Origin of the sequence: Nonlabens agnitus (genome assembly GCF_002994045.1) — a bacterium.
Lineage (GTDB): Bacteria > Bacteroidota > Bacteroidia > Flavobacteriales > Flavobacteriaceae > Nonlabens > Nonlabens agnitus.
In genome coordinates this window covers 1,510,588-1,568,258 of record NZ_MQUC01000003.1, presented here as the reverse complement: position 1 = coordinate 1,568,258, position 57,671 = coordinate 1,510,588, and the positions used below count along the sequence as shown (strand labels likewise).

Annotated in this window: 56 protein-coding genes, 2 tRNA genes and 1 other RNA gene (2 of these 59 only partly in view); 34 read left to right on the top strand and 25 right to left on the bottom strand. The window is 40.4% G+C overall.

The window, feature by feature from the left end; all coding sequences use genetic code 11:
* Positions 1-331, top strand: the final stretch of a protein-coding gene (locus BST86_RS07255) for a hydrogen peroxide-inducible genes activator (RefSeq protein WP_105982683.1). The gene continues 608 nt to the left of window position 1, outside the view; 331 of the gene's 939 nt are visible here — the last part of the coding sequence; the start codon falls outside the window, past its left edge; it ends in the stop codon at positions 329-331.
* A 25-nt stretch (positions 332-356) separates the two neighbouring features.
* On the opposite strand, the gene BST86_RS07250 is transcribed toward BST86_RS07255, so the two are convergent.
* The 3 genes from BST86_RS07250 to holA all read right to left on the bottom strand — a co-directional run bounded on the left by BST86_RS07250 (position 357) and on the right by holA (position 2,722).
* Complete coding sequence (locus BST86_RS07250) at positions 357-554, bottom strand: hypothetical protein (protein WP_105982682.1); 198 nt, start codon at positions 552-554, stop codon at positions 357-359.
* A 165-nt stretch (positions 555-719) separates the two neighbouring features.
* Positions 720-1,718, bottom strand: a complete 999-nt coding sequence (gene menA, locus BST86_RS07245) for a 1,4-dihydroxy-2-naphthoate octaprenyltransferase (protein ID WP_105982681.1) — start codon at positions 1,716-1,718, stop codon at positions 720-722.
* On the bottom strand, positions 1,715-2,722 hold the full coding sequence (holA, locus tag BST86_RS07240) for a DNA polymerase III subunit delta (RefSeq protein WP_105982680.1): 1,008 nt from the start codon (positions 2,720-2,722) through the stop codon (positions 1,715-1,717). The genes menA and holA overlap by 4 nt, the downstream gene beginning before the upstream one ends.
* Positions 2,723-2,755: 33 nt before the next feature.
* Here holA and BST86_RS07235 point away from each other — a divergent pair, with 33 nt between their 5' ends.
* The 3 genes from BST86_RS07235 to BST86_RS07225 all read left to right on the top strand — a co-directional run bounded on the left by BST86_RS07235 (position 2,756) and on the right by BST86_RS07225 (position 5,158).
* Entirely contained in the window at positions 2,756-3,202 is a 447-nt protein-coding gene (locus BST86_RS07235) for a type I restriction enzyme HsdR N-terminal domain-containing protein (protein WP_105982679.1), read from the top strand.
* On the top strand, positions 3,199-4,197 hold the full coding sequence (locus tag BST86_RS07230; RefSeq protein WP_105982678.1) for a glycosyltransferase family 2 protein: 999 nt from the start codon (positions 3,199-3,201) through the stop codon (positions 4,195-4,197). Before BST86_RS07235 ends, BST86_RS07230 begins: the two co-directional genes overlap by 4 nt.
* Positions 4,198-4,285: 88 nt before the next feature.
* Positions 4,286-5,158: an OmpA family protein gene (locus BST86_RS07225; protein WP_105982677.1), complete on the top strand. Its 873-nt coding sequence runs from the start codon at positions 4,286-4,288 to the stop codon at positions 5,156-5,158.
* Between the two features lie 206 nt (positions 5,159-5,364).
* Here the strand turns inward: BST86_RS07225 and BST86_RS07220 are convergent, their stop codons facing one another.
* Entirely contained in the window at positions 5,365-5,874 is a 510-nt protein-coding gene (locus BST86_RS07220; RefSeq protein WP_231717815.1) for a YqaA family protein, read from the bottom strand.
* A 260-nt stretch (positions 5,875-6,134) separates the two neighbouring features.
* Here BST86_RS07220 and BST86_RS07215 point away from each other — a divergent pair, with 260 nt between their 5' ends.
* Positions 6,135-7,649 (top strand): DEAD/DEAH box helicase, encoded by a 1,515-nt coding sequence (locus BST86_RS07215; protein ID WP_105982676.1) that lies wholly within the window; start codon positions 6,135-6,137, stop codon positions 7,647-7,649.
* 142 nt (positions 7,650-7,791) lie between these two features.
* Here the strand turns inward: BST86_RS07215 and BST86_RS07210 are convergent, their stop codons facing one another.
* Genes BST86_RS07210 through BST86_RS07195 form a run of 4 tightly spaced genes read right to left on the bottom strand, consistent with a single transcriptional unit; the run spans position 7,792 to position 10,935 of the window.
* Positions 7,792-8,850, bottom strand: a complete 1,059-nt coding sequence (locus BST86_RS07210; RefSeq protein WP_105982675.1) for a M28 family metallopeptidase — start codon at positions 8,848-8,850, stop codon at positions 7,792-7,794.
* 10 nt (positions 8,851-8,860) lie between these two features.
* Positions 8,861-9,658: a carboxypeptidase-like regulatory domain-containing protein gene (locus BST86_RS07205; protein WP_105982674.1), complete on the bottom strand. Its 798-nt coding sequence runs from the start codon at positions 9,656-9,658 to the stop codon at positions 8,861-8,863.
* Between the two features lie 45 nt (positions 9,659-9,703).
* On the bottom strand, positions 9,704-10,288 hold the full coding sequence (gene rdgB / locus BST86_RS07200) for an RdgB/HAM1 family non-canonical purine NTP pyrophosphatase (protein WP_105982673.1): 585 nt from the start codon (positions 10,286-10,288) through the stop codon (positions 9,704-9,706).
* A complete protein-coding gene (locus BST86_RS07195; RefSeq protein ID WP_105982672.1) occupies positions 10,288-10,935 on the bottom strand; it encodes an alpha/beta hydrolase in 648 nt (215 codons plus the stop codon). Before BST86_RS07195 ends, rdgB begins: the two co-directional genes overlap by 1 nt.
* A gap of 34 nt (positions 10,936-10,969) precedes the next feature.
* Between BST86_RS07195 and BST86_RS07190 the strand changes: the two genes are divergently transcribed.
* The 4 genes from BST86_RS07190 (at position 10,970) to BST86_RS07175 (ending at position 14,844) form a co-directional block, all read left to right on the top strand.
* Positions 10,970-11,389: a hotdog fold thioesterase gene (locus tag BST86_RS07190; RefSeq protein ID WP_105982671.1), complete on the top strand. Its 420-nt coding sequence runs from the start codon at positions 10,970-10,972 to the stop codon at positions 11,387-11,389.
* Positions 11,390-11,604: 215 nt separating this feature from the next.
* Positions 11,605-12,444 carry a chorismate-binding protein gene (locus BST86_RS07185; RefSeq protein WP_172443327.1) on the top strand — a complete coding sequence of 280 codons (840 nt, stop codon included), beginning with the start codon at positions 11,605-11,607 and terminating at the stop codon, positions 12,442-12,444.
* Between the two features lie 330 nt (positions 12,445-12,774).
* Positions 12,775-14,445: a 2-succinyl-5-enolpyruvyl-6-hydroxy-3-cyclohexene-1-carboxylic-acid synthase gene (gene menD / locus BST86_RS07180; protein ID WP_105982669.1), complete on the top strand. Its 1,671-nt coding sequence runs from the start codon at positions 12,775-12,777 to the stop codon at positions 14,443-14,445.
* Positions 14,446-14,508: 63 nt separating this feature from the next.
* Positions 14,509-14,844, top strand: coding sequence for a DUF2853 family protein (locus tag BST86_RS07175; protein WP_105982668.1), 336 nt, complete (start codon positions 14,509-14,511; stop codon positions 14,842-14,844).
* An 80-nt stretch (positions 14,845-14,924) separates the two neighbouring features.
* On the opposite strand, the gene BST86_RS07170 is transcribed toward BST86_RS07175, so the two are convergent.
* From BST86_RS07170 to BST86_RS07150, 5 genes are all read right to left on the bottom strand, one after another.
* A complete protein-coding gene (locus tag BST86_RS07170; protein WP_105982667.1) occupies positions 14,925-15,368 on the bottom strand; it encodes a c-type cytochrome in 444 nt (147 codons plus the stop codon).
* A 45-nt stretch (positions 15,369-15,413) separates the two neighbouring features.
* The gene (locus BST86_RS07165; RefSeq protein ID WP_105982666.1) at positions 15,414-16,616 is read right to left on the bottom strand and encodes a PQQ-dependent sugar dehydrogenase; all 1,203 of its coding nucleotides are present in this window, start codon (positions 16,614-16,616) and stop codon (positions 15,414-15,416) included.
* Between the two features lie 436 nt (positions 16,617-17,052).
* Positions 17,053-18,789, bottom strand: a complete 1,737-nt coding sequence (locus BST86_RS07160; RefSeq protein WP_105982665.1) for a M56 family metallopeptidase — start codon at positions 18,787-18,789, stop codon at positions 17,053-17,055.
* Positions 18,789-19,151 carry a BlaI/MecI/CopY family transcriptional regulator gene (locus BST86_RS07155; RefSeq protein WP_105982664.1) on the bottom strand — a complete coding sequence of 121 codons (363 nt, stop codon included), beginning with the start codon at positions 19,149-19,151 and terminating at the stop codon, positions 18,789-18,791. Before BST86_RS07155 ends, BST86_RS07160 begins: the two co-directional genes overlap by 1 nt.
* Positions 19,152-19,232: 81 nt before the next feature.
* Positions 19,233-19,634 (bottom strand): DUF2452 domain-containing protein, encoded by a 402-nt coding sequence (locus BST86_RS07150; protein WP_055413185.1) that lies wholly within the window; start codon positions 19,632-19,634, stop codon positions 19,233-19,235.
* 188 nt (positions 19,635-19,822) lie between these two features.
* On the opposite strand from BST86_RS07150, the gene BST86_RS07145 reads away from it, so the two are divergent.
* The 3 genes from BST86_RS07145 to BST86_RS07135 all read left to right on the top strand — a co-directional run bounded on the left by BST86_RS07145 (position 19,823) and on the right by BST86_RS07135 (position 23,342).
* Entirely contained in the window at positions 19,823-20,098 is a 276-nt protein-coding gene (locus BST86_RS07145; RefSeq protein ID WP_105982663.1) for a hypothetical protein, read from the top strand.
* Positions 20,099-20,130: 32 nt separating this feature from the next.
* Positions 20,131-20,973 carry a 1,4-dihydroxy-2-naphthoyl-CoA synthase gene (locus BST86_RS07140; RefSeq protein ID WP_105982662.1) on the top strand — a complete coding sequence of 281 codons (843 nt, stop codon included), beginning with the start codon at positions 20,131-20,133 and terminating at the stop codon, positions 20,971-20,973.
* Positions 20,974-21,143: 170 nt separating this feature from the next.
* Positions 21,144-23,342 (top strand): PAS domain-containing protein, encoded by a 2,199-nt coding sequence (locus BST86_RS07135; RefSeq protein WP_105982661.1) that lies wholly within the window; start codon positions 21,144-21,146, stop codon positions 23,340-23,342.
* Between the two features lie 14 nt (positions 23,343-23,356).
* Here the strand turns inward: BST86_RS07135 and BST86_RS07130 are convergent, their stop codons facing one another.
* Entirely contained in the window at positions 23,357-24,169 is an 813-nt protein-coding gene (locus BST86_RS07130; protein ID WP_105982660.1) for a sugar nucleotide-binding protein, read from the bottom strand.
* Between the two features lie 4 nt (positions 24,170-24,173).
* Positions 24,174-25,259 carry a glycine cleavage system aminomethyltransferase GcvT gene (gene gcvT / locus BST86_RS07125; RefSeq protein ID WP_105982659.1) on the bottom strand — a complete coding sequence of 362 codons (1,086 nt, stop codon included), beginning with the start codon at positions 25,257-25,259 and terminating at the stop codon, positions 24,174-24,176.
* Positions 25,260-25,388: 129 nt separating this feature from the next.
* Here gcvT and BST86_RS07120 point away from each other — a divergent pair, with 129 nt between their 5' ends.
* The gene (locus tag BST86_RS07120; protein WP_105982658.1) at positions 25,389-26,909 is read left to right on the top strand and encodes an NAD(P)H-hydrate dehydratase; all 1,521 of its coding nucleotides are present in this window, start codon (positions 25,389-25,391) and stop codon (positions 26,907-26,909) included.
* Between the two features lie 21 nt (positions 26,910-26,930).
* Here BST86_RS07120 and BST86_RS07115 read toward each other — a convergent pair whose 3' ends face one another.
* On the bottom strand, positions 26,931-27,311 hold the full coding sequence (locus BST86_RS07115; protein ID WP_105982657.1) for a hypothetical protein: 381 nt from the start codon (positions 27,309-27,311) through the stop codon (positions 26,931-26,933).
* Positions 27,312-27,520: 209 nt separating this feature from the next.
* On the bottom strand, positions 27,521-30,070 hold the full coding sequence (locus BST86_RS07110; protein ID WP_105982656.1) for an ATP-dependent Clp protease ATP-binding subunit: 2,550 nt from the start codon (positions 30,068-30,070) through the stop codon (positions 27,521-27,523).
* A gap of 266 nt (positions 30,071-30,336) precedes the next feature.
* Here BST86_RS07110 and gyrA point away from each other — a divergent pair, with 266 nt between their 5' ends.
* On the top strand, positions 30,337-32,868 hold the full coding sequence (gene gyrA / locus BST86_RS07105; RefSeq protein WP_105982655.1) for a DNA gyrase subunit A: 2,532 nt from the start codon (positions 30,337-30,339) through the stop codon (positions 32,866-32,868).
* Between the two features lie 18 nt (positions 32,869-32,886).
* A complete protein-coding gene (locus BST86_RS07100) occupies positions 32,887-34,074 on the top strand; it encodes a tetratricopeptide repeat protein (protein ID WP_105982654.1) in 1,188 nt (395 codons plus the stop codon).
* 46 nt (positions 34,075-34,120) lie between these two features.
* Here BST86_RS07100 and BST86_RS07095 read toward each other — a convergent pair whose 3' ends face one another.
* Together BST86_RS07095 and BST86_RS07090 are read right to left on the bottom strand one after the other, a co-directional pair.
* Positions 34,121-34,882 carry a C40 family peptidase gene (locus BST86_RS07095; protein WP_105982653.1) on the bottom strand — a complete coding sequence of 254 codons (762 nt, stop codon included), beginning with the start codon at positions 34,880-34,882 and terminating at the stop codon, positions 34,121-34,123.
* Entirely contained in the window at positions 34,882-36,060 is a 1,179-nt protein-coding gene (locus BST86_RS07090) for an acetyl-CoA C-acyltransferase (RefSeq protein WP_105982652.1), read from the bottom strand. Before BST86_RS07090 ends, BST86_RS07095 begins: the two co-directional genes overlap by 1 nt.
* A gap of 119 nt (positions 36,061-36,179) precedes the next feature.
* Between BST86_RS07090 and BST86_RS07085 the strand changes: the two genes are divergently transcribed.
* The 8 genes from BST86_RS07085 (at position 36,180) to BST86_RS07050 (ending at position 43,524) form a co-directional block, all read left to right on the top strand.
* Positions 36,180-38,225 carry an HD family phosphohydrolase gene (locus BST86_RS07085; protein ID WP_105982651.1) on the top strand — a complete coding sequence of 682 codons (2,046 nt, stop codon included), beginning with the start codon at positions 36,180-36,182 and terminating at the stop codon, positions 38,223-38,225.
* A 94-nt stretch (positions 38,226-38,319) separates the two neighbouring features.
* Positions 38,320-38,403 (top strand) — tRNA-Ser (locus tag BST86_RS07080).
* Between the two features lie 42 nt (positions 38,404-38,445).
* Positions 38,446-38,520 (top strand) — tRNA-Pro (locus BST86_RS07075).
* A gap of 292 nt (positions 38,521-38,812) precedes the next feature.
* A complete protein-coding gene (pdxH, locus tag BST86_RS07070; protein WP_105982650.1) occupies positions 38,813-39,457 on the top strand; it encodes a pyridoxamine 5'-phosphate oxidase in 645 nt (214 codons plus the stop codon).
* Positions 39,457-39,939: a SixA phosphatase family protein gene (locus tag BST86_RS07065; protein ID WP_105982649.1), complete on the top strand. Its 483-nt coding sequence runs from the start codon at positions 39,457-39,459 to the stop codon at positions 39,937-39,939. Before pdxH ends, BST86_RS07065 begins: the two co-directional genes overlap by 1 nt.
* Positions 39,939-41,987: a polyphosphate kinase 1 gene (gene ppk1 / locus BST86_RS07060; RefSeq protein WP_105982648.1), complete on the top strand. Its 2,049-nt coding sequence runs from the start codon at positions 39,939-39,941 to the stop codon at positions 41,985-41,987. The genes BST86_RS07065 and ppk1 overlap by 1 nt, the downstream gene beginning before the upstream one ends.
* Positions 41,987-42,892 carry a Ppx/GppA phosphatase family protein gene (locus BST86_RS07055; RefSeq protein WP_105982647.1) on the top strand — a complete coding sequence of 302 codons (906 nt, stop codon included), beginning with the start codon at positions 41,987-41,989 and terminating at the stop codon, positions 42,890-42,892. The genes ppk1 and BST86_RS07055 overlap by 1 nt, the downstream gene beginning before the upstream one ends.
* A gap of 59 nt (positions 42,893-42,951) precedes the next feature.
* A complete protein-coding gene (locus tag BST86_RS07050) occupies positions 42,952-43,524 on the top strand; it encodes an outer membrane beta-barrel protein (RefSeq protein WP_105982646.1) in 573 nt (190 codons plus the stop codon).
* A gap of 99 nt (positions 43,525-43,623) precedes the next feature.
* Here the strand turns inward: BST86_RS07050 and BST86_RS07045 are convergent, their stop codons facing one another.
* Positions 43,624-45,459, bottom strand: a complete 1,836-nt coding sequence (locus BST86_RS07045; RefSeq protein WP_105982645.1) for a DNA polymerase III subunit gamma/tau — start codon at positions 45,457-45,459, stop codon at positions 43,624-43,626.
* Positions 45,460-45,560: 101 nt separating this feature from the next.
* On the opposite strand from BST86_RS07045, the gene rnpB reads away from it, so the two are divergent.
* Positions 45,561-45,880: RNase P RNA component class A (gene rnpB / locus BST86_RS07040), an RNA gene on the top strand.
* A 215-nt stretch (positions 45,881-46,095) separates the two neighbouring features.
* On the opposite strand, the gene rsmD is transcribed toward rnpB, so the two are convergent.
* Genes rsmD through BST86_RS07025 form a run of 3 tightly spaced genes read right to left on the bottom strand, consistent with a single transcriptional unit; the run spans position 46,096 to position 48,111 of the window.
* Positions 46,096-46,632, bottom strand: a complete 537-nt coding sequence (rsmD, locus tag BST86_RS07035; RefSeq protein WP_105982644.1) for a 16S rRNA (guanine(966)-N(2))-methyltransferase RsmD — start codon at positions 46,630-46,632, stop codon at positions 46,096-46,098.
* Positions 46,623-47,384 (bottom strand): DUF3822 family protein, encoded by a 762-nt coding sequence (locus BST86_RS07030; RefSeq protein ID WP_105982643.1) that lies wholly within the window; start codon positions 47,382-47,384, stop codon positions 46,623-46,625. The genes rsmD and BST86_RS07030 overlap by 10 nt, the downstream gene beginning before the upstream one ends.
* Positions 47,362-48,111, bottom strand: coding sequence for a hypothetical protein (locus BST86_RS07025; protein WP_105982642.1), 750 nt, complete (start codon positions 48,109-48,111; stop codon positions 47,362-47,364). Before BST86_RS07025 ends, BST86_RS07030 begins: the two co-directional genes overlap by 23 nt.
* A gap of 121 nt (positions 48,112-48,232) precedes the next feature.
* On the opposite strand from BST86_RS07025, the gene BST86_RS07020 reads away from it, so the two are divergent.
* From BST86_RS07020 to kdsB, 4 genes are read left to right on the top strand one after another with little or no spacing between them, the layout of a single operon-like run.
* Positions 48,233-49,654, top strand: coding sequence for an ATP-dependent DNA helicase (locus tag BST86_RS07020; RefSeq protein WP_105982641.1), 1,422 nt, complete (start codon positions 48,233-48,235; stop codon positions 49,652-49,654).
* A 2-nt stretch (positions 49,655-49,656) separates the two neighbouring features.
* Positions 49,657-50,262, top strand: coding sequence for a DUF4126 domain-containing protein (locus BST86_RS07015; RefSeq protein WP_105982640.1), 606 nt, complete (start codon positions 49,657-49,659; stop codon positions 50,260-50,262).
* Positions 50,259-50,705, top strand: coding sequence for a hypothetical protein (locus BST86_RS07010; RefSeq protein WP_105982639.1), 447 nt, complete (start codon positions 50,259-50,261; stop codon positions 50,703-50,705). The genes BST86_RS07015 and BST86_RS07010 overlap by 4 nt, the downstream gene beginning before the upstream one ends.
* A 1-nt stretch (position 50,706) precedes the next feature.
* Positions 50,707-51,444, top strand: coding sequence for a 3-deoxy-manno-octulosonate cytidylyltransferase (kdsB, locus tag BST86_RS07005; protein WP_105982638.1), 738 nt, complete (start codon positions 50,707-50,709; stop codon positions 51,442-51,444).
* Positions 51,445-51,454: 10 nt separating this feature from the next.
* Here kdsB and BST86_RS07000 read toward each other — a convergent pair whose 3' ends face one another.
* Entirely contained in the window at positions 51,455-51,763 is a 309-nt protein-coding gene (locus BST86_RS07000; protein WP_055413767.1) for a GNAT family N-acetyltransferase, read from the bottom strand.
* Positions 51,764-51,939: 176 nt separating this feature from the next.
* On the opposite strand from BST86_RS07000, the gene BST86_RS06995 reads away from it, so the two are divergent.
* The 6 genes from BST86_RS06995 to BST86_RS06970 all read left to right on the top strand — a co-directional run bounded on the left by BST86_RS06995 (position 51,940) and on the right by BST86_RS06970 (position 56,888).
* The gene (locus BST86_RS06995; RefSeq protein WP_105982637.1) at positions 51,940-52,590 is read left to right on the top strand and encodes an alpha/beta hydrolase family protein; all 651 of its coding nucleotides are present in this window, start codon (positions 51,940-51,942) and stop codon (positions 52,588-52,590) included.
* 44 nt (positions 52,591-52,634) lie between these two features.
* Complete coding sequence (locus BST86_RS06990) at positions 52,635-53,567, top strand: lytic transglycosylase domain-containing protein (protein ID WP_105982636.1); 933 nt, start codon at positions 52,635-52,637, stop codon at positions 53,565-53,567.
* A gap of 6 nt (positions 53,568-53,573) precedes the next feature.
* Positions 53,574-55,049 (top strand): cardiolipin synthase, encoded by a 1,476-nt coding sequence (gene cls / locus BST86_RS06985; protein ID WP_105982635.1) that lies wholly within the window; start codon positions 53,574-53,576, stop codon positions 55,047-55,049.
* Positions 55,050-55,065: 16 nt separating this feature from the next.
* Entirely contained in the window at positions 55,066-55,449 is a 384-nt protein-coding gene (locus BST86_RS06980; protein WP_055413766.1) for a sulfite exporter TauE/SafE family protein, read from the top strand.
* 29 nt (positions 55,450-55,478) lie between these two features.
* The gene (locus BST86_RS06975; protein ID WP_055413765.1) at positions 55,479-56,324 is read left to right on the top strand and encodes a DUF2911 domain-containing protein; all 846 of its coding nucleotides are present in this window, start codon (positions 55,479-55,481) and stop codon (positions 56,322-56,324) included.
* Positions 56,325-56,468: 144 nt separating this feature from the next.
* Positions 56,469-56,888 (top strand): OsmC family protein, encoded by a 420-nt coding sequence (locus BST86_RS06970; protein ID WP_055413099.1) that lies wholly within the window; start codon positions 56,469-56,471, stop codon positions 56,886-56,888.
* A 75-nt stretch (positions 56,889-56,963) separates the two neighbouring features.
* On the opposite strand, the gene BST86_RS06965 is transcribed toward BST86_RS06970, so the two are convergent.
* Positions 56,964-57,671 carry the end of a sodium:solute symporter family protein gene (locus BST86_RS06965; RefSeq protein ID WP_242446485.1) on the bottom strand. Its footprint extends 1,068 nt past the window's final position, so only the last 708 of its 1,776 coding nucleotides appear in the window; its start codon lies beyond the right edge, outside the window; its stop codon occupies positions 56,964-56,966.

Genomic DNA, 57,671 nt, shown 5'->3' with positions numbered 1-57,671 from the left:
GCTGAACCTGTGCCGCAGCTCCAAAAAGAATGACGACGATAAATTCACGCTGGAGAGCGGTAGTTTTGAAACGATGATCAAGTTATCTGATGAAGGTCTAGGCATGACTTTACTGCCTTATTTAAATACTTTAGATCTCTCATCCATTAAGAAACAAAACCTTAGATACTTTGAAGAACCATCTCCTGCTAGAGAAGTGAGCTTGATTTATCATAAATCAGAACTTAAAATGCAGATCATTGAGGCTCTTCAAGGCGTGATTGCTGGTGTGGTAAAAGGCGCAATTGCCTTTAGCAACGTACAGATTATAAGCCCGATAGCTAAAAGATAATCTGAGAACTATAGCTTAGAAAAAGCTAGGTCGCATGCGGTGGTAAGCATACCTTCAATTCTGGCTGCATCACGTATAGTTTTTTAAGCCAGATATTTAATTCTTGAATTTCGAATGGAAGCAATCGATCCAGAGCTTTGTGGAGTTCCTTACAGAATAACGTGGAATCAAAACTTACCTTTTCGAGTATGATTAGAGTGTATTCAAACATCGCTCGTGCCATAATTTTTAGAATTTTAGAAGCGTAGTTTTGTAGAATAGTAGAACATTTGAGCTCTTTAAATATAGGTCAAAACTCTCGCTAGACTCAAATATCAAGTGTTAATATTTGAAGTTTCCCAGTGATAAAAAAGCCTTAACAACCTATTTAAATTTGATTTCCAATACGTTAGCTAACAACTATAACGCTTACAATGGATAGAAGGGCCAGAAGAAATGTAGACAAGGCTACTTTTTTCAATTCGGGATCCAGAAGTATGGAAGAAGCTATGCTCCTAACGGTCAACAGATGTTTTAGTAGTGGTATGAAAGCCAGTATAGGTAAGAACAGCACATACGATACGGATAGTTCTAAACTGCCCGATTTAATAAACTGTATCCATAGAAACAGCATCAAGGAGACGAAAGCTATTATAAGGTAAGCGAAATGCAACCTCTTTGATTTTTCCAGTCCCAACTTTACGGGAATGGTATTCTTTCCAGATTTCTTATCACTTTCAATATCTCGCATGTTGTTCAGATTAAGTACCGCAACACTCAATAACCCGATTGTAAACGATGGTAGGATAAAACTCCAATCCAGAACCGAAGTAATCAAGAAGTAAATACCCATCACGCTTACCGGGCCAAAAAATATAAATACAAAAACATCTCCAAGGCCTCGATAGCCATAGGCATTATCGCCAACGGTGTATTTTATAGCCGCCCATATCGCCGCGATGCCAAGAACTAAGAAGAAAAGAGAAATCAAAAGTTGCTCCAATCCCAAGCTCACATAAATCAAGGCAACGGCACATAAAAAAGTGAGGACAGAAGTAATGATCATCACACGCTTCATTTCTGGTGGTTTGATGATGCCGCTTTGAATGGCTCTCATGGGACCTATGCGCTCGTCATTATCGGTTCCCTTAACTCCATCGCCATAGTCATTGGCAAAATTGGATAGAATCTGGAAACCTAGCGTTGTTAATAAGGCTAGAATAGGAATCCACCAGTTGAAATAAATGACCGGTATATGATTGTATAGTCCATCGAACACATTATAGCTCGCTTTCGCGAAAGCGATATCCAGATAAGCATAGGCACTACCCACAAGAATGCCACTAATACTCAACGGCAACGTACGTGGTCTGGCAGCACTGATCCAGGCTTGGGTTTTATTTTTCAAGGTGCCATGATTTTTACCATGGTTTCCTTCAGTAAGTCTGCTTGCGGCATTTGTATGGCGCCTACACCTTTAGACTTCACGTCCATCTCACGTATGATCTGGATCGCACGACTGCAATATTTCATGGGATAATTACGCACGGCCACGAGCAGTTCCTGCACAAAAAACGGATTGATTCCGGCTGCACGAGCCACACTTTTTGGCGACCGATCCTTTAAGGCGTGCACCTTGAGCAGCTGTACAAAAAAGCTGTGAAGTTGCGCAGTGGTGAGCACAATCGGATTGTCCTTAGGATTCTCTGAAAAATAATTGATGATGCGATGCACCTTTACCGTATCCCGATTTCCCAAAGCCTTGCGCAACTCAAAGTTGTTGAAGTCTTTTGAGAAACCTATGTTTTCTTCAATAGCTTGCGGTGTAATGGGCTGGCTTTTATCGTGCACGATAGTGAGTTTTTCCAGCTCATTGCTGATCCTGCTCAAATCATTGCCTATAAATTCCACCAGCATTTGGGTCGCTTTGGGTTCGATGGAATATCCCATTTCCTTGAGGTGCCCGCTGATCCAGTTAGGCATCTGATTGTCATAAATGGTTTTGCTTTCAAATACGACACCATTTTTCTTGATGTTTTTAAAGACTTTAGTGCGACCGTCAGGTTTCTTGTATTTAAAATTGAACACGAGGATCGTGGTGGCAGATGGGTTCTCCATATAGCTTTCCATCTGAGTTAGCTTTGAACTCAAATGCTGGGCTTCTTTTACAATGATCACCTGATAAGGTGCCATCATAGGAAAACGTTTGGCACTCTCGATGATCTCATCCACTTTGGCATCCTTACCATACAAGACCATTTGATTGAAACCTCTTTCAGATTCATCAAGGACAGAGTTCTCGATCGCGTCACTTATCTGATCAATAAAGTAGGGTTCGTCACCATAGAGAAAATACACAGGTGCATATTTTTTTGCCTTAATGCTGGTAAGAATATTATTGAGATCACTCATCTAGAGCCGTGGCGCTTTTTGTAGTTTTGTTATATGAAGGCACTGCGATTGCCGCCTGCAAATTTCAGGGTTAAAAATACTGAAAAAGGGCGTCTCATTTTTGATCCCATCCGTAAAAAGTTTGTCCAGCTGCAACCTGAAGAATGGGTTCGCCAGCATATTATTCAGTGGCTAATTAGCTATAAGCAGGTACCTATCAGCCTTATCAATGTTGAAAAGCAATTGATCATTGCTGGTACTTCAAAACGATATGACATTGTTGTTTTTAAGCCAGACGCCAGCATTGAAATCATTGTGGAGTGTAAGGCGCCTAGCATCACTATCGATCAAAGCGTTTTTGATCAGATTGCACGATATAATCTAGCGGTAAAGTCTACCTACCTTATGGTAAGCAATGGTATGGAGCATTACTTTTGCACCATGGACTATGATAACCAGCGGTATAATTTTATTCCAGATCTTCCAGAATATAGTTTATGAAACTAGCCATCGTCATACTTAACTGGAATGGATCAGCATTGTTGAAAGAATTTCTCCCAACAGTGGTAGAATGCTCCTCCAATCATCAAGTTATTGTTGCAGATAATGCCTCGACAGATGATAGCGTCCACTGGTTACGTGAGAACTATCCGGATATTGAGGTGATCATCAATGATGAAAACCTGGGCTATGCTGGTGGTTACAATCAAGTCATACCTCAAATAGATGCAGATGTTCTTTGTCTTTTAAATAGTGACGTCTCGGTGACTAACCAATGGTGTCAACCTATCTTGAAGGAATTTGAAAACGACGCCAGTCTTGGAGCTGCTCAGCCAGCGTTGTTGGATTATAAAAATCAAGATCGCTTTGAGTACGCTGGTGCCAGTGGTGGTTTTCTGGATCAATTGGGATATCCATACTGTCGCGGTCGGGTATTTGACTATTTAGAAATGGATCACGGACAATATGATAGCCAAATCGAGATCGATTGGGCTAGCGGTGCAGCTTTATTTGTACGTAAAAAAGCCTTTATAGAAGCTGGCGGTTTTGACGAACAATATTTTGCGCACCAAGAAGAAGTAGATCTATGCTGGAGATTAAGAAGACTGGATTACAAGGTCAAGGTATTTCCAGATGCTAGGGTCTTTCATTTAGGTGGTGGAACCCTAAACAGTCTGAATCCCAGGAAAACATTTCTGAATTTTAGAAACAGCCTGCTTACCATAGTAAAGAATGACGGGCGCTCTGTGTTCTGGCTTATTATTCTGGCAAGAATGATACTTGACGGCGTTGCAGCGGTAAAGTTTTTGCTGGAATTTAAAGTAAAACATAGCTATGCTGTTTTAAAAGCACACATCAGTTTTTACAAGTTGCTTCCTTCCTTTTTAAAGAAACGTAAGCTATTGAAAACCTCAGGAATGCTGGGAATTAAAAATAAAGGTGTAACTAGCATTATATTAAGTTATTACCTCAAAGGTAAAAGACAGTTTTTGTAGGTGATTCTTTCTTATAATTCTATGTTAACAGTTCGTTGGGATATCTCAACCTTTTTACTTTTGGTAGTTAAATAAATATAATATACCCATGAAAAAAATAGCCCTAGTAGCACTTACTGCATTAATGGCAGTATCATGTGCCTCAAAAAAAGATTTAGAAGCAGCAGAAGCAAAAGCACGACTCAATCAAGAATTGCTTGATTCTGCAACTGTGAAATTGAACGCTTGTCTTGCAGATGAGAAGGCTGCAGCAGCAGAACTTTCTGTTCTACGCGCACAAGTTGCAGATCTACGTGCAAACAACCAATCCCTTATAGATAACACAGGTAACTTGACCACGCTTTCTAAGAAAGGAGCAGAAAACCTAGAAAAGTCTTTAGAAAGCCTACGTGAGAAAGACCTACAAATACGTACTCTTAACGATGCTATCACTAGAAAAGACAGTGTAACCTTAGCTCTTGTAACTAGTCTGAAAAGCTCATTGGGTAATCTTAATGATGAGGACATCAGTGTCAATGTAGAGAAAGGTGTGGTATATGTTTCCATCAGCGACAAGTTATTATTTGCTAGCGGTAGTGCTAATGTGAACAGCGCTGCTAAAAATGTACTTGGAAAAGTAGCCAAAGTAGTAAACGACAAGCCAGAGATTGAGATCATGATTGAAGGTCATACTGACGACCAATCCATCAGCACTGCTAAGTTTGAAGACAACTGGGCATTGAGTGCCGCTCGTGCAGCATCAGTTACCAGAATCTTACAGAATGAATTTGACGTGGCTCCAGAGCGTATGACTGCTGCTGGTAGAAGTTACTACGTTCCTGTTGCAGACAACAGCACTGCTGCTGGTCGTGCAAAGAACAGACGCACCAGAATCATCGTACTTCCTAAACTAGATCAATTCTTTGATATGGTAGAGAAAGGAATGGAGCAGGCAAAAGAGAACGCTAAAGCTGGTAAATAATCAAGTGTACCCTTCACTTCAAAAGCCTCCTAGTTTTAGGAGGCTTTTTTTATGCGATCACTTCAGGGAAATGTAATAAGGTGCAATGAGAGTTCGCTTTCGCGAAAGCGATAACAACACCATCATCTAGAACATCTACGGTCGATAGATGTCGTTTGAGGCTAAGGTGCTATGTTTTTTGTGCCCTGCTATCAAAGAGAAACTCATTATACTACTGAGAAGATCGCGGCACCATAAAGGGCAAACCTCAAGAAACGGAGTAGACCGATGACGACCCAATATTTAAATGGATAGCGCAGCATTCCAGCTACTAGACTACCTATGGAAAAAGGTAGCGGTAATAGTGCGCCTACAGCGATCAAGATGCCACCCCATTTTCTGGCCATGATAAGTTGTTTAGCCATTTTAATTTCCAGATAGTTATGTATCGCTGGGATCTTGAGCGACCATCTACCTATAAAATAGGAGCACATACCGCCTAGATAGGAGAGTAGTGCGATAAAAAATAGGTTGAGCGCTGGATCTGCCGTCTTGCCGGCCCATGCGATAAAAAGTTCTGGTGGGATTAAACCTAATAGAGTTTCAGATAGAAAGAAGAAGGCCAGGACACCATAATTAGGCAATTCTGCCACGGCAAGTTCCAGTGCATCTGGAATGGGCATCACTGCAAAATGAAAGATGACCAGCAAACCAACGACTATCAGTACTGGTGGCATCGATTTTTTGATGCTCTCCACCACAAAGGAGTAAAACCCGGTGATTTTATAATACCGGTGAGCTCGTTGAGGCTGAAATTTGTTTTTGGAAGAACCCATTTAATCGACGTTGGAATTTGCAAAAATAGGAATAAGCAGCCCTTTACATTGTTAAATTCGCATCAATATAAAATATTTAAAAAGTCAACGTTTACGGTAGTTTCAAAAGGATTTAAATTCCCTATTTTTGCAAATCCCAAAACTGAAAAATAACTTCATCCATGCAGCAAGAATCCAAGACAAAAATCAAAAAACTTTACGATTACCAAAAGCGTGATCTAGGTGAGATTTTTGATAGGATCGATGAGAAACCAGACGATTACAAACTTCTATATCAATTGCCTACCGGTGGTGGAAAGACCGTGGTCTTTTCAGAAATCGTGAGGCGTTACCTTAAGCAAAAAAACAAAAAGGTTGTCATCCTAACACACCGTATCGAGTTGTGTAAGCAGACTTCTAAAGTCTTGGATAACTTTCAGGTTAAGAATAAGATCATCAATTCCAAGGTTAAGGAACTGGATGATCAAAAGGATTATCAGTGTTTTGTTGCGATGGTTGAAACACTCAATAACCGTATTCAGGACGATAAACTCAAGCTGGAAGACATTGGCCTTGTAATAGTGGATGAGGCGCACTATAATAGCTTCCGTAAGTTGTTCAAGTATTTTGAGCACTGTTTTATGCTAGGTGTTACCGCGACGCCGCTTAGTTCCAACTTCAAGCTCCCAATGAAGGATAACTATGATGAGCTTATTGTAGGTGACAGCATCACATCCCTAGTTGACAATGGTTTTCTTGCTCGTGCGGTAACGCATACCTATGATGTAGGTTTGAGTGGGCTTACCATAGGTATGAATGGAGATTATACGGTAAAATCCAGTGAAAAGCTCTATACCGACCATTCCATGCAGGACAAGCTCCTGCAGGCTTACTTTGAAACAAGTAAGGGAAAGAAAACGCTCATCTTTAATAATGGTATTAGAACCAGTATGGAAGTTGAGGATACCTTTAGAAGAGCAGGTCTGGAGATAAGACATTTGGATAACACCAATAACAAGGAAGAACGTAAGGAAATCTTGAAGTGGTTCAAGAAAAAGCCAGATGCGATCTTGACCTCGGTAAGTATTTTGACCACTGGTTTTGATGAGCCATCTGTGGAATCCATTATTTTGAACAGAGCGACAAAATCGTTGACTCTTTATTATCAAATGATAGGTCGTGGATCACGTATCTATAAGAATAAGGAAGAGTTCCAGATCATAGATCTGGGTAATAATGTGGCGCGATTTGGACTTTGGAACGAGCCTGTGGACTGGCAGCAAGTATTTAGATCTCCAGATTTTTATGTAGAGAACATCGTTTCTGACGAAGAGATTGAGCGCAATTTCGTGTACAAGATGCCAGAAGACGTCAAGGCAGAATTCCCAAATACCAAAGACTTTACATTTGACATTCGTGGTGCCTATAAGCGCATCACTAAGGAAAACCGAAAATCTAAAGAAGTCCTTGATGAGAGCATCGCTCAGCACGTACAGTGGTGTGTCGAGAATAGCGAGGACGTGTTTGACGCTCGTATCCTAGCAAAGTTGCTCAAAGAAGATATTAAGGACCGCATACGCCGCTATTCCTATTGCATTATCAACAACACCAACAATTACAAGGATTGGTTAGAAGAGGATTATTACCGCAGGTTGCGCGTCGCGATACAGCAAGAGTTTGCTGGAGTAGAAAGTTAAAAGGATTGTTATAGGTTCGCTTTCGCGAAAGCGAAGTTCATATGATCATCCTACAGGTTATTCAAGATTTCGAAGAAACCGATTTTCCTAGAAACAAAAAACGCACCCATGAGGTGCGTTTTTTTATAGAAAGCTATTTTGCTTATTTAAGCATTGGACGTTGGTCTGCATTTGCCAATTCCCATGCGGTTGCAAATATCAATTGTGCGCGCTGTGCGTACAAATCGTATTCAATCTTGTCTGGTGTGTCGCTCGCCTTATGGTAATCCTCGTGCGTACCGTTAAAGTAGAAAATGACCGGTACATTGTTTTTAGCAAAATTGTAGTGGTCAGATCTGTAATAGAAACGGTTGGGATCATCTTTACCGTTGTAGGTATAGTCTAGATCCATATTCACATATGTCTTGTTCGCCTTCTCACTTATATCGTGTAGGTCTTGGCTCAACATGTCACTACCTATTAGGTATACATAGTTTGTTTTAGCTTCTCTTTCTGGATCGATACGGCCTATCATGTCCACATTTAGGTCTGCAATAGTGTTTGCTAATGGATATACTGGATTTTCTGAATAGTACTTGCTACCTTGAAGTCCTATTTCCTCTGCCGTGACGTGAAGGAATAGGATAGAGCGTTTAGGGCCGTTTCCTTCTTCCTTAGCTTGTTGAAAAGCCTCTGCGATCTCTACAAGCGCGATGGTACCACTACCATCATCATCTGCTCCATTAAACACTTCGCCATTACGAGTACCAATATGGTCCAGGTGCGCCGAAATGACTAATACTTCTTCTGGCTTTTCTGAGCCTTCAATAAATGCCAAAACATTTTCTGAAGTGATTTCTCTCTTTCCAAAAAACTCTTGAGGAATGCTCTGGAAATACTCACCGTTTTGGGCACCACCAGGAACGTTCATTACTTGATACTTTCCTTTGAGATATTCAACGGCTTTTCTTTGTCCAGGAGTTCCGGTCATACGACCTTCCATATCATCGCTGGCATACTCATACAATTGCTCCTTAAGTTCGGCTGCGGTGATGGTGTTCATGTATTTTACCACTAATGGGTTTTTATCATCTTCCATCATTCTAGGTTCATTATCTACAGGAGTCATCGCCGTAGATTCTGTACTAGAGGTTTTTGTTGAGGTGCAGCTGGTAAGCGCAGTAATCGCAAGCGATGCGATAAGAATAGTGTTACGTATCATATATTAATTTTCAATTTTGCTTGAGCACCTTGTATTCCTCATAACACTCGCTAATGGCGTCTAGGATTTGAAGGTCGTTTGCTCCGGTTATAAATTCTTTTGAGTATTGACAGTTTCTCAATATGGCGTCAATACTTATTTTGTCCATTTGCAATAGGTTCACAAGTGTTTCCCTATCATATTTCGACTGCAGTAAATTCCGTATCTCGTCCTGCTCTTTAATCCTACGAACTTTGCTCAAGGATTTCCCTTCTTTACCGAAGGTATTAAACAGAAAGTCTACAGGGTTGAAAATGGAGTTCAATGTTTTTTCTACGGCACCAGGTGCTTTGTTACCGCCTTCATAGGCTTCTGGTAAACCACTAATGCTGAATCTGCGTGTGGCGTAAATAGGAGCACGCTTGGCATCAATTTCAAGATAGCCAGTAAGACCATTATCAGTCACCACAACATCTTCCAGGGCGATTCCTTTTTCAGTCATGGATATGGTCACATCGCCATATTTGATCCAGTCTTCGGTTACTCTAACGTTGATGGTTTGAAATCCAATATATGAAAAGTACAACGTGTCATTTACTGCGGCACGTATTTCAAAAGTTCCGTCAGGTTTGGTGATGGTTCCTATGACCTTGTTGAGGTTCACAATATTCACATCCTGTAATATGGAGTTGTCCTTTGCATTGAGGACTTTACCATTGACTATGGTTGCTTTTTGCGAGGTGTTTTGAGCGTTGTTGTTTTCGCCTTGAGCGAAACCTAAATAGGCACCCAAGATTAAAAAAGTAACAACTAGTCTAATTGATTTCATACAGGACTATAAAAATACGGTAAGTGTATTGTTCTAAAGTGATAATTAGTCAATTTTGATGCCATTTAAATAGTTAATAAGCTTTTTAAGGGCCATACCGCGATGGCTAATCTCAGATTTTTGATCCATGTCCATTTGTGCAAAACTCTTATCAAACCCTTTAGGTCTAAAAATGGGATCGTAGCCAAATCCCTTCTCGCCTTGTCGATGCTGGAGTATCTCGCCATCACAGCGTCCTTCAAAAACGTGTTGTTTGCCATTGAGATACAGTGAGATGACGGTCAAAAAATAGGCAGATCTGTTTTCCTTGCCTTCAAGATTTGACAAAAGTAGATCCATATTATTTTGGCTGTTTTTATGCTCACCAGCATATCTCGCAGATCGCACACCTGGATCGCCAGCAAGCGCGGGAACGATCAAACCGGTATCGTCTGCAAAAACAGGAAGATCAAATCTAGTTTTGATATAATCAGTTTTAAGGATGGCATTTTCTTTAATAGTGGCAGCTGTCTCTGGAATTTCGTCAAATAGTTGGACGTCCTCAAGGCTCAAAAGTTTAATGCTGCTAGGCATCATTTGTTGCACTTCTTGGAGCTTGTTGGGGTTATGCGTGGCAAATATTAATTGCATTATGATAGGGTTTTAGATATAGATATGATTAGCTCGACATCTACTTCATGTTTGATCGTTGGTCGATGAAACTCACATTTTTCACCAAATAAAAGGTCGATCTTTTGCTGCTCTTTTTCTATACGCTCTTCGGTGAGGTACTCATCTTGAGTTCCGACAATATGGATGATGCGATCTGCCATCGCCTTGAAAAGCTTACCGTCTTGCTCATTAAGCTCATCAGGTATGCTACCGCTATGCATAATGAGTGCTTTTATGGGCTGTGCATAGTGCTTCAAGAAACGTGTTGCAATGGAAACTCCTTGGGAATACCCCATAAGGATAAGACGTGGATCGCCTACCAACTTTTCATTCTTTATAACCTCGTCAATATAATGGAGATTGTTGTCCATTTCCTGAACTGTATCCACTCTGGTGAGCCAACTGGCACCGACGTGTTTGAATTTCTTATCTAAATAGAATTTAGAAGGAGCCTGAAGAACGATAACGGCATTTGTTTCTGGATCGAGATCCTTGAAATACTTTTTGAAATATCGAGAGAGGTAGCCCAAGCCATGAAAACAAATCCAAATGTTTTTGGTGCTTTTTGTAGTAGGGTATAATACTTCATAAGAATTCGTGTGAACGTAAGAAACCATCTTTACCATAGAGTCAATTTGATAGCTTATTTTTGATAAAGATATGGACAAACAAAAGATACTATCGCAGTGTAACGCCATTTGTAAGAACACACTTATGGAAACGCTGGATATCGAATTCATCGATGTAGGTGCCGATTTTCTAACGGCAAAAATGCCTGTAAATTCACGTGTGCATCAGCCTGATGGTGTACTTCATGGAGGTGCCAGCGTGGCGCTGGCGGAGTCTGTAGGCAGTGCGGCAAGTTATCTATTTTTGGACACGGATTCTTTCGCCATTCGAGGGTTGGAAATCAGTGCCAATCATACCCGATCTAAAGTTAATGGGTATGTGTTTGCTACCGCCAGATTCCTACACAAGGGACGAACCACCCAACTATGGGAAATCAAGATTACTGATGAGGAGGAACGTTTGATTTCCATCTGTAAATTAACGACCATAGCTTTAAAGAAAAACACTTAAATTTATATCGCTTGCGCGAAAGGCTGCTCACATATACACAACAACTTCTACAGCAAAATCTGCCATTCTTACTTCTAAGAAAAAGTGGAGAATCCAACGTAGAAATACTCCATCAAAAATCCCAAAAACTACATAAAACACCACATGACACAATGTCTTGTGCAGTTTTATCAAAATTTTTATCGTTTGAAAACCAGTTTTATATCATTGGTGAAGTGAGGAAAAGCTTTTCATGGGGAATTCAAAGGAGAACCTTAGATGGTGTTGCCGTTAATTTGCCAGAAAATGTAAAAATAGAGCACCAAAATAGAGTGCAAAGTGCAGTTACATCACTTAAAAACGAAGCATTTAAAAAGGTGGTTCTCTCTTTAAAGCACACTGTTGCTAAAAGTACCGATCCGCTAAAAATTCTTACTAATTTGCTGGATGAATATCCTCAAGCTAATTGTTATTTCTTCCATCATCCATCTATTGGAACTTGGTTGGGTGCTACACCAGAGACGCTCGTTTCCTACAAAGATGGATTGCTCAAAACCATGTCACTGGCAGGTACAAAAAGTGCTCTTGCCGATCCGCAAATACCATGGGGAATCAAAGAGAAAAACGAACAGCAATTGGTCACTGATTTCATATCAAAGGCACTAGAGAAAGTGACCGGGAAAAAACCCGATGTTGGAGATGTCGAAACTATCCAAGCAGGTTCCTTACTCCACTTGAAAACATCGCTAGAAGTTCCTGTTGATTACGGTAAAATTAATGAGGTCGTAAATGAATTACATCCTACTCCAGCAGTTTGTGGTCTTCCTAGACAAGCAGCTTTGGATTACATCAGGAACCATGAAAACTATAACCGCAGTTTTTACACAGGATATATAGGTGTTCAGAATCCGGTGGAGCGTCGAGCAGATTATTATGTCAACCTTAGGTGTTTGGAAATTGACAAATCAAATATTCATCTATATGCTGGCGGTGGTATTACAGAGTTGAGCGTTCCACAAGATGAGGTGCAAGAAATCGAGAATAAGTTGATGACTATGGCGCGAATCATTACTTAAACACGACACCAAAAACTTATCCCAAGAATATTCCAGCAGCACTTTTTACAGTACTGCGCATCTCGTAAAACAAAATGTAGCAATACAATGCGATATATTTAAGTACGATTATAATTGAAGATTCAAGACCATGGCAATGATTGGTATTAAATTACAACTTATTGTGATTCAATTGCTGAAACGTCAATATTCTTTTCTAAATGTTTATTTCTTCTTTTTTCGCAATGAATTAATAGCTTAAATCTTTCTAATGAGAATTGTCATGAATTCCTTTTAGAATATGTTGTTAATCCAGTATGAAGAGGTGCTTGCGTCTATTACCTTTGATGTATGATGACATCCGTTCTACACGCTCAGCAAATCATCCAGTTATTCAAGAAAAGGGATATTAAAAACATTATTATATCTCCAGGTTCTCGCAATGCTCCATTAACCATTAGTTTCTCTCAGGATTCATTCTTCAATTGCTATAGTATTGTTGATGAGCGATGTGCAGGGCATTTTGCGATGGGAATTGCGCAACAGCTGCAGGAGCCAACGGTCCTTCTTTGTACCAGCGGTAGTGCTTTGCTCAATTATTATCCTGCGGTGGCAGAGGCCTACTATAGTGAGATACCATTAATTGTTTTAAGTGCTGACCGTCCACCACACAAGATTGATATAGGCGATGGCCAGACCATCCGCCAAAAACATGTTTTTGCAAACCATATCTTGTTTGATACGCAACTGGAAATGATCACTAGATCAGATCAAAAGGAATATTTGATTACTAACGAGCGGCAGCTCAATAAAGCGATCAACACAGCTATATCAAAACACGGTCCTGTTCACATCAACGTCCCATTTGAAGAACCGCTGTATAATACGGTAGAACAGCCATCTATGGATGTGAAAGTGATGGATGTACTCAAAGACGAGACTACTGAAATCCCAGCAGCATTTTACGAAAACTGGAACAATTCAAAACGTAAGCTTGTTATACTCTCGACGCTCAATCCGCCGGTATTTGAGAAGGAAGATATAGATCGTTTAACCGCAGACGGCAGTGTGTTGGTAATGAGTGAAGTAAGCTCAAATATCGTGCACGAGAATATTGTTTGGGGAATCGACACCTTAATAGCGCCTATTGAATTTGACGATGACCAGATTGCAGCCTTGCAGCCAGATATGGTAGTTACCATAGGCGGTATGATCGTTTCTAAAAAAATCAAGCAGTACCTGCGCAGGTTTGAGACCAACATCCATTACCACATAGGCAAACGTAGGGCCTATGATACCTTTTTTAAACTTGCCGCACATATCAAGATCGCGCCTAGAAAATGGTTGCACTCGCTACCAGTGCAAACACAACCCAGCACTTATCAAGAGCAATGGCTCCATCATTTCAAGGATTACCTTTCAAAGCGTCCTGCCTATTTTGAAAAAATAGGATGGAGCGATATGAAGGTTTTTGAATTGTTATTTGAACACCTTCCAGATGACATCGTTTTGCAATTAGGTAATAGTAGTACCATTAGGTATGCGCAGTTATTCAAGATGAACGCCACACACCGTATTTTTTCTAATCGTGGCACCAGCGGTATCGATGGCTGTACCAGTACTGCCATAGGTGCTGCAGTAGGTTCTGGAATGCCGACGGTTTTAATTACTGGAGATCTTAGTTTTTTCTACGATTCCAATGGACTTTGGAACAATTACATTCCCAAGAACTTTAAGATCATACTGATCAACAATAGCGGTGGTGGCATCTTTAGAATCTTGCCAGGTGAGAAGCAGGAAGTTTATTTCTCCACCTATTTTGAGACTACACACCATTTAGACGCCAGTCACTTGTGTGCCATGCATGGATTTGGTTATACAAAGATTGATGAAGAGTTCGCTTTCGCGAAAGCGTACCAACAATTCATCCATACCAACACTGCACCACAATTGTTGGAGATACAGACACCGCGTGAAATCAACGATAAGATATTATTGGACTACTTCAAATTTTTGAGGTAAAACTTTTGTTAATCTTTTTTTTTCTTTAGCTTTAACAGATAACTAAATACCAAAAAATACACGATGAGTAAATTTGATGAAAAGCTTGAAAAATACGTGGCATCCTACAAAGAACATGTTGGAGGCAACCTTGATGAAGAATTACTTAAAAAAGTAACCAAAGGTTTAGGCCCATCGATCTACAATCGCGATGCAGAAACAGTAAGCGCCGAGAAATCTGAGATGGAACGCGTGGTGACCAACTATCTTCAAAAGAAATTAGGTCTTTCAGGAGATAATCTAATGGCATCTGTTGAAGCCGTCATCGAGAAATACGGAAAGAGTAACCGCTCTAAGTATCGTGCTGTAGTGTATTATATGTTGTGTGTACACCACGGTAAGCAGTCCGTTTACAACTAGAAAATTTTATTATTGCTTTCAAGAAAATCCCCAATCGGTTGCCGATTGGGGATTTTTAATTTCAAATAATTTATAAGGGTTTATTCCTTTTCTACTGCAGCCACTTCTTCCACAGTTACCATATCGCCTTTGTTCCAGGTCTGGATGGTGTAGTTCATTACATCTGCCACTTCTTGATCGTCCAATCCCAACGCCAGCATCACATTGTTATATGGCTCACCGTTGACAACAATCTCACCTTTCAAACCATATTTTACAGCATGTATGCTTTCGGTTCGCTTTTTAGTGAGCCAGTCAGAAGGATTTAACGGTGGGAACGCACCAGGAACTCCTTTACCGTTAGGCAAGTGGCAGGTTACACATAATTCGGAATAGATTTCCCTGCCGCGTTTCACACTTTCCTCTAATGGGTCGAGAGGCTCTGCTTTTGTTACAGTTGTTGCAGCTGTAGTTTCTTTTTTTGCTTCATTCCCACAACTGGTAAAAAGCAACGAGAGGATAATAATGCTCACTATTTTGTTCATGATTTCAATTTTTCTGGGGTTTGTTTCGCCTTTTGATGAAACTGTTTATCGGCTAATCTTATAGATGCCTTTGCCCTCAACTCCTATATAAATCTGATTGTCGGGACCTATTTTGACATTGCGTAAACGGCCTAAACCGTCTACCAGTTTTTCACGTTTGGTCACTTGATGACCATCCATATAGAGCATTTCTAGGTACTGGAATTTTAAACTACCCACTAGAAAATTCCCATTCCAGTCTCCGTAAGAAACATCATTGATAACAGCAAAGCCGCTAGGTGCAATGCTGGGAACCCAGTAATAAATAGGCTGTGCCATTCCTTCTTTCTCGGTAATCTCAGTGAATTTGCTACCACTATAGTTGATGCCGTAGCTTATAATAGGCCAGCCATAGTTCACACCAGCTTTTATGATGTTGATTTCATCACCGCCGCGAGGACCATGCTCGTGGGCAATAATCTCACCAGTAACAGGATGTTTCAACAAACCTTGTGGGTTTCTATTACCGTACGTGTAGGCCGCGGTTATCGCATCTGTGATTCCCACAAAAGGATTGTCTTCTGGAATGCTGCCGTCATCATTAATTCTATAAATCTTTCCGCCATCACGAGTAATATCTTGCGGATTCACGTCGCGCTCGCCACGTTCGCCTATGGAGAAGTATAATTTGTTATCGTTGCCCCAAGCAAACCTGCTGCCAAAATGCTGTCCTTTTTTAGTGTTGGGAACTGCTTTGTACAGTACTTTGAGATTAGTCAATTCGTCGTTGTTTAAAACGGCACTGGCAATAGCAGTGTTTCCGCCATCTTCATCACCGGTAGAACTAGCGTAGGATATAAAAATGATATTGTTGGCATCAAAATCTGGATGAACCATTACATCCAGCAATCCACCTTGTCCACGTATGTAAACTTCGGGAACGTTTTGAATTTCAATAGAAGTAGTACCATCAAAACGAAACATTTTACCTTCCTTTTCTGTATAGATCAAATCACCATTAGGCAGCCAATCCATGCCCCATGGATTGTTGAGCCCTTCCACAACAGACGTTACCGTATAGTTTTTTTGATCTTCAATCAGTGGAATGCCATCTACCTTAGGCACTTTTTGATTGACACTGTCATTTGTCACATAAGGTGTTTCAAAAGATAAGACTGCTAAAGAATCAGCATCGTTGGTTTCAGAAAATGCCTTTTTACAGGATGTGGAAAGTATAAGTAAAGCACTTATGGCAAGCAGAATTCTCATAGCATTAGTTTTTATAAAAATAATCCAATCTACAGAGCTACGATGGTAATCATAAAAAAATTCCCTAAGCCGTTAAAGGTTTAGGGAATTTTTGAGATAGAGTAGAAGAGGTCTGCTGTTGTGATGCAGGGATCGCATTATGCTAATCTATATCTTCTTTTAGTGTTCCAAGATTCTGACAATGATTTTTCAGGTCTGAATCTTTTGTTGATCAATTCTCTGGTCTCGTTGAAGGTGTTTGAAGCTATCATAATATAAAGTTTTAAAGGTTATACTATATAGACGAGGCATTTCTAAGATTGTTACACTACTATGCAATACAAAGTAGTAAAATCGATGAAATATTTATTATTTACGTTTAAATACACAAAAGTCCAGATGTTGAGGTCTGGACTTTTGCTTATTGAATTTAGGTTTGCTCTATTTTAGTGAAATATTAATCCTCTTTTTTGGACTCTTCTGGAACATTGAAAATAATGGGTAAGCCGTAAATGACACCTACATTTTGTCCTCGTTGAGTTCCCGGTTGCATTTTAGGCAACAAGTTGACAACTCGAGCCGCTTCGGCTTGAAGTTCTGGAGCTTTGGCTCTAGATATAATGTTTGCAACATTGCCATTTTGATCAATTTTAAATTGAACAGAAATGGTTTGTTTACCGCTTAACCCAACTTTGTTGGCAATGGAAGTGTCAAAATTTTCTTGTACCAGCTGCGCAATATTTTGCTGCATACATTTCTTCTTCTCTGCGTTATCGCCAATGCAACCTGGATAAGTTGGAACGTTTTCTATAATTGCAAAAGGAACAACTACTGCCCGATTTTGCATATCAGATTTTTCTTCTATTAACTCAATTTCTGTAATTACGGTCACATCGTCGGCCTTACCGTACTTCTCATGTAAATCTTTTAAATAAGCTGAAATTTCATCATTGCTCATATTTAATTGATCGATCGGACCGGTTCCCGTAAAAGAAGGACTTCCATTTTCATACTCTTGGATGGTTAAAACATAATTGTTGTTCTCGACGTCACGTACTATTGTTTTGCCATTATTGTTTATTTTGTCCATGACTCTACGATATTCCTTAAAATTTGGATCCCGCAATATCCTTTTAGCAACCTCAAAACTCTTCTCCTTGCTGGTATCATCACCTATATACCGTTTAATAGTCTCGTTCCCTTTTTCCAAAACCTCCATTTCATCTGCTGTAACACCTTTATAAAAGTCAATTTGCCCATAGACATGATCTTGAAGAGTAGGTAATTCATCAACTCTATACGTTTTCTGTTCCACTTTGATCACTTCCTGTTCAGTGCTACAAGCCGTATAAATCAAGCTTGCAAATAAAACGGGTAGCATCCACAACAACTTGCGGAATGGGAATTTCTGGTTTTGGGATTTTTGTATCATGGTTAAACGGGTTTTAATGGTTTTGGATTTAAAAAAGGGATTGGTAAACGAGAAGTCTGGACAATCCAGGGCTTCCTTCAATAGGTTTTCGTAATAGGATTTTTTACCATAAGCAGCTATAGTTCTATGATCTGCGATATGCTCATGAACCATTTTAAGTTCGCGCTGCGCTAGATAGGGTACTGGATGGAACCAGAAAACAATGCGCAACAATTCATAGAATAACAAATCCCAACTGTGCTTCTGTTTGATGTGTGTGATTTCGTGCAGTAGGACCTGTTCGTATCTCGCTTCCGCGAAAGCGTCATTGATATAGATATGGTTCATAAAAGAGAAGGCCGTAGGCAGGTCGTGAACTTTTGTGATGTAAACCCCATTTTGGTAGATAGTCTGTCCTTGCTCTTTATAGTTTTGAATACGTGCGAGTTTGATGATAAACAGAATCACAGCCGTGGTCAGCCCTAAGAAATAGGTGGTCCATAAAATGTTAGTCCATTCTATTTTAGGAGTTGCAGGCGTCACAGGTTGTTGACCAGCCTCAATGATGACAGGCATTACATCCATCTCGACAGGCATTAAAAAGGCTGGTGTGGTCAAGGCTTGATCCAGTGGTATGACCAGCAATGGCAGTATGAAAGATACCACTGGTATGAGCAGCAAATACAAACGATGCCATTGAAAACCGGTAGTCCCTTTAAGAAACAAACGGTATAAGCCATAGAATAAGATGGCCAAAACGCAGCTGTGTATGAAATGATTCATTATTCTTCCTTTTTATTGATTTCCTTCAAGATGTCCTCCAGATCCTGAACGCTTAATTTTTCCTGCTCCATGAAGAAGGACACCATACTTTTATAGGAGCCTTTAAAATAATTGCTGGCAAGTTTCCCAGCGGTGGCTCTGGAGTACGCATCTTTACTCACGATAGGGAAGTAGATGTGACCGCGACCTTCCTTGCGATAGCCCACAAACTTTTTACTTTCCAGGATGCGAGTGATGGTAGAAACCGTATTGTAGGCAGGTTTAGGGTCTGGCATCTGGTCGATAATAGCGGCAACATTAGCCTCATCGAGTTTCCACAAGATCTGCATGATCTCTTCTTCGGCTTGGGTAAGTGTTTTCATCTAACTAAATGTTTAGTTCAAATATAAACTAATATTTTAGTTAAACTAATTATTTAGTTGAATAATTCAAATAAAAAGAGATCAATCGATCTCTTCCCATAATTTTTCTGAGGATAGGCGATAGGTGCCCACATGATCCCAGCGACATTCATTAGGTGCGATGACCGATAGAAAGTGGCCGTCGTTATTTTGATACAAGTGATATGTCTCGCCCACGATAGGTTCAAAAGAGAATTTTGCACCGTAAACCAACTGGTTGTCGTTAAACTTTTTAGTCATCGCATCATACTGCGCCTTTAGTTGGTCAAACTGCGATTTGATCTCGTGGTTGACTTTAGAGATATTATTCTGCTTCCACGAGGTGATGTCTGGAGTAGAAATCTTAGGAGCACCTACACCGCTGGCATAGGGCAACAAGGCAGCATTATAGGTTCCAGATTCTTCATCATATACAACGGCGTCTGGCTTTTTTTTCTCACTCATGCTACAAATTTAAGGGACAACTTTCAGTATTGTTTATTGTTAACGTGATTTTGTTAAACAAGAAATCAATAGGTAAGATGTCGTACGGTTGCCTTGATCCTTGCAGTAAGGATGAGATAGAGTTCGCTTTCGCGAAAGCGAAATAACCATTCATCGTAACAAATTTCGTTTTACAGCAACTTATAAGCATGACAACAACCATCCAATATATCGACTTTGAACCTAGAGTTCTTGAAAAGAGTTTCTGGGGTACGCATACCTATGAGACCGTAGACGCTACGCTTGAAAGGGCTAACGAATGGATACGACGCCATTATAGCAAAGAAATCGTCAATGTGGAAACCGTAATCCTGCCAAATATTTATATCAAAGAAAAGGCCCAAACCAATCAAACCACTAAATATCCCACAGGAGGAAGCATCGTGCAAACTTTCCAGATCATTAGAATATGGTATAAAGGATAGAGCGTTCTATCTTTGAGTTCTAAACTTTACCCATGAGCACGATCAACTGGAAAACAGCCAAGGAATATAAAGATCTCACCTACAAAAAAGCCGATGGTGTAGCGCGGATAGCGTTCAATAGACCAGAGGTGCGCAATGCCTTTAGGCCACAAACCGTTAGCGAACTCATTGACGCGTTCTATGATGCGCAGGAAGATCTTTCCATAGGTGTGGTAATCCTGACCGGTGAAGGACCTAGCCCCAAGGATGGCGGTTGGGCCTTTTGTAGTGGAGGCGATCAAAACGCTCGCGGTAAGGATGGTTATAAAGACAGTGCCGGTACCGGCAGGTTGAATATTCTAGAGGTGCAGCGCATGATTAGATTCATGCCTAAAGTGGTGATTTGTGCCGTGCCTGGATGGGCCGTAGGTGGTGGACACAGTTTGCATGTGGTTTGTGACATGACTATTGCTAGTAAGGAACATGCGATTTTCAAACAAACAGACTTAGACGTTGCCAGTGTTGATGCAGGTTATGGTAGCGCCTATCTAGCAAAAATGGTAGGTCAAAAAAAGGCTCGCGAGATCTTTTTCTTGGGACGTAACTATAACGCTCAAGAAGCTATGGAAATGGGAATGGTCAATGCGGTTGTACCGCACAAAGAGCTGGATCAAACCGCCTATAAATGGGCTCAAGAAATCATGGAAAAATCCCCTACAGCAATAAAAATGGCCAAGTTTGCCATGAATGCTACTGATGATGGAATGGTTGGGCAACAGGTTTTTGCAGGAGAAATGACTCGATTGATTTATATGACAGATGAAGCCAAAGAAGGCCGTGATGCCTTTTTAGAGAAGCGCAAGCCGAATTTTGGTGGCAATAAGTGGTTGCCATAAATTCTTTTGTGATCGATAAACTTAAACAAGCGAAACACATTTGTTTAAAAAATGAATTAGAAATACATCAAATAGTCTACAAAGTGTGGTATTAACCTTATTTTAAGAAACCTCAATTCTTAAGTCCTACAATTGTCACTAACTTAACAGAGAATGTATAAGTGACCAACATGGTTAATGACCTGAAGCAAAGCACCTTTCCCTATGAAGAATTAATGACCAGCACCTGCTTGATATGTATGGTGGTGAGTAACGATTCTGAGCTTATTCAGGCAAATGAAGAGTTTTTCAATGTTTTAGGATATCATGAGTCCTACTTTGATGATCATACGATCCTAGATATAACGGGATCAAACGACAACTGGCCTGATCTTAAGGTAAAAGATGGCTCTAAAAGAGAGCGACTATCAACTACTGTAAAATTTTACAACGATTCAGGAGTGCCCGTATATTTAAAGTGCAATTTTGGCTTTAGAGAGGATCGCGTCTATATCGCTGGTGTTGATGTTAGTATGGACATCTATTTACAACAGCACAATACCACGATCAGTCACGTGGCCAATTTAGGCACATGGACTTACATACCAGCTCAAGACAAATTTCACTACAATGGTTTTTTTAAAGAATTGTTTGATCTAACAGACGAACAGGTATTAGATACTAAGGTCATGTATGATGCGGTACATGAGGATAGTTTGCCAATCATTGATGAGGCTCTTGAAAAATTATACTTCAATCATGAGCCTTATGATGTAGAAATAAAACTCGTCCTAGGAAAGGATGAAAAAGAAGTCTGGTTAAGAATAATAGCGGCTCCAGAAATATATAAAGGAGAAGTAACAATAATTCAAGGCGTTACTCAAAATATTACTCCTTATAAAGAACTCAATATTGCACTTGAAGAAACTAAGAAGAATCAAGAACTCGCTTTACGAGCCATTAATTCAGGATATTTTAGTTTCAATTTAGTTACTGAAGAAAAACGATACAGCGATTCCTTCATGGCAAGGTCTAATTTCCCTGAAGATATGACTAGGGAAAAATTCTTCAAGCTGGTACATCCAGAAGATAGAGACGCCGCTCTAGCTCAACATAAGAGAGAAATAAAAGAAGAAGGTGAATTCTATTTCAACGCTTTTAGAGTAGGTAATGAACAAGGGATCTATCGACATTATGAAATACATGGCTTCAAGGTCTTTAACAGTGACGGCGAGCCCATAAAACTTGTAGCTAATCTGATCGATGTTGAGGATAAGTACAAGCTTTCAGAAATGGAAGACAAGCATAGGTATCACCTGCGCACCATGCTTGACAACACTTTTGTACGAAGTATACTTCTAGACAAAGATTCTAGAATCATAGGACTGGACGCAAAGACCAAGAAAATTTTGATGGATCGATTAGGTTATAATCCTATTCTTAAAAAATCTCTGTTCTCTGAAATTCTTTCCAGTTTTGATCTGTTGAAATTCAACATCATCGATCGTGTATTGAAAAAAGGTCAGGAATACAGAAATGAATTATACATCGATCTTTTTGAAAATAGCAGTACTTGCTATGATGCATTGTGCAAGCCCATTCTAAACTATTCACAAAAAGTGGATGGGTACGTGTTTTACTTCTTTGATCTTACCAATAGAGTGCGTTTACAAGAAGAAGTAAAATCATTCCAGCACAAACTGATAACAGCACATCATTTTAAAAATAATGTGCTAGCACAAATAACTAACAACCAGCGATTGCCTTTTGACAAACTTCTGGCTGTTACCCAAGGGATTTTTCAAGAAGAGGTCATTTACAAAACGGATAACAACCTGTCCGAAGGACAAATCAGAGGTGGCGAGGAACTCATGGGATCCTTAGATGAAATCATAAATAATAAGGATTCTGAAAGTTTGTTCTTTTCCTCTCAAAAACCGGTTGATCTGGCATTGTTGCTACAAAATATGAATACGGACAGTATCAATAAGGCAAAGCAGGAAGAAATTGATTTCACCTTTAATAATTTTGAAAAACTAGTTTTAGTAAATGCAGATCCTGTTTTTTTAAGACAGTCTCTAGCAAATTTGTTAGATCTTTTCTTCAAAATTTGTGATAGGGAAATCGTAATGATAAAATCCAGAATCAATAATGATAGGGCAGAGGTTATTCTTTATACTGTTTTAACAAAACAAGTCTATTTAATCGTTGAACATGTTTTGAATACCCACAATGCTAGTGAAGAAAGTGATACTAGTAGCTTCAAGGCATTAGGCGAAGGAGTTCCTTTTGCCATGAAATATTTAGAGGGAATTAAGGGAAAAGTAGAAATTCAATCTAATGAAAGTTCTAAGGCAGAATTCGTTCTCTCGCTTCCTTTACATCATTAAGAAACTAGGCCAAATTAAACAGTGGTTCTTGACACCACTTCTTCAATAGTTAGCTGCAAGTGTTTAGGTAACAAGTTATCTTTAGGCAATACAGACAATTGTCGGTCTTCATTGCTGTCAAACACATTTTTGAAAACGGGTTTCTTATCGCTCAATTCGTCACAAATCTCTTTAATCAAATCACTGTGATGGATTAAGTCTTTACTACCTAGGTGGAAAATTCCGCGCCTTCTTCTATTAATCAAGTAATGTATTTGCTGCGCCAGCTTGTCAATATGAGCGGCGTTTATCACGACATTGGGAAAAACCTCAATAGGAATATCGTTTTGAATTTGTACTTTGAGTTCCTTAACTCGCGGACTTTGAGCACCAAAAATCATCGGTATGCGGCAAATCACATATTTATCTGGAGGCAGCCTGAGTAGCCTGTTTTCGATCTTGATTTTAAGCCTACCATAAATACTCTCTGAAAAAGTCTTATCGTATTCATAGCTGGGGAAATTTGTAAAGCGGTCAAAAACGTTGGCGCTAGAAAGAAACAGCAATCGGCAATCATTGTTCATGATATAGGTAATCAATTGATCGTGTAGATACAATTGACTGTTTTCATTACCTCTTACAGCACTTATGATGTATTTAGGCTTGAGTTTGTCCAGCAGGATCTCAACCATATCAGTCTCCATGTCAAATTCATGGAAATGCTGGTTGTTTCTAAATTCAGATTTGTCGCTTAAGTACGTCGCATGCACATCATACAATGGCGCTAGCTCTTTATAGATCGCATTGCCTACAAAACCGCTACCGCCTATGATCAATATTCTATTCAAATAATTACGATTTGTAGAAAGGAAGTTTTACAACGGTCGCCGGTACTAATTTCTTACGTATCTGTATATAGATTTTACTATCGGGAATACCTAGAGATGAAGGTACGTAGCCTAATCCCAATCCTACATTTAGAGAAGGAGACATCGTACCGCTGGTCACCATTCCTATAGGGTTGCCCTCAGGATCTGTGATATTGTATCCACCGCGAGGTATGGCTTTCTCATCCATGGTAAAACCTACGAGTTTGCGATGTACACCGTTTTCTTTTTGGTCTGCAAGATGTTCAGAATTAATGAAGTCCTTGGTGAATTTAGTTACCCAACCTAGTCCAGCTTCTATGGGACTTGTGGTGTCGTCTATATCATTTCCATATAGACAAAAGCCCATTTCAAGTCGCAGTGTATCTCTTGCGGCAAGTCCTATGGGTTTGATGCCATAACTTTTACCTGCTTCCAGCACACTATTCCATATTTGTTCCACCTCACTATTCTTGCAGTAAATTTCAAATCCACCGCTACCGGTGTATCCTGTGGCGCTGATGATGACGTGTTCCGCTTTCGCGAAAGCGGCAACTTCAAAATGATAATATTTTATGGCAGAAAGATCAATGTCTGTCAACGACTGCATTGCCTCAACTGCTTTGGGCCCTTGAATGGCAAGCAGTGAATAATCATCACTTAAATCTCTCAAATCTGCACCTATGCTATCATTGTATTTTGAGATGTGATTCCAGTCCTTCTCGATATTAGATGCGTTGACGACGAGTAGGTATTGCTCGTCTTTTATCTTGTAAATAAGTAAATCATCAACGATGCCGCCAGTTTCATTAGGTAAATAAGAATATTGAGCTCTACCTATAACCAATTTTGAAGCATCGTTTGCAGATACTTTTTGGATCAATTCCAGGGCTTTGGGGCCACTAACAATAAACTCACCCATGTGGGACACATCAAAGACTCCTACATCATTGCGTACCGTATGATGTTCGATGGTCACGCCTTCATATTGAACAGGCATATTGTATCCTGCAAAAGGAACCATTTTTGCGCCTAGCGCTTGATGAACATTAGTGAGAGCGGTGTTTTTCATATCCTTGTTTTATTGGGATGGCAAATGTATCAAAATAGTAGGGAAACGCGCATGCTTTGTTGTGGGATCCCAACCATGCTTCCCATTTTTTAAGTCGGGTATTTATTAAATTGCGTACAAATCAAATCCATGAAAATTCTTACCGCTGCACAACTCGCAGAAGCTGATCAGGCTACCCTCAAATCCCAGAACATTTCAAGTACAGATCTTATGGAGCGTGTGTCCACGCTGGTATTCAATAAGATTCACGAGCGATTGAATGGAGCGCCAGTGCCGGTAAAGATTTTTTGTGGTATCGGGAATAATGGTGGTGATGGACTTGCCATAGCGCGCCACATGATACAGCATGGTTATCATGTGACCACCTATGTAACCAACTGCAGCAAGAAACGTTCTAAGGATTTTTTGGTCAATTATGACAAGGTTAAAGAGGTCACTAAGGACTGGCCCATTTTGCTGGATTGCGAGGAAGACATTCCCGAAATAAGCCCTAAAGATATTGTGATCGACGCCATTTTTGGAATAGGCCTTAACCGACCCGTAAAAGGCTGGATGGCGAGTCTATTCAACCGCACCAATGATTCTGGTGCGTTTACGGTAAGTATTGATATGCCTAGCGGTTTATTTTCTGATACGGCACAGCCGGCAGATTCTGCCGTGATTCAAGCAGATCATACGTTTACCTTCAACAGTCCTAAGCTGAGTTTCTTTTTGGAGGATACGGGTAATTACACCGGCACTTTTGAAGTGCTCAACATAGGTTTGGATCCTACATTTATCCATCAGGCAGATCCTGCAGCCATGTTGATCACGCGCGAGTCTGCACAAAACATCTATCGACCACGTAAGAAGTTTTCACACAAAGGAGATTATGGTCATGTGCTTGTAATGGCAGGCAGCAAAGGAAAAATAGGCGCTGCCGTGCTGGCATCAACAGCAGCCATCAATAGTGGCGCTGGAAAGGTGACGGCATACGTGCCTTCTTGTGGTAATGACATCCTGCAATCTTCAGTTCCAGAAGTCATGACCATTGCAGATTCTGGCGTGGATCAATTGAACGATTTCAAAACAGAACTAGAGAAATATATCTTATGTGTAGGTCCTGGGATAGGGACAAGTGATGAGGTGGTTTCCGCTTTCGCGAAAGCGATTAAACTTCAATCCTCACCAGTCCTCATTGACGCCGATGGTATTAATATACTTGCTGCAAATATCGAATTACTAAAGGATGTGCCGGCCAAATCCATTTTGACACCTCATGATGGTGAACTAGAACGACTGTTGGGCGGTTGGGATTCCAGTATGGAACGATTGGACAAGGCGCGAGAATTTTCAATGCAACACGATGTGATTCTAGTCCTTAAAGGTGCGCATAGCATAACCGTTTATAAGGATCATATGTACATTAATGATTCTGGTAATGCTGGTATGGCAACCGCCGGTAGCGGTGATGTTCTTTCTGGGATCATCAGTTCCTTTATGGCCCAAAGTTATGATCCATTGATGGCGGCCGTTTTTGGCGCGTATATTCATGGTGCATCTGGTGACATCGCAGCGCAAACGTATGCTCATGAAGGGTTGCGTGCTGGAATTATTTCCAATTTTGTTGGGCCAGCTATTTTGCAATTATTTAGACAGGAAAATAAATAACTGGGCCTGTAGATTAGGCTCTTATTCTTTAGGTAAATTTTGTAGAATATGAGATACCCAAGTAACGGCCTCGTCCATTTCAAGAAAAGAATAGAACCTGTCTTTGTAGTAAAATTTTGACTCAATTTTTGCAGCAGGTTTTATGCCTGTAGGATTTACCACTGCAAAACATTTCAAGTTATTGAAATCCTTGTTCAAGTGATGCACCATAGGGTCGATGCTATAATTATTGAGGCGGTGACTGATGTATCCAAAATTTTTTGTGTCACCAAAATGCGATCTTGCTATATCGCAAACGATTTTATTGAGTTCTAAATCGAAGTGAACATCTTCATAGATCTCGCCTATCATGATATTAGGATAGATTGAAAACTTACCGAATTCTAATTCATGAATGATCATTACTTTCTTGCTTTAAAAAAGTTTGCAAAAGTATAACTGGTCGATTTAAACGACACTCATTTAAACTTGAATATACGAGTTTTTCGGTGAATGGTAAGAAGAAACTAAGCGCAAACGTTTGCGCGTTTTACGAGACTACTTAAAATCAGTTGAAAAAAAATCCCAAGCGATTAGGCTTGGGATTTTTAAATATATAAGTCAACGCTGCTTTATTCAGCAGATTCTTTTGCCTTTTCAATATTTACGGTAAGCTCGTTGGCTTTCTCATCAAGATCCATGAAAATAGAATCTCCTTCTTCCAACTGGCTGTTCACGATTTCTTCTGCGAGAGCGTCCTCAATATATTTCTGTATCGCTCTCTTTAATGGTCGTGCGCCATATTGTTTGTCAAAACCTTTGTCGGCAATGTAATCTTTGGCTTTGTCACTTAGCTTCAAGTTATAGCCTAGATCATCTATGCGAGAGAATAATTTTGCCAATTCAATATCAATGATTTTATGGATATCCTCACGTTCTAAAGCATTGAAAATGATCACATCATCAATCCTATTCAAGAATTCTGGAGCAAAGGTCTTTTTCAAAGCACCTTCAATCACACCGCGAGCGTTATCCATCTCTGCAGATTTTTGTGCTGCGGTACCAAATCCAACACCAGAACCGAAGTCCTTCAATTTTCTAGCCCCAATATTTGAGGTCATGATAATGATCGAGTTTCTAAAGTCGATTTTTCTACCTAAACTATCTGTCAAGTATCCATCATCAAGTACCTGTAATAACATGTTGAATACATCTGGATGCGCTTTTTCAATCTCGTCCAGAAGAATGACAGAGTATGGTTTTCTACGAACTTTCTCGGTAAGTTGTCCACCTTCTTCATAGCCTACATATCCTGGAGGTGCACCTATCAAACGAGATATGGCAAATTTCTCCATGTATTCACTCATATCCACTCTGATGAGTGAGTTCTCTGAATCAAATAATTCCTTGGCAAGAACTTTAGCGAGCTGCGTTTTACCAACACCAGTTTGTCCTAAGAAAATAAAGGAACCGATAGGCTTATTGGGATCTTTCAATCCTGCACGGTTACGTTGTATGGCTTTAACCACTTGCTTCACGGCTTTGTCCTGACCTATGACTAAATCAGTTATCGTATTATCAAGATCCTTGAGTTTCTTCATTTCTTTAGTAGCAATACGATTTACAGGAATTCCTGTCATCATGCTTACCACTTCAGCAACGTTCTCTTCGGTTACGGTATCACGCTGTAGTTTTGAAGCTTCATGCCATTCTTCTTGAGCCTCGGCGAGTGCTTTTTCTAGCTTTTTCTCGTCGTCTCTTAATTTGGCAGCTTGCTCATACTTTTGCTTTTTGACCACATTGTTTTTCTCCAGCTTGACATCTTCCAGTTGTTTTTCAAGATCCAGAATCTGTTGCGGGACTTCAATATTTGCAATGTGAATGCGTGATCCAGCCTCATCCAAAGCATCAATGGCTTTGTCTGGCAGGAATCGGTCTGTCATGTATCTGCTGGTCAACTTGACACAGGCTGCAATAGCCTCGTCAGTGTAACTTACATTGTGGTGATCTTCATACTTTTCTTTGATGTTGTTAAGTATCTCAATCGTCTCCTCAACATTAGTAGGCTCTACCATTACCTTTTGGAAACGACGTTCTAGCGCTCCATCTTTTTCAATGCTGTTACGGTACTCATCAAGTGTCGTGGCACCAATACATTGAATCTCGCCACGTGCCAGCGCAGGTTTGAACATATTGCTCGCATCTAGCGATCCAGCTGCACCACCAGCTCCAACGATAGTGTGAATTTCATCAATAAACAGAATGATATCTTCATTCTTTTCAAGCTCATTCATCACAGCCTTCATACGCTCTTCAAACTGGCCACGATATTTTGTTCCAGCTACAAGACTCGCAAGATCAAGAGTGATCACTCGCTTGTCATAAAGAATCCTAGAAACCTTACGTTGAATGATGCGTAGTGCAAGACCTTCCGCAATGGCGCTTTTTCCAACTCCAGGTTCTCCTATAAGTAACGGGTTATTCTTTTTACGACGGCTTAGGATCTGGGAAACACGCTGTATTTCTTCTGCGCGGCCTACTACTGGATCCAGTTTGTCCTCTTCTGCCATGCGAGTAAGGTCACGCCCAAAGTTATCCAATACAGGTGTTTTGGATTTTTTGTTCGTTTTCTTATCTCCAGACGGTGAAAACAAATTCTCCTTGCCATCATCCTTCATATCTTCTGCATCATCGCTAAAGGATGAAGCCAGAGGATCTTCATAATTGTCATCACTTTGAGAAAGTAGTACCTTAAACTCTTCCTTGACTCCATCATAATCTACTCTAAGCTTGTTAAGCAGCTTAGTCGTCGGGTCATTCTCGTTGCGTAAAATGCACAATAGTAGATGCGCCGTATTGATCGATGTACTTTGAAAAAGTTTCGCTTCCAGGAACGTGGTTTTTAGCGCACGCTCTGCCTGTCTGGTTAAATGCAGGTTTTTCTTCTCATTGATAGTAGTGCTTGATCCTGGGTTTGCCGGGCTTAGAATCTCAACCTTTTTACGCAGGTGATCCAGATCAACAGATAAGTTGTTGAGAATTTCAATGGCTTTTCCATCTCCATCGCGCAACAATCCTAGCATTAAATGTTCAGTTCCTATAAAATCGTGTCCCAATCGCAGGGCTTCTTCCTTGCTGTAGGCGATCACGTCTTTGACTCTTGGTGAAAAATTATCGTCCATATCACTTCTTTGTCTAAATGTAATTAAAGATTTGTTTCAAAAAGCATTCCGAATTGTAATAATGGGTTAAAGTGAAGTTACGCTTTCGCGAAAGCGTACTATCCACACGCCTCGCAACCTATTTTGTAGTCTAGAATACTTATCCACAGATCGTGGTACAATGTGTTAATAAAAACAGTACCTAATAAGTCGTAGAGCCTTATCATTACTGACATTTTACTTAAATTGCTCTTTGTTAAAATTATACGTAATAAAATAGATTTTAAATGGCAGATGGAGAAAAGTTAATCCCAATTAATATTGAGGATGAGATGAAGTCAGCGTACATCGATTATTCGATGTCGGTCATAGTGTCACGAGCACTGCCAGATGTGCGAGACGGCTTGAAACCCGTACACAGACGAGTGCTTTATGGAATGTATGAATTGGGAGTTCTTTCCAATCGTAGTTATAAAAAGAGTGCAAGAATCGTAGGTGAGGTCCTAGGTAAATATCACCCACATGGTGATACATCTGTTTATGATACCATGGTGCGCATGGCACAAGAATGGTCGTTGAGATACATGCTTGTGGATGGGCAAGGAAACTTTGGTAGTGTGGACGGCGATCCACCGGCAGCCATGCGATATACAGAAGCTCGCATGCGCAAGATTTCTGAAGAGTTGCTTGCAGATATTGATAAGGAAACGGTAGACACCCAACTTAACTTTGACGATACGTTGTCAGAGCCTACTGTTCTGCCTACCAAAGTACCTAACCTTCTAGTGAATGGTGCCAGTGGTATCGCCGTAGGTATGGCGACTAATATGCCACCACACAACCTTACTGAGGTTGTGGATGGAACCATAGCCTACATCGACAATAACGATATTGAGATCGATGAGTTGATGCAGCACATCAAGGCGCCAGATTTCCCAACGGGTGGAATTATCTATGGATATGATGGTGTGAAGGATGCCATGCATACGGGTCGTGGACGCGTTAAGATTCGTGGCCGTGTTAGAATTGAAGATGTCAAAGGACGCGAGTGCATCATCGTTGATGAGTTGCCATATCAGGTCAACAAAGCTGATATGATCAAAAAAACAGCAGACCTTATTAATGATAAGAAGCTGGATGGTATTGCCTCTATAAGAGATGAATCTGACAGAAAAGGGATGCGCATCGTTTATGTACTTAAACGTGATGCAATTCCTAACATCGTTGTGAATACGCTTTACAAGCATACGGCGCTTCAGTCGTCTTTCAGCGTTAACAACATTGCATTGGTTAACGGTCGTCCAGAAATGCTCAATGTTAAAGAGATGATCCATCATTTTGTGGAGCACCGCCATGAGGTGGTTGTAAGACGTACTACCTATGAATTGCGCAAAGCAGAAGAGCGTGCTCATATTCTTGAGGGACTCATCATCGCAAGTGATAACATTGACGAGGTGATCAAAATTATTAGAGGTAGTTCAAATGGTGAAGAGGCCCGCGAGAACCTTATTAAGAGATTCGAGCTGTCTGAAATTCAGGCACGAGCCATTGTAGAAATGCGTTTACGTCAATTGACAGGTCTGGAACAAGACAAATTACGTACAGAATACAATGAACTATTAATTACCATCGCAGACCTTAAAGATATTTTAGAGAAGAAGGAACGCAGAATGGAAATCATCAAGAAAGAGCTCGCAGAAATACGCGAGAAGTACGGCGATGAGAGAAGATCACAAATCGAATACGCAGGTGGTGACTTGAGTATTGAGGATATGATCCCTGATGAGCAGGTAGTCATCACCATCTCGCACGCTGGATATATCAAGAGAACCAGTCTAACCGAATATAAAACCCAAAACCGCGGTGGTGTTGGTCAAAAGGCAAGTACCACAAGAGATGAAGACTTCTTGGAAGATATTTTTGTTGGCACCAACCACCAGTACATGCTCTTCTTTACAGAGAAAGGAAAGTGTTTCTGGATGCGAGTCTTTGAAATTCCAGAAGGTAGTCGTACTTCAAAAGGAAGAGCGATACAAAACTTGATCAATATCGAGCAGGATGATAATGTAAAAGCCGTTATCTGTACCCAGGATATCAAGGATGAAGAGTATATCAATAGTCACTATGTCATTATGTGTACTAAAAAAGGTGTGGTTAAAAAAACTTCTTTAGAACAATACTCGAGACCTAGAACTAACGGTATCAATGCCATCACAGTTCGTGACGGTGACATACTATTAGAGGCTAAATTGACTACTGGCGATAGCCAGATCATGCTAGGTCTTAAGAGTGGTAAAGCCATTCGCTTTGACGAGTCAAAAACCCGCCCTATGGGCAGAAATGCCAGTGGAGTCCGTGGTATAAGACTTGCCAATGAGAAGGATGAGGTAATCGGAATGGTTGCAGTGAACGATATGGATTCAGAGATTCTTGTAGTTTCAGAGAAAGGCTATGGTAAGCGATCCAGCCTTGAGGATTACAGAGAAACCAATCGTGGTGGTAAAGGAGTAAAAACCATTTCTGTTACTGCAAAAACTGGAGGCCTCGTAGCACTTAAAAATGTAACTGACGATGATGATCTTATGATTATTAACAAATCAGGTGTTGCAATTCGTATCAATGTTTCAGATCTTAGAGTAATGGGACGTGCGACCCAAGGTGTGCGATTAATCAATCTTAAAGGTGATGATAGTATTGCCGCTGTCGCGAAAGTTGCCAATGAAGATGATGAAAACGATGATCAAACATTAGAAGAAGAAACATCCACAGAAGCAACGGAAGATGGCACAACCCTTGCAGCTGACGACAGTGAAGAATAAAATTAAATAGATAAAGTAATGAAATATAAATTTTTAATAACGGGTCTGGCAATTTCTAGCTTGGCCTTTGCCCAGAAGAAAGAAATCAGAAACATGGAAAAAGCCTTGGAGAAAGGTAATTTTCAAGAAGTCTCATCAATTTTTTCTGAAATTAATGAGTCAGAGGTTGAAGAGAAATATGAAGCAGACTATACATTCTATAAAGCCGTCACGGTGCTTGGAAACCCAGGGAATCCGAAGGCGTCTGGTGATGAATTGAAAGAGGCTATCGTTTTGATCGAAACGGCCAAAGATCTAGGTTTTGAAAATAAAGCTCTTATTAGCTCTTACACACAAGCTGCCGAAAGTGCAATTTTTTCTGAAGCACAGAAATCTTTGAAAGATAATGATCAAAAAGCAGCATTAAAAAATGTAGTTTATCTAGTAGAAAGAAATCCTAGCAATCAGAATATGAGAATGAATGCAGCTGATCTTGCTTATCGAGTAGGTGATTTTGAGACTGCAAAAGCCAATTACGAAAAGTTGTTGTCTGAAGACTATATTGGTGCTGAGAAATCTTTTGTAGCTACTAATATAGCTTCAAACGAGGTTGAAGCATTTCCAAACAAACAAGCTGCTGATCTCGCAGTTATGTCCAAAAAATACAAGGATTCCAAAGTCGAGCTTTCTACATCAAAATTGGGAAGTTTCATCACCAATTTGGCTTGGATGTATAAAAATGATGGAGATTTAGATAAAGCCAAAAAGACTTTTAGTGATGCTCAGGCCAAATATCCAAATGATGAAAGTTTGAAATTGGCCTCTGCCGATATTTATTTACTATTAGGAATGAATGATGAGTATGAAAAAGCTATTTCTAAATTAAATGACAATATAACTGATCCAAAGGTTTTTGAAAATCTAGGAATTGCGGCAGGTGAAAAAGAAAATTGGGATCAAGCTATCGACTACTATAAAAAAAGTATTGAATTGAATCCTGACAATTATGTCGTTCAAAATAATATTGCCGTAGCCTACATTCAAAAAGGAAACCTAGAGGAAACTACAGCTGCTGAGCAGAAAGACTTTTATATGAGTGCTGCCGAGCATTACGAAAAAGTTTTAAAGCTTAAACCAGACATGGATTCAGCAAAGCAAACCTTGATAAGTATTTACAAATCCTTTAAAATGGACGATAAGGCCGCTGCATTAGAAGCTGGTAATTAGAACTCATCATTATCAAACTAAAAACCCAGCATGTGCTGGGTTTTTTTTATAGAATTTTTTTAATCATCCTCAGCTTATGGGAATGGCTGGAAGTATCTAAATTGAAAATGCCTGTTTGATCTAATCGATCAATCCTGACTTTGCCATGGGCATGAATGATATAGTTATCTTTCATTATCATTCCTACATGGGTGATTTGACCTTCAGAATTGTCAAAGAATGCCAAGTCTCCAGGGTCTGATTCTTCAATGAAACTTAATACTTCTCCATGTTTGGCTTGATCACTGGCATCTCGGGATAAAAAATAACCGTTGAGCTTGTATATCAATTGGGTGAACCCACTACAATCTATTCCCATGAAGCTGCGTCCACCCCATAAGTAGGGTGTATTGAGCAACAACAATGCATCGTCAATTAATGCGGATTTATTTTCTGCGGCGCCAGGAGTCGTAATAGCGTTGAAGGAATAGCTATCTCCCAAAAATTCAGCCGATGACACTTGAGAACCCATGATGATGGAACTGATGGTCTGGTCTGCATGAGTGACGGTAGTGATAGGATCTTTCGCGAAAGCGATATTCTTCTTACTACTCAGGTTTGTATAATCAATTTCTGATATTTCTTTATATTGCTTGTTGTCCACCCAACCTTCATAATCATCGTTGCTTAATCGAATACGTGACCATTTCTTGCGCTGTTCCAGTACTTTACAGACCTCGCCATACAAGATTTGAGAAACCATCTCGCTTTTATCGCCGGGTTCCTCTCGCATGGGAGCGATGGATATGGGACAAATACCGTATTTCATTAACTGTAAGACTCTATGACTATCGCAGATGCACCGCCGCCGCCATTACAAATAGCAGCAGCTCCTAGTTTGCCACCTTCGTTTTTAAGGGTGCTCAAAAGTGTAGTGACAATTCTGGTACCACTGCACCCTAAAGGATGTCCTAGAGATACTGCGCCACCGTAAACGTTGACGTTAGTGTCTTGAATACCCAGTAATTTCATGTTTGCCAAGCCAACTACAGCAAAAGCTTCATTGAGTTCTATATAATCCATGTCCTTCAATTCTAGCTGTGCCTTTTTAAGTGCTTTAGGTAAGGCTTTAGACGGCGCTGTGGTAAAACGCTCAGGTTCTACAGATGCATCGGCATAACTTACTACGCTAGCTAGTGGTTGAATGTTTAATTCTTTTGCTTTTTCTTCACTCATCAGGATTATAGCAGCGGCACCGTCATTAATGGTACTGGCATTTGCTGCGGTGACTGTTCCATCCTTTGTAAATGCAGCTCTAAGTGATGGGATCTTGTCCATTTTTACATTGGTGAACTCTTCATCAGTATCCACAATGATGTCGTCACCTCTACGCTGTTTTACAGCAACGGGAACGACTTCATCCTTAAACTTGCCTGCTTTCCAGGCAGCTGCAGATCTTTCATAAGATTGGATTGCAAATTGATCTTGATCTTCACGTGTAAAACCATTTTCTGTCGCGCATAAATCTGCACAAACGCCCATGGCTTGTTGATTATAGGCATCTACGAGCCCATCGCGTTGCATCCCATCTACCATGGTCGCTGGGCCAAACTTCTGTGGGTTTCTTAAATGCAAATAGTGAGGAATTTGACTCATATTCTCCATGCCACCAGCAACTACAACATCCTGATCTCCTAACGCTATAGATTGGGCAGCTAACATGATAGATTTCATACCACTGGCACAAACTTTATTGACAGTAGTAGCAGGAACATCATTAGAAATTCCTGCACCCAGTGAAGCTTGCTTTGCTGGTGATTGACCTGTGTTTGCTTGTACTACATGACCCATGAAAACTTCTTGAACATGCTTAGGGTCTAATTGAATTTTATCCAATGCACCTTTAATTGCTATGGAGCCTAACTGGGTAGCTGGGACGGAACTTAGTGCTCCCAAAAAACTGCCTATAGGTGTACGTGCATATGAAACTATTACTACTTTTCTCATGGAGATGTTTTCTTGCGAAAATAATAATTTCAGGCGCTAATTTCTGTCAATAATGTCTGAAAAGGGAACAATCTATAATTGTAACTGATAATTATTCTGATAGTCGTTACTTTGCAACTATGAACACCTCAAAAAATAGACTGTACAAACATCAAGATCTCGTGATCAGGATATTTCTGGTGCTGTTTTGTACCGCTATTATCGTGTATTTTTTTCCTAAAAGTGATCGATTCAAATATGATTACGCTCAAGGTGAACCATGGGAATATGAGACCTTGTATTCTCCTTTTCGCTTTGCGATAATGAAAGATGAGGAAGAGTTGGCTCAAGAACGTCTTGAAGTGATCGAGCAGACTCCTAGACATTTTTACAGTATCGACATTGATCAAAATGAACTGTTAGAAAATTATGATCAGAGCCTCAAAGCAGGGCTTGCTGATAGTATCTACGACAAGTATAATAGGAAAATAAAGAGTAGCGTCAAAGAATTCCTGTCAAACACGTATCGACAAGGATACCTTGAAGACGTCCAGGATCTTAAAGATATTCATCCCATAGTATTAAAAACTGGAGATGATGAGTTGCAGCAATTGACTTATGGCGACCTTATAACGCCCAAAGAGTTGAACCAGCAGTTTGTTGATTTGTTTGCTGACTTCCCAAAGGAATTTAATGGAGTGCTCACCCGCCGACTTAAAGCGCTCATCGAGCCCAATATATTTTATGATCAACCTATTACAGATTTAAATATTGAGAGCGAGTTAGAAAAAATACTTCCCACTCGTGGTTTAATAGCCCAAAATGCTAGAATTATCGCTCAAGGCGAAATTGTAGAAGGCGACAAACTACAAATTCTCAATACACTCAACAGCACCTATGAGTCGCAAACCTGGTCTGACTCGCAGTATAATTGGAAGCTATTAGGTTATGTGATCCTTGTAGGTATGGCATTAACAATGTTAATGCTGTTCATTAAAAAGTATAGAACTGAGGTTTACTTAAGCAATAAAAAGCTTCTTTTCATTTACTTCAACATTTGTCTTTTTGCCATTCTTACCGCGGCAGTGGTGAAGTTAGATGCCGTTTTCGTTTACATAGTGCCGGTTTGTATGTTGCCGCTTATTGTAAAAGCATTCTTTGATGCGCGTTTGGGATTATTCAGTCATGTGATCATCATATTCATTTTAAGCTTTGTCATTCCTTCCAGCGCAGAATATCTCTTTTTGCAAATCATGGCCGGTATCGTTACCATTTTATCAGGTAAGGAAATCTATAAACGCGCTAATTTGTTCGTGACAGTAGGTAAGATCGTTCTGGTTTACTTTATTTCCTATTTTGCCTTTTATGCAGTTTACCAAGGCGGCATCACAGGTTGGGAATGGGATAGGTTGCTATACTTCACCCTTTGTGGTCTGGCAATGTTGTTTGTATGGCCGCTCATTTATGTGTTTGAGAAGATTTTTAATCTTGTTAGTGACGTTTCTTTGTTAGAGCTGTCTGATACCAATTCTAAATTACTAAAGGAACTGTCCAATAAAGCACCTGGGACATTTCATCATTCCTTGAATGTGGCAAATATTGCAGAGACCATTGCTAATGAAGTAGGAGCTAACGCCATGCTTGTTAGGGTAGGAGCACTCTACCATGATGTAGGTAAAATGGCAAACCCAACTTATTTTACCGAAAATCAAGGAAACGGAATCAACCCGCATGATGATTTAGATCCAGAAGAAAGCGCTCAAATTATCATAGATCACGTTATTCACGGTGTTGAGATTGCCAAAAAATACAATCTGCCTGACCGCATCATCGATTTCATAAGAACTCACCATGGGGACAGTCTTGTCTATTACTTTTATAAAAGAGAACTGGATGAAAACCCAGAGCTAGACGAGAGTCTTTTTAGATATCCTGGCCCTAGGCCTTACAGTTTGGAAACGGCAATATTAATGATTTCAGATAGTGTAGAGGCTGCTTCTAAAAGTTTAAAAAGCCCCAGCAGCGTCGCGATCGATAAGTTGGTGGAAAATATCATCACGACACAAATGAATAACGGTCAATTTCTCAATGCAGATATTACTCTCAAGCAAATAGAAGCCGTAAAAACCATCATTAAAAAGAAACTTGCTAGTATGTATCATCTTAGAATTGAGTATCCTGAGTAAAATCGCATAAAAAAAGAGTTTATTCCTTTGGCAAATTATAAACATAACATACATTTGCATCCGCTTTCAGAAATGGTAGTCGTTCTTTAAAATAGGAGAGGTGCCAGAGTGGTAATGGAGCAGATTGCTAATCTGTCGACGGGTAACCGTCGCCAGGGTTCGAGTCCCTGTCTCTCCGCAAACTAATTAAGTCAGAACCGAGACTGACTAAAATAAAAATCGGGGTGTAGCGTAGCCCGGTCATCGCGCCTGCTTTGGGAGCAGGAGGTCGCAGGTTCGAATCCTGCCACCCCGACGACGATCTGTAAAGATCGCATCATAAGCCCATCAAACCCTGTTTGATGGGCTTTTTGTTTTACCCGTTTTTAGAGGACGTACTTAAATTTTGATTCTCAAATAAGAGGCTACTTCATGTAATTCTCCATTTTTTAGTGAAGTGTAAAATGTGGTGGTTAAAGTTCGCTTTCGCGAAAGCGAACTGTTTTAAATATTGTTGCTCAGGATAAATCATCGCAGCTATGTGAAACCTTTCTTTAGAACCCTAAATTTATTTGCTCAAATTCCTAAATTGCAGGGAAACCAACAACATGGAACAGAACCTGCACTCATTACGAAAATCCTATGAAAAGGACGCACTCCTTGAAGATCATCTCGCTAAAAATCCGTTTGAGGTATTTTCAAATTGGTTCCAGGATGCAGAAAATGATAAAGGTGTTGAAGAGGCAAATGCTATGGCAATTTCAACCATAGGTCAAGATGGTTTCCCTAAAACACGTATCGTACTGTTAAAGGAAATTGAGGATGATACTTTTATTTTTTATACCAACTATACATCAGAAAAGGCGGTTTCCATATCAGAGAATCCACAAATTAGCCTTCATTTTTTCTGGCCTAGTTTAGAACGACAGGTCATCATTAAGGCGATGGCAAGCAAGACCTCTCGAGAAAAGTCTGCTTCCTATTTTGATTCTAGACCTCGTGGTAGTCAGCTAGGCGCATGGGCAAGTCATCAAAGCGACCCGATAGCATCACGGGAAGCTTTAGAAAAACAACTGAAAGAGGTCGAGAAGCGATTTGAAGGTCAAGAGGTGCCACTTCCTGAATTTTGGGGTGGTTTTCAATGTACACCGTTATCTTTTGAGTTTTGGCAAGGACGCCCCAATAGACTACATGACCGTATCTTATTTGAAAAATCAAATGATGGCTGGAATACTAAAAGATTACAACCCTAATGAAGAAACTGATCTTAGTTAGACACGGTAAATCCAGTTGGGAATTTGATGTGCGAGATCACGATCGACCTTTGATTCAAAAGGGAATCGATGACGCGCATTCCATAGGACGTGCACTTAAAGAAATTCATACGCTACCCGATTTAATTTTATCCAGCACGGCTGCCCGAGCGCTGCAAACAGCCACGATCCTTACGGAGTATATCGATTATGAGCTCAAAAAGCTTAAGATCACCAGGAAATTATATACGTTCAATTGGAAGGAACAACTTGAGGTGATCAAAAATTTAAGTGATGACGTGGATAGCTGCATGATTGTTTCACACAATCACGGACTTACCGAGCTAGCAGGTATCCTAGGGTCTGAATATTTTTCTAATGTTCCTACTACTGGTGTTGTGATGATTGAGTTTTCCACACGAGAATGGAGTAAAATCGAGAAAGGAAACACAACGTTTCATTTATTTCCCAAAAACATCTGATGATTAACGAATACTATAATAGAGAATTAAGTTGGCTCAAGTTCAATGCACGCGTACTGCAAGAGGCAAATGATCCAACCGTACCATTGATTGAAAGATTGCGTTTTCTGGGTATATTTTCAAATAACCTAGATGAGTTCTTTAAGGTACGATATGCCACTATTCAAAGAATTTATCGTGCAGGTAAAAATGCGACCAAATCATTAGGAGGAATATCTGCTGGAGAGTTGCTTAATGAGATCAATGAGGCTGTAATCAAAGATCAGACCTTGAGTTTTCAGATTCTAAATGATCTAGAGCAGGAATTGAGTAAGGAGAATATCGTCATCGTAGATGAGCAGGAAATCCTCAAGGAACATGAAGATTTTATCAGGCAGTATTTCAATGAAAAGGTAAGTCCAGCCCTAGGAGTCATCATGATTGATGAGACGACGGCCTTCCCGCCATTACAAGATGGAATGGGTTATCTGGCCGTGAGAATGACCTTTGCCAAAGGCAAGATTAAACACGCCTTAATTGAAAAGCCTAAACACCTCAACAGGTTTGTAGTATTGCCAGATCTCAAAGATGGTAAGCAATACATTATTCTTATCGATGACTTGATAAGGCATCGCATGCACTATCTATTCAGCATTTTTGATTATCAAGACATTCAGGCCCATATGATCAAGGTCACGCTGGATGCAGAACTTGACATGGATCTGGACTTGAAGAAAAGCTTGCTTGAAAAAATTAGAGATAGTGTCTATGATCGTAAAGATGGTGACCCAGTACGATTTGTTTTTGATCGTGAGATCCATCCAGAAACCATTGACTTGATCATGAGCAAGCTCGAGATCGACGATACGGACTCGATTATCCCTAGTGGACGTTATCATAACAGGCGAGACTATTTGAAGTTTCCAAGCTTGGGCAGGCAAGATCTACTGTATGAAAAGCAAGTAGCGCTTCCCATAAAAGGCATTGATATCAAAGGCTCGCTTTTAAAGCGTATTGCCCAAAAGGACATCCTTCAATACGCTCCATATCATACGTTTGCAAACACCACAAAGTTCTTGCGTGAGGCAGCGCTGGACCCACAAGTAGAAGAAATAAAAATCACTATTTATCGACTTGCAGAGGTTTCCCAGATCGCTGGATCACTGGTCAACGCTGCAAAGAATGGGAAATCAGTGACGGTTTCCATCGAGTTGCAGGCGAGATTTGATGAACAAGCAAATATCAATTATGCAGAGCTGATGCAGGAAGAAGGCATCAAGATGATTTTTGGTGTTCCTGGCCTGAAAGTACACTGCAAGGCCTGCATGATTACCAGACGAGAAAATCAGAAATTGAAACGCTACGGATTCATAAGTACGGGTAATTTCAATGAGGCGACCGCTGGAATTTATACGGATTACACCTTATTCACGGCAGATCGTAGAATTTTGAAGGAAGTAGAACGAGTTTTTGAATTTTTTGAAGTCAATTACAAGCAACACAAATACAAACACTTATTAGTTAGTCCTAATTTCCTTAGGCCTGGAATAGAACGATTGGTTCGTCGTGAGATCGCTTTCGCGAAAGCGGGAAAACCAGCAAAAATCAGATTGAAACTCAATTCATTCTCAGATTACAACATGATTGATCTATTCTATGAGGCGTCGCAAGCTGGTGTGATCATAGAATTGATCGTACGTGGCATTTGTTGTTTGATACCAGGCGTCAAAGGGATGAGCGAAAACATTACTGCGATTAGTATTGTAGATCGTTATCTGGAGCATCCACGAGTGTATTATTTTCATAATAACGGCGACCCATCGGTGTACATTTCAAGTGCAGATTTTATGCAACGCAATCTGGATAGTCGCGTGGAGATTGCATGTCCCATCTATGATGAGGACATCAAAAAGGAAATCCTGGAAACCCTCGATATTTGCTGGAATGACAATGTCAAGGCACGAGTGCTTGATGAAACGCAGTCTAATGATTATGTCAAAGATGACAAGCCAGCATTGAGGTCTCAATATGCGACTTATGAATATTATAAAGCCAAAAATCAAAGCTAATGGGATTTAAGATAGAGAAATATGGAGCGATAGATATAGGTTCCAATGCTATACGATTGTTGATTGCCACGGTAAATATTTTTGACGATCTCGCTCCTGTGTTTAAAAAAACTAGTTTGGTAAGAGTGCCCATACGTTTGGGTCAGGACGTTTTCATTAAAGGTGAGATATCAGAGTACAACCAAAAGCGCATGGTAAAAACCATGAAGGCCTATCAACATTTGATGGACGTTCATGAAGTACTGGATTATAAAGCCTATGCAACCAGTGCGATGCGTGATGCGGTAAATGGCAAGGAAGTGTCTCGCAAAATCAAAAAAGAAGCAGGCATAGATATCGAGATCATTGATGGATCGCATGAGGCGGCGATCATCGCGATGACAGATCTGCACAGCATCATAGATCAAGAGAAAGTATACCTATACGTTGATGTTGGTGGTGGTAGTACCGAATTTACCTTGTTCGCTAATGGTAATGCTGTCGAGTCAAGATCTTTTAAAATAGGTACCGTACGATTGCTCAATGATATGGTCAAGAGTTCTTTGTGGACCGAGGCAGAAAATTGGGTAAAGGAAGTTTGCGCACCCTACAATCGCATAGAATTAATAGGTTCTGGTGGTAACATCAATAACATCTTTAAGAACAGCGGTAAGGCATATGGCAAGCCATTATCCTATTTCTATCTGACCAGTTATTATGAAAAGCTGCAAAGCTATACCTATGAAGAACGTATTTATCATCTTGCCCTGAATCAGGATAGGGCAGACGTAATCATACCTGCTTGTCGCATCTATTTGAGATCCATGAAGTGGAGTGAGGCAAAGAACATACACGTTCCAAAAATCGGTCTTACCGATGGTATTATTAAGTCCATATTTAATTCCAAAATGCAAAACGTAACATGATAGGCTTTTTTGGTTACTTTTAATCTTTATTTGAAGATCACCTTTTTAAAAATATAATAATGAAACATATACTACTCTTAGCGCTTATAGCTTCTTTTTCAATGACTTCTATCGCTCAAATACGCAATGAAACTTCTTACGGTGTACGATTGGGTGCCAACTATTCAGACCTGGAAACCGACCTTTTTGAAGATGCAGAAAATAGAATAGCACCTTCTGAGACCTTTTTTGCCGAAATTCCTTTAGGGAATACCTTTTCCATCGTTCCTGAATTGGGATTCAATGCCTTAGGTGTGAAAGAAGAAAGTGTAACGGCTCCAGATGGTAATGAAGTTAATTTCAAGTCCAATTGGCTCAATACAGGCATTTTGGTTCAAGCTAATATCACTAGATTTCTTTACTTAAATGTTGGCCCTAAGGCTGCTGTTAATGTTTCAGAGAATGATGATAGCGATTACTACGATTACGACCTTATGGGCGTAGGCGGCATAGGCGTGAGAATCACAAACGGTTTGAGCATTGATGCGAGATATGGCTATGGATTCAAGAATATTTACAGCAGCAATCTTGAGGCTCAAGGCTATGATGCAGAGAATCGCTTTTACCAGTTGACCCTTTCTTACAGAATGTAATTAGAGTTCGCTTTCGCGAAAGCGAATATTCAAAAAGCCGCATCCTAGGATTGCGGCCTTTTTATTTCTTATAAGATTCTTTGCAACGATCTGTAATCTTTAAAACTCTAGGTTGAACGTCCTGCGTAAAAGGTCTACCGCAGGATTCTTCTCGACCAATTTGTTGAACTTGTCTTGATCTGTATAGATGTACTTTTTGGTCACGGTTTTGTCAACATCTATCTCAAAATCAATGAGATAGTTTTGAAGTTCTCTTTTCAAGAATTCCAGAATTTGACCTTTCTCTTTCTCAAGATCCTCTTTCATAGAGGCATTGGGAAATTTGAGATGAATGGTAGTTCCCTTCAATTTAGGCTGGTCGATACCTAAAATACTGGAAAGAATAAAATCGCCTCTTTCCTTCAAATGATCGGCATATTTATTCCAGACCATGGTAAGCTCCTCTTGAGAGAAATTCTTTTCGGGCAATTTGTCTGTCGAGGCCGTTGCGTCCTTTTGATTCTCCAGCATTTCCTTTTTGCGCTCCATTCCCTGGATGGAAAGCGTGCTTACCCGTTTCCGTCCCTTTTGCAGCAACGCCCTGCGTTTCTCTTCTAGTGAACTTTGATCTGAATAGCTCCTGTCGTTAGTGGATACCTGAGTTTCCTGCGATACAACAGGCTCAGCTGAAGCTGGTGGATTGTTGATTGCAGAATTATCTTCCACCTCTTGAAAAGTGTCTATAGAGGTTTCTGTCGCCGTACTCGTTTGGACCGCAACTGGTGATGCTGCGTTGCCTTGTTTGATTGGTGCGGCAGCAGGCTCTGTTACAACAGCATTTTCAAAGGTTTTAGCCGGTAGAATGTAGGTTAAAGGCTTTTTTTTTTCGCCAGATTCTGGAAGTAGGATAGAAGCCAGTTGCATTAAACACAACTCTACCAATAAACGTTGGTTGCGACTGTTGCGATATTTTAGATCTGCATTGTTGGTGATTTCAATCGCAGTTTTCAAGAATTCCAGGTCTGTTTTTCCGGACTGTTCCAGATATTTCTTTTTAGTGGATTCTCCCAGTTCCAGTAATACGATTGTACGTTCATCTTTACATACCATCAAATCTCTAAAATGAGATGCCAGACCACTTAAAAAATGTTGCCCATCAAATCCCTTGACCATGATTTGATCATAGTCTATCAACAATTGCGGTATATTGTTCTCCAGGATAAGCGACGTCATGCTGAAGTACGTATCGCGATCCAAGACATTCAAATTCTCGGTCACGGCCTGTATCGTCAAGTCTTTCCCTGAAAAACTAACAACCCTATCAAAAATGGATAAAGAATCCCTAAGAGCGCCATCTGCTTTTTGCGCAATGATCTGCAAGGCTTCCTCATCTGCATCAATTCCTTCCTTGACCGCGATGCGCTTCAAATGTTCACGCATATCACTTACAGTAATGCGCTTAAAATCAAATATTTGACAACGTGATAAAATCGTTGGTATGATCTTGTGCTTTTCAGTCGTTGCCAAAATAAAAATGGCGTGAGCTGGTGGCTCTTCCAGCGTTTTCAAAAAAGCATTAAACGCTGCAGAAGAGAGCATGTGCACCTCGTCAATAATATAAATCTTATACTTTCCTACCTGTGGCGGTATACGCACTTGCGCGATGAGTTCTCTAATGCCGTCCACACTATTGTTGGAAGCAGCATCAAGTTCAAAAATATTGAAGGCAAAATCTTCATTAGCATCATAATCCACATTATGCTGATTGATTTTTTTTGCCAGGATACGCGCACAGGTCGTTTTACCTACACCACGAGGTCCCGTAAAAAGTAGAGCTTGAGCCAGGTGATTGCTTTCAATCGCATTCTCCAAAGTTTTGGTAATGGCAGACTGTCCCACGACATCCTCAAAGGTTTCGGGTCTATATTTTCTGGCAGATACTATGAACGGTTCCATGCGTTTCAAAGATAAAATGATGCGCCGCTACAACCTTCATTACGGCCTGTTGTTTTTGCCTAAATTATTAACATGCGTGCGATTAATCGGTTAGTTTTGCAGCAGCAGGCCGCTCTATCGTCTCAACTTTTGTTGAGGAGGAAAGTCCGGACACCATAGGATATCATAGCGGCTAACGGCCGTCGTCCCGATAGCTATCGGGATAGGACCAGTGCAACAGAAAGTATGTACAGGTAATGCTGTAGTGAAACCAGGTAAACTCTATGTGGTGAAATGTCGCGTAAATCAGAGCTTGAGCGCGATCCGTGCGATTCTGAAGGGTAGGCAGTTAGAGGTCGTGAGTAATTGCGATCCTAGATAAATGATAGAGGTTCCCGTTTGTGCGGGATCACAGAATCCGGCTTACAGGCCTGCTTTTTTATTCCACATTTTCAATTTGCGTTGCAAATTGTGTTTATAAATTTTCAAATCCAAAATTCCAAAGTCAAATTCCAAATCCCAAAATCCAAATCCCAAAATTATTGTCATTCTGAACTCGTTTCAGAATCTGCTCGCCACTTGCTTGATAGTCATATAGGTGCTAACCAGAACGATGTTAAGAAAAGGCTAGTATCAAATTACGCTTTCGCGAAAGCGTTACCTCTTAAAAAAACTAAAAACCGTGCCGCCATATCTGCGGGCATTGTCAAAAGAAGGATGTTCACTTAGATCGGTATGTTTGGAATGCTCGATGATGAGGATTCCGTCTTCGGTGAGCATTTGATTTTCAGAGACAAAATCTGCTATCTTGAGAAAATCGGTAGATTCCAGTGCATATGGTGGATCTGCAAAGATGATATCGTATTTAATGCTGTGATTTTCCAAGAATTTAAAGACATCTGCCTTGATTGTATCTATGGGCAAATCCAGTTCTGCAGCTGTCTTTTTAATGAACGCGATGCAGGGAAAGTGTTTGTCTACGGCAAGTACACTGCCAGCGCCGCGACTTGCAAACTCATAGGACATATTCCCACTACCGGCAAAAAGCTCCAACACTTTAATGTCACTGATGTGAATGAGATTGCGCAGGATATTGAAAAGAGCTTCCTTGGCCATGTCTGTCGTTGGACGAACGGGCAGATTTTTGGGAGCTTGAATACGGCGACCTTTATGAATGCCTGATATTATGCGCATATGATGTTGTTGAGATAGCCCTGATAATCCTCTATGAACGCTACATTTCTAACGTACATAAAGAGTAAATCAAATAGCTGAGCATCCTGTTGCTCTTGAATTATGGTAAGTGGAATGGTTTCTGGATCTAGCTTATTTTGTTCCAAAGCAAACAAGGTATAGTAAAGTATATCTTCAATTTGCTCATATGGGAATATATTATGAGCTACTAGATGGTTCTTGTCTATAGCTGTAACATAAAAATGCGACGGCATAATCTCTAGATAGATGCCGCTGGACATTTTTGAAATGACCTCCAAGGATCTGGTGGCATAATGAAAATAAGCATGATCACCATAGGTGTCAAAAAAGTAATTGCTAATGTTGGAATAGGCAATGTATACCAATTGCGCCTCTAAATTATCCACAGGTTCATCGATGCTAATCGTGTCTGTCTGTAACAACTTAGTATTGTACTTCAAATAGTCTGCAGCGTGTTCTTCTTTAAATAAGGCTGCTGGTACCGCCGCGTAAACATTGTGATGATAAATGAGTGTCACCTCTTTGAACTCGTCCTTTAATGACGCTTCTTTTTCAAAAGTCTCTTGAATCGCGTCGAGTAATTCAATAGGATTTGCTGGGTATTTAAAACTCTTATGTACTACTTCTTGAACGGTCGCTGAGTTATGGGTATAAAAAGAAAGTCCATCCTGATGAATCAGGACGGACAAACTATATAGGTCGTTATTTTTAGTTGCTTCGGCTCGGTGCATATTGTCTAGGCCAGTTTCCACTTGTGGTCACCTCTGTAAGGCTTCCTACTTTAATGGTTGGTCCATCAATAGCTTCTACTGCTTTTACTTCAAGTTCTGCTTTTACCAGACGTTCTGGTTGATCAAAAAGAATATCTTCTTTAGATGCTTTTGCTTCAAAAACACTCAAGACATTCTCTCCATCGATAAAGGTATCGGTCGCCAGTTCAATTTTTCCTGGAGCACCTTCAATTGGGTAATTCAAAAGTGACCTGATATCAACACCAGTAAACAATGAATCTTTAACTGATTTGAAACCTAAGGTATCAACGATAGTTATTTCCTTAAGATATCCACCTGATCCTGATAGACCATAGCGTCTGTTTTTCTCTTCATCAACAACACTGCTATCACGCTTTTGTATCAGCGCAAATTTTGCGGTATCGATGAATCTAGCAAGGGCATCAATATCATCAGTGTACTTACCTACAATTGTTTTATGGGCAGATTCTGCATCACGCAAGGTGATCAATTGAGCCACTACATCTTTATAGCGTTCTTCTTTTACTGCTTCAAATCTTACCGGTTCTGCGATGGATTGATACAACTTGTACGCAAAAAATCCTATAAGTGCAAGTAGCACTAGGATGATGACAATGTGAAGTTTGCGTGGGATTTTGTTTATAAATATCGCAAGTAGTACCAGCACTATAATACCTATTACTACCGACAAGATTAAATTGAACATAAGATGGGATGTTTATTAGCTTAATTTCAAAGCAAACAAATCTACAATTTTTTTTGTCTCGTCCTAATGAGCCGCCATATTTTTGAGTTAAGTTTATCCTCTACCTTTCCACACAATTTTAATGACACCGCAAGATTTCTTCAAGATTTTAAAACTCGATTTTCCTTTTGAACCTACATTCCAACAGGAAAGAGCACTGGAAGAACTCTCACAATTCATTTTAAGTCCAGAGAAAGACCAAATCTTTATGTTGCGAGGTTATGCGGGAACTGGTAAGACCACCATTATAAGCAGTCTGGTAAAAAGTCTGTGGAAGGCTAAAAAAAGTCCTGTACTGCTCGCGCCTACCGGTAGAGCTGCCAAAGTCATAAGCAGCTATTCGAATAAACAGGCTGCCACCATACATCGTGAAATATATTATCCCAAAGGTCAAGGATCTGGCAACGTGCAGTTCACGCTTAAAGTGAACAAGCATCGCAATGCCTTATTTATAGTGGATGAAGCCTCCATGATTCCAGATGTTGTGGCAGAGAATAAAATGTTTGGCGGGAATGGATCCTTATTGGATGATCTAATAGAGTATGTGTACAATGGTTTTAAGTGTAAACTCATCATTATAGGAGACACCGCACAGTTACCGCCAGTAAAACTGAATATTTCGCCGGCGCTGGATGCCCAGTTGATCGAACAGCGGTATTTAAAGACCGTGATTGATATGGAGCTAGACGAGGTCAAACGTCAAACGGAAGGTTCTGGGATTCTGTATAATGCTACACAAATTAGGGAACACATTGAGGTGGACGATCCTAGTTTCAGATTCAATACGTTGCCTTTTCAAGATATCGAACGCCTTATTGATGGTCATGAGATCATGGAAACCGTGATGAGTGCCTATGATAATCAAGGTCATGAAGAGACGGCTATCATTGTTAGGTCTAACAAAAGAGCCAATTTATATAACCAGCAAATCCGGTCGCGTATTCTCTTTCGCGAAAGCGAACTAGCATCAGGTGATTATCTTATGGTAGTCAAGAACAATTATCACTGGCTGGATATCACAAGCGACGCAGGATTCATCGCTAACGGTGACATCATTGAGGTGCTGGAGATTTTCAATTTTAAGGAGATCTACAGTTTCAAGTTTGCTAATGTTAAGGTGCGCATGGTGGATTATCCCAATGCCAAACCTTTTGAAACCACTTTACTGCTGGATACCTTGACATCAGAATCACCATCGCTTACCTACGAGCAAAGCAACAGCCTTTATCAAGAAGTACGCATGGATTATCTCAAATTACCCAAATGGAAGCAATACAAGGAGATCAAGGCCAATCCTTATTTTAACGCGTTGCAGGTCAAATTTTCCTATGCCATAACCTGTCACAAATCCCAAGGTGGTCAATGGGAAAATGTGATCGTAGAACAACCGTATTTGCCAGATGGGCCCAGCAAGGAATACTTGCGCTGGCTGTATACGGCAGTCACTCGAGCCAAAACAAATTTGTATCTTATCGGCTTTAAAAATGAAAACTTTATAGAATAACCATGCTCGAGATCATCATAAGCGTCTGTCTGGGAATAGGCCTATCTGCAAGTGCAGGTTTTAGGGTTTTTGTGCCTTTATTGTTGTTGAGTATTGCTGGTTATTTTGAATGGATACCGCTCAATGAAGACTGGCAATGGGCTGGCAGCCTTACCGCCATCATTGTTCTTGCCGTCGCATCCATCATAGAATTGGGCGCTTATTTTATACCTTATGTAGACAACCTATTGGACACTATATCCATACCGCTGGCAACCGTCGCTGGAACACTGGTGATGTTCACGGTTTTGGGCGATGTAGATCCCATTTACAGCTGGACGCTGGCTATCATTGCCGGTGGTGGTACGGCAGCTACTATTGCGACAAGTACCAGTGCCGCGAGAGCCACCAGCACGACCGTAACTGCTGGAGTTGCAAATCCTATCATTAGTTTTCTTGAAGCTGTTTTTTCAACCTTGCTAAGCATACTGTCAATTTCGGCGCCGGTTATAGCAGTGGTAGTGGTGATTTTGACGTTTTTTGGAATACGTAAGTTGTATCGTAAAATCTTTAGAAAGAGTTCGCTTTCGCGAAAGCGAGATACCTTTAAACCTATTGAAAAATCATGAGCATCTTTACAAGAAAAACAAAATGGCGGTGGTCAGAAAAGGATAAAGTCCTTGCGTTGAAGGATGATAATCTCTTTTACCTGTTATGGATGCCGCTGTTGATATTCACACCAGCCATAGTAAGTTTTGCGATCCATTGGCAACAAGGAGAAATGGTTGAGACCATTTTAAGCGGTACGGTAGCTGTTCCTAGTTTAATTGTCATGATGGTATGGTTTAAAACAACCTCAGTGAGAAATGTAATTTCTCTGGACGATGTGGATGGTGCGGTAATTAAAAATGAGATGTTTTCTACGGTGAGTCTAAAGCTTACTAATGGACGCTATCGTCAGGTATCTTTCAATACCGAGTCTACTTGCACAGCTTTTCTAGATCTTTTGAGAAAGCATCATATTGAAATAGAAAAACGTACTCCATACTGGTCCTTACCCTTAAATTATTAGAATGCTTAAAAAAATTGCAATTATCCCAGCTAGGCTGGAATCCCAACGCTTACCTAAAAAATTATTACTGGATCTGGGCGGCGCTCCAGTTATTGTAAGAACTTATGAAGCCGTAAAAAAAACCAACTTGTTTGATGAAGTTCTCGTGGCGACAGATAGTAATGATATCTATCAAACTGTATTGCAATACGATGGTAAAGCAGTGATGAGCCACAAAGAACATGATTGTGGAAGCAATCGTATCGCAGAAGCTGTCGAGGATCTAGATTATGACATCGTGGTCAATGTTCAAGGCGATGAACCATTTACTAACAAGGTAGATTTACAGAGATTGTTGCAGGTTTTTGATAATGACCCAAACAAGGAAATCGCGTTAGCTTCATTAATGCATTCTCTAAGCGAAGAACGTGATATTGAAAACCCTAACAATGTTAAAGTGATTGTGGATACCTATGGCAATGCCATTTATTTCTCAAGATCACCCATTCCTTTTATAAGAGATGAGACCGCAAATGTAGATGTTCATAAACACGTGGGCATCTATGCTTTTCGCAAGGACGCTTTGATGGAATTTTACAATTCAAAACCAACACCACTGGAACTCGCTGAAAAAATTGAAGCGATACGTTATCTGGAATATGGTAAAAAGATACGTATGGTGACTACTTCAAATCATACCATAGGTATAGACACTCCTACAGATCTTGAGAAAGCAAGAGTCATCTGGGACAATAATTAGAATCGTCTAGTTAGATGCTAATACCTACGGGAAGCATCTCCTTGTAGTCATTGCGGTGCTTGCGCACAAAGCCTGCAATCTTGGGATGAGTAGGTACAACCTTTAATTTCTTGTTGTCTCTAATGTCAGCAAATACGGCTTTAAGAAAGTTTTCCCTAAATTCTACGCTGTCTTCGAGAGTTTCTGGAATAATGAGTTTGGTTAGAAAAATTTTACGTTCCTGTTGAGCGTATTCAATTTTTGCCATGCCTGCATCCTGCTGGCACTCGTATTGACGCAAGAATGCGTTGTCTGTAACTTCGATCATATTGGTTTCCATATTCATTCTTTAAACTCTTTCTAATAAAAAGGCACAGTAACATGTTTCAAAAAGAAGTTCTGAAACGCTTGTGAGAAGAGTAAAAATTGCTTGATTAACTTTGCAAAGATACTTTAAATAGCCCATTGATACTCTATGACAATCGTTAAAACCTTGATTCTGAAAGATAATCGGCTATGATTCAAGTCTACCTAATGCCTGGAATGGCGGCCTCACCGCTCATTTTTGAAAATATTTCTTTACCACAGGAACACTTTGAGGTACACTTAATGGACTGGCTCATCCCAGAGCCTAAAGAACCTCTAACTAGCTATTGTCAAAGACTTTTAAAGCAGGTGAAACATGACAATCCTGTTCTCATTGGCGTGTCTTTTGGCGGTGTGATCGTCCAAGAAATGGCTAAGCTAATCCAGGTCAAGAAGCTCATTATTATTTCAAGCGTCAAGAGTCATCATGAATTCCCTAGGCGCATGAGACTGGCCAGAAGTACTGGCTTGCACAAGCTTTTGCCTACCAGTCTAATGGGCAACTTTGACCAGCTGTCTAAATATGGCATGTCCATCGCACCTAAAAAAATGGAACTGTACAAGCGTTACCTCAATATCAGCGATCCACAATATCTGGATTGGGCGCTGGAAACCATTATCAAATGGCAGCAGGAACAGCCCATGGAAGGAATTGTTCACATACATGGAAGTGCAGATCCTGTATTCCCTTTGAAGTATATCAAAAACTGTGTTACCATCGATGGTGGCACGCATGTGATGATCATCAATAGGTTCCGTTGGTTTAATGAAAACCTGCCACAAATCATCAGGGAAACCTAGCGTTCATTTCGCTGTTTCTGTTACCTTTAGGCAAAAAATTTAGGATGAGAAAAATTGTCATCGGTTTTACAATAGCTGTACTATCTATTGTGACCATAGGCGCCATTCAAATGGCAGATAATGCGACAGATATAGAAGAAAAATATAAGGATCCGTCCACCACATTAGTGCCTGGATACCAGATCCACTCGTTGCCCATGCCAGAAAACTTGACCTTTGCCGGCGAGTTGGTACCACTTACAGATCCAGATATACAAGAGCGCTTTGATAACGAGTTGTTGTCCAACGTCTATTTCCAGTCTAACGCGATCAAGCTGATCAAGAAATCAAAGAAATATTTCCCCATCATAGAACCTATCTTGAAAGAGAATGGGGTTCCAGACGATTTTAAATATCTGGCCGTTGCAGAAAGTGCCTTGACCAATGCCGTCTCGCCTGCTGGAGCAAAAGGTTTCTGGCAATTAATGCCAGCCACTGCTCGTGAACTGGGCTTGGAAGTCAATGACAATGTTGATGAACGCTATGACATGGAAAAGTCGACCATTGCGGCGACACAATATTTGAAGGACAGTAAGAAGAACTTTGGTACCTGGACATTAGCGGCAGCTGCTTACAATGCTGGTAATGCCGGTGTGAATAGGGAGCAAAACCGTCAGGAAGCCGAAGAGTATTATGACTTACTTCTCAATCAAGAGACCGCTCGATATGTATTCCGTATACTGGCGCTTAAAACCATTCTTGAAAATCCAGAGAGCTACGGTTTCAATGTAGATCCAGAGCATTATTATACGAACGTGCCCGTCAAGAAGATTAAAGTTGATTATGAGATTGATGATTTGGTCGCTTTCGCGAAAGCGAACAACATCACCTATAAAGTGCTCAAATTGCACAATCCATGGTTGCGTGAAACCAAGCTCAAAAACAAGTCCAGAAAAACATACTACATTTCTATTCCTGAAGAAGGCTATTACAAGTAGATAGTTATGGGATGGTTCCTGAAAAACTGGTTTTTAACCGCGCTTATCATCAATTACATCGTCGCACTAAGTGCGGCGTTTTTCCTAATACGCAATAATCAGAACCCACGAAAGACCTTATCTTCATTACTTTTCCTCATCGCCTTTCCATTTGTGGGACTGGCAATTTACTATTTCTTTGGGCTGGAATACCGCAAATCAAAAATCTTTAAACGCAAGGATCTCAATTCCCACCATCTGGTAGAGAAATGGAACGACCGTTTGTTCATGCACGATTCCAAACTGGAAGAATACGAGGGCAGTTTTCTAGAAGATCGTGTGAAAATGGTGCGATTGCTGGGGCATAATCAAAAATCACCACTCACACTGCACAACGACTTGCAGGTATTGTATAATGGCGAGAATACTTTTGAAGCGATTTTCAAGGCTTTAAAAGAAGCAAAGGACCACATACACCTGGAATACTTCATTTTTAATGATGATAACATAGGTAACCAATTTATCGACCATTTGGTAGATGCAGCGCAGCGCGGTATTGAAGTGAAACTGATTTATGACTCAGTTGGTAGTGACCTTTCCAGAGCTGTCAAAAAGCGAATGACCGAAGCTGGAATCGTTCACCATGCCTTCATGCCGGTACTCTTTTCACGGTTCACCAGAAAGGCTAATTACCGTAACCACCGTAAGATTTGTATCGTTGATGGACACATAGGATTCTTGGGTGGTGTGAATGTAAGTGACGAGTACGTCAACACACCAGATAGGGATCCTTTAGACTACTGGCGCGATACGCACCTGCGTATAGAAGGTCACGCGGTAAAAAGCATGCAAGCTCAATGGTTGCTCAATTGGTTTTTTGTTTGTGATGGAGAATATCACGAGGCAGATGATGAAATTAAGGAAAGTTACTTTCCAGAAATTGATGAGAAGGAAAACAAAGCGGTACAAATTGCTGCCAGTGGTCCAGACACTGACTGGGCAAACATTATGGAAGCCATCTTTGCAGGAATCAACAGCGCCGAAGAATCCATACGCATCACGACACCCTATTTTATTCCCAACGAGGCGATTCTAATCGCCTTGAAAAGTGCCGCCAGATCTGGAATCAATGTAGAGATCATGCTGCCTAGAATAGGAGACAGTTGGGCAGCACGCTACGCTTCCAGATCCTACTTTGAAGAAATCATGGAAAGCGGTATCAAGATCCACTGGTATTGCAAAGGAATGCTGCACGCAAAAACCATGGTGGTAGACAACAAGTTTTTGACCATAGGAACCTGTAATATGGATTACCGTAGCTTTGATATTAATTTTGAGATCAATGCCCTTATTTTTGATGCAGAAACAGCAAAAAGTCTGGACCAGAAATTTGATGAAGATTTAAAAGACTGCCAGACGCTGGATCTAGAAAAGTGGCTAGATCGTTCCAAAACGTATAAATTCAAAGAGTCTTTTTGTAGATTGTGGGCACCATTGTTATAATATGAAATTAGGCAAGATGACATTAGAGATAATATTACTGCTATTGCTTTTAGGCTTGATAGCTGGGTTTTTGAGCGGTAGTGTAGGAGTAGGCGGTGGCGTTGTAATGGTACCGCTGGCGATCTGGTTTTTGGGATATGATCAGTACCAGGCTCAAGGTATGAGCTTAGCAGTACTCGCTGTTCCAGTTACCTTTATTGCGGCTTATACTTATCACAGCAGCGGTCATTATCTGGACTGGCGCTATGCATTGATCATAGCCGTTGCCTTTGTGGTAGGCGGTTATTTTGGATCAAAAATTGCAATTAATCTCAATCAGCAGGTGCTTAAAAAGATCTTCGGATTTGTACTCCTGTTAGTAGCCATAAAAATGATTTTCTTTTCAAGCGCCAAAGCTTGATCCTAAACCTTAAAATAAAAACTATGAAAATGAACCGAATTCTTTTACTTCTTCTATGTTGCGCAATGAGTGTGACCTTGAATGCACAAATAGAATCACCACAGCCCAGCCCTAGTGCCATGGTTGTTCAAACCGTAGGTTTGACAGATGTGACCCTGGAATACTCTAGACCAGCCATGAGAGATCGCGCGATCTTTGGTAGTTTGGTGCCTTACGATCAATTGTGGAGAACAGGTGCTAATGAGAATACCGTCGTAACCTTCTCTGACGATGTCACCGTTGGTGGCGCTAAACTAGCGGCAGGAAGCTATGCATTGTATAGCAAGCCAGGAAAGGACCAATGGGAAATTATTTTCTATGCCAATACAGACAATTGGGGTACACCTCAAGATTGGGATGAGAACCTTGTGGCTGCTAGTGTTATGGCAACTCCAGTAAAAACGGCTAATAAGCAGGAAAACTTCACCATTGAAATCAACAACTTGACCATGAATGGTGCAGATCTTGAGATCAAATGGGATCAAACCATGGTAAGCGTTCCTATGGTCGTTCCTACTGATGAGAAGACCTTGCAAAGCATCAACCGTATTATGTCTGGTCCATCTGCTGGTGACTATTACAGTGCAGCAACTTTTTATATGGAGAGCGGTAAGGACATGAATCAGGCTTATGAGTGGATCAACAAGGCCGTTGAGAAAAACCCAAATGCTTACTGGATGTGGAGAAGCAAGTCCCTAATGGAAGCTCAAATGGGTAATAAGGACAAGGCTATTGCAAGTGCCAAGAAATCGTTAGAGCTAGCTGCTGCCGCACCTAATCCAGATTATGTAAGATTGAACAAGATCTCTCTGGAAGAATGGGGTGTGAAGATGTAAGGATATAAGTTTCGCTTTCGCGAAAGCGAACTCATCAAAAAGCCGTTTCTCAATAGGAAGCGGCTTTTTTAATGCGATAAACCTTAGTTAAAGCCCATTGCAGGAGTACGTTCCAATCTTATTTTTATGCAAAACAATAAGATTATGAAATTTTCAAGAAAAGCAGAAGCACAGTGGCAAGGAACTGGTAAAGAAGGTAAAGGCCACATATCGACAGATAGTAAAGTAATGGTGGATGTGCCATACTCGTTTGGGACAAGATTTGAAGGCGAGCAAAAAGGTACCAACCCAGAAGAATTATTGGGAGCAGCACATGCAGGTTGTTATACCATGCAGTTAAGTTTTTTACTTAATGAAGAAGGTTTTACCGCGACCAAACTACACACTAACGCAAAAGTACATTTCGAAGATGGCGAAATCACGACTGTAGATCTCGATCTTACCGGTGAGGTTCCAGAAATAAGCGCTGATAAATTTGAAGAAATTGCCAACAAGGCAAAAGAAGTTTGTCCAGTGTCCAAGCTATTCAAAGCAAAAGTAAACTTGACTTCAAAGTTGAAATAAATCCATTCTTTTAGAGAATTAAAAATCCGTTACGGTCCTGCCGTAACGGTTTTTTTGTGGAGTAATTTTAAAAAACTACTTGTCTTCCAGAATAGGTTGTGGTTTAAGGGAACTATCACTCCAGCCGGTTTGGATGATCAATGCCAGTGCTATAGTAAGCAAGGCTCCTAAAGGATTCAGCCATAAGAATGGTAGGATCTTAATGCCGTTATCTGCTAGGTCGACAAGGTAGCACGCTACGACCACAGCTTCTGAAATTAATGCAGCGATGAATATCGCTCTTCCCTTGATTTGTTTGAAATAAAAGGCTACGAGGAAAATTCCAAGAATGGTTCCGTAAAATAGGGATCCAATGATGTTTACCAATTGAATCAAATTATCAAACAGCGATACTATACTAGCAAAGGTGATCGCGATAATTCCCCATAACAAGGTGAACCACTTACTTGCCGTTACAAAGTGATCGTCATCCTTGCCGGCGCCTTTAAAACGCTTGTAAATATCAATGGTCGTGGTGGATGATAACGCGTTTAATTCTGATGCTGTAGAAGACATCGCCGCACTGATAATGACTGCCAGCAAGAGACCGATCAGCCCTTTGGGCAAATGGTTGAGAATGAAATTGATGAAGACAAAATCCTTATCGTTGGTTTCTGCGCTAGGGTCTGCTTTGGTAATAAGTTCGCGGGCTTTCTCCCTGTTGAGTTCTTCGGTGTTTCTAAGGTCTTTTAATTCGTTGCTTAAAAGGTTAGACTCTGCAGATGTGCCATTTTCCAAGAGTTT

What these genes read in the sequence shown, in the direction of transcription:
- BST86_RS07250 (WP_105982682.1), bottom strand. Translation starts at nt 554, where the DNA reads ATGGCACGAGCGATGTTTGAATACACTCTAATCATACTCGAAAAGGTA.
- holA (WP_105982680.1), bottom strand. Translation starts at nt 2,722, where the DNA reads ATGAGTGATCTCAATAATATTCTTACCAGCATTAAGGCAAAAAAATAT.
- BST86_RS07235 (WP_105982679.1), top strand. Translation starts at nt 2,756, where the DNA reads ATGAAGGCACTGCGATTGCCGCCTGCAAATTTCAGGGTTAAAAATACT.
- BST86_RS07230 (WP_105982678.1), top strand. Translation starts at nt 3,199, where the DNA reads ATGAAACTAGCCATCGTCATACTTAACTGGAATGGATCAGCATTGTTG.
- BST86_RS07225 (WP_105982677.1), top strand. Translation starts at nt 4,286, where the DNA reads ATGAAAAAAATAGCCCTAGTAGCACTTACTGCATTAATGGCAGTATCA.
- BST86_RS07220 (WP_231717815.1), bottom strand. Translation starts at nt 5,874, where the DNA reads ATGCCACCAGTACTGATAGTCGTTGGTTTGCTGGTCATCTTTCATTTT.
- BST86_RS07215 (WP_105982676.1), top strand. Translation starts at nt 6,135, where the DNA reads ATGCAGCAAGAATCCAAGACAAAAATCAAAAAACTTTACGATTACCAA.
- BST86_RS07210 (WP_105982675.1), bottom strand. Translation starts at nt 8,850, where the DNA reads ATGATACGTAACACTATTCTTATCGCATCGCTTGCGATTACTGCGCTT.
- BST86_RS07205 (WP_105982674.1), bottom strand. Translation starts at nt 9,658, where the DNA reads ATGAAATCAATTAGACTAGTTGTTACTTTTTTAATCTTGGGTGCCTAT.
- rdgB (WP_105982673.1), bottom strand. Translation starts at nt 10,288, where the DNA reads ATGCAATTAATATTTGCCACGCATAACCCCAACAAGCTCCAAGAAGTG.
- BST86_RS07195 (WP_105982672.1), bottom strand. Translation starts at nt 10,935, where the DNA reads ATGGTAAAGATGGTTTCTTACGTTCACACGAATTCTTATGAAGTATTA.
- BST86_RS07190 (WP_105982671.1), top strand. Translation starts at nt 10,970, where the DNA reads ATGGACAAACAAAAGATACTATCGCAGTGTAACGCCATTTGTAAGAAC.
- menD (WP_105982669.1), top strand. Translation starts at nt 12,775, where the DNA reads ATGATGACATCCGTTCTACACGCTCAGCAAATCATCCAGTTATTCAAG.
- BST86_RS07175 (WP_105982668.1), top strand. Translation starts at nt 14,509, where the DNA reads ATGAGTAAATTTGATGAAAAGCTTGAAAAATACGTGGCATCCTACAAA.
- BST86_RS07170 (WP_105982667.1), bottom strand. Translation starts at nt 15,368, where the DNA reads ATGAACAAAATAGTGAGCATTATTATCCTCTCGTTGCTTTTTACCAGT.
- BST86_RS07165 (WP_105982666.1), bottom strand. Translation starts at nt 16,616, where the DNA reads ATGAGAATTCTGCTTGCCATAAGTGCTTTACTTATACTTTCCACATCC.
- BST86_RS07160 (WP_105982665.1), bottom strand. Translation starts at nt 18,789, where the DNA reads ATGAATCATTTCATACACAGCTGCGTTTTGGCCATCTTATTCTATGGC.
- BST86_RS07155 (WP_105982664.1), bottom strand. Translation starts at nt 19,151, where the DNA reads ATGAAAACACTTACCCAAGCCGAAGAAGAGATCATGCAGATCTTGTGG.
- BST86_RS07150 (WP_055413185.1), bottom strand. Translation starts at nt 19,634, where the DNA reads ATGAGTGAGAAAAAAAAGCCAGACGCCGTTGTATATGATGAAGAATCT.
- BST86_RS07145 (WP_105982663.1), top strand. Translation starts at nt 19,823, where the DNA reads ATGACAACAACCATCCAATATATCGACTTTGAACCTAGAGTTCTTGAA.
- BST86_RS07140 (WP_105982662.1), top strand. Translation starts at nt 20,131, where the DNA reads ATGAGCACGATCAACTGGAAAACAGCCAAGGAATATAAAGATCTCACC.
- BST86_RS07135 (WP_105982661.1), top strand. Translation starts at nt 21,144, where the DNA reads ATGGTTAATGACCTGAAGCAAAGCACCTTTCCCTATGAAGAATTAATG.
- gcvT (WP_105982659.1), bottom strand. Translation starts at nt 25,259, where the DNA reads ATGAAAAACACCGCTCTCACTAATGTTCATCAAGCGCTAGGCGCAAAA.
- BST86_RS07120 (WP_105982658.1), top strand. Translation starts at nt 25,389, where the DNA reads ATGAAAATTCTTACCGCTGCACAACTCGCAGAAGCTGATCAGGCTACC.
- BST86_RS07115 (WP_105982657.1), bottom strand. Translation starts at nt 27,311, where the DNA reads ATGATCATTCATGAATTAGAATTCGGTAAGTTTTCAATCTATCCTAAT.
- BST86_RS07110 (WP_105982656.1), bottom strand. Translation starts at nt 30,070, where the DNA reads ATGGACGATAATTTTTCACCAAGAGTCAAAGACGTGATCGCCTACAGC.
- gyrA (WP_105982655.1), top strand. Translation starts at nt 30,337, where the DNA reads ATGGCAGATGGAGAAAAGTTAATCCCAATTAATATTGAGGATGAGATG.
- BST86_RS07100 (WP_105982654.1), top strand. Translation starts at nt 32,887, where the DNA reads ATGAAATATAAATTTTTAATAACGGGTCTGGCAATTTCTAGCTTGGCC.
- BST86_RS07095 (WP_105982653.1), bottom strand. Translation starts at nt 34,882, where the DNA reads ATGAAATACGGTATTTGTCCCATATCCATCGCTCCCATGCGAGAGGAA.
- BST86_RS07090 (WP_105982652.1), bottom strand. Translation starts at nt 36,060, where the DNA reads ATGAGAAAAGTAGTAATAGTTTCATATGCACGTACACCTATAGGCAGT.
- BST86_RS07085 (WP_105982651.1), top strand. Translation starts at nt 36,180, where the DNA reads ATGAACACCTCAAAAAATAGACTGTACAAACATCAAGATCTCGTGATC.
- pdxH (WP_105982650.1), top strand. Translation starts at nt 38,813, where the DNA reads ATGGAACAGAACCTGCACTCATTACGAAAATCCTATGAAAAGGACGCA.
- BST86_RS07065 (WP_105982649.1), top strand. Translation starts at nt 39,457, where the DNA reads ATGAAGAAACTGATCTTAGTTAGACACGGTAAATCCAGTTGGGAATTT.
- ppk1 (WP_105982648.1), top strand. Translation starts at nt 39,939, where the DNA reads ATGATTAACGAATACTATAATAGAGAATTAAGTTGGCTCAAGTTCAAT.
- BST86_RS07055 (WP_105982647.1), top strand. Translation starts at nt 41,987, where the DNA reads ATGGGATTTAAGATAGAGAAATATGGAGCGATAGATATAGGTTCCAAT.
- BST86_RS07050 (WP_105982646.1), top strand. Translation starts at nt 42,952, where the DNA reads ATGAAACATATACTACTCTTAGCGCTTATAGCTTCTTTTTCAATGACT.
- BST86_RS07045 (WP_105982645.1), bottom strand. Translation starts at nt 45,459, where the DNA reads ATGGAACCGTTCATAGTATCTGCCAGAAAATATAGACCCGAAACCTTT.
- rsmD (WP_105982644.1), bottom strand. Translation starts at nt 46,632, where the DNA reads ATGCGCATAATATCAGGCATTCATAAAGGTCGCCGTATTCAAGCTCCC.
- BST86_RS07030 (WP_105982643.1), bottom strand. Translation starts at nt 47,384, where the DNA reads ATGCACCGAGCCGAAGCAACTAAAAATAACGACCTATATAGTTTGTCC.
- BST86_RS07025 (WP_105982642.1), bottom strand. Translation starts at nt 48,111, where the DNA reads ATGTTCAATTTAATCTTGTCGGTAGTAATAGGTATTATAGTGCTGGTA.
- BST86_RS07020 (WP_105982641.1), top strand. Translation starts at nt 48,233, where the DNA reads ATGACACCGCAAGATTTCTTCAAGATTTTAAAACTCGATTTTCCTTTT.
- BST86_RS07015 (WP_105982640.1), top strand. Translation starts at nt 49,657, where the DNA reads ATGCTCGAGATCATCATAAGCGTCTGTCTGGGAATAGGCCTATCTGCA.
- BST86_RS07010 (WP_105982639.1), top strand. Translation starts at nt 50,259, where the DNA reads ATGAGCATCTTTACAAGAAAAACAAAATGGCGGTGGTCAGAAAAGGAT.
- kdsB (WP_105982638.1), top strand. Translation starts at nt 50,707, where the DNA reads ATGCTTAAAAAAATTGCAATTATCCCAGCTAGGCTGGAATCCCAACGC.
- BST86_RS07000 (WP_055413767.1), bottom strand. Translation starts at nt 51,763, where the DNA reads ATGGAAACCAATATGATCGAAGTTACAGACAACGCATTCTTGCGTCAA.
- BST86_RS06995 (WP_105982637.1), top strand. Translation starts at nt 51,940, where the DNA reads ATGATTCAAGTCTACCTAATGCCTGGAATGGCGGCCTCACCGCTCATT.
- BST86_RS06990 (WP_105982636.1), top strand. Translation starts at nt 52,635, where the DNA reads ATGAGAAAAATTGTCATCGGTTTTACAATAGCTGTACTATCTATTGTG.
- cls (WP_105982635.1), top strand. Translation starts at nt 53,574, where the DNA reads ATGGGATGGTTCCTGAAAAACTGGTTTTTAACCGCGCTTATCATCAAT.
- BST86_RS06980 (WP_055413766.1), top strand. Translation starts at nt 55,066, where the DNA reads ATGACATTAGAGATAATATTACTGCTATTGCTTTTAGGCTTGATAGCT.
- BST86_RS06975 (WP_055413765.1), top strand. Translation starts at nt 55,479, where the DNA reads ATGAACCGAATTCTTTTACTTCTTCTATGTTGCGCAATGAGTGTGACC.
- BST86_RS06970 (WP_055413099.1), top strand. Translation starts at nt 56,469, where the DNA reads ATGAAATTTTCAAGAAAAGCAGAAGCACAGTGGCAAGGAACTGGTAAA.